The 57,403-nt window shown below is 69.6% G+C and carries 48 protein-coding genes and 1 pseudogene (2 of these 49 only partly in view); 24 read left to right on the top strand and 25 right to left on the bottom strand.

Annotation, left to right across the window (positions count from 1 at the left end):
- The 4 genes and pseudogenes from QM788_RS06460 to QM788_RS06445 form a co-directional block, all read right to left on the bottom strand.
- Window positions 1–2,402, bottom strand: the 5' portion of a protein-coding gene (locus QM788_RS06460) for an RHS repeat-associated core domain-containing protein (RefSeq protein ID WP_415660659.1). Its footprint begins 1,753 nt before the window's first position; only the first 2,402 of its 4,155 coding nucleotides appear in the window; the start codon lies at window positions 2,400–2,402; its stop codon lies off the left edge, out of view.
- A gap of 302 nt (window positions 2,403–2,704) precedes the next feature.
- Window positions 2,705–3,497: pseudogene (locus tag QM788_RS06455) on the bottom strand (IS5 family transposase); the annotation flags it as partial.
- Window positions 3,498–3,536: 39 nt separating this feature from the next.
- Window positions 3,537–4,598, bottom strand: coding sequence for an aldose epimerase family protein (locus QM788_RS06450; protein ID WP_415660658.1), 1,062 nt, complete (start codon window positions 4,596–4,598; stop codon window positions 3,537–3,539).
- The gene (locus tag QM788_RS06445; RefSeq protein WP_415660657.1) at window positions 4,598–5,365 is read right to left on the bottom strand and encodes an SDR family NAD(P)-dependent oxidoreductase; all 768 of its coding nucleotides are present in this window, start codon (window positions 5,363–5,365) and stop codon (window positions 4,598–4,600) included. Before QM788_RS06445 ends, QM788_RS06450 begins: the two co-directional genes overlap by 1 nt.
- Before the next feature lie 223 nt (window positions 5,366–5,588).
- Here QM788_RS06445 and QM788_RS06440 point away from each other — a divergent pair, with 223 nt between their 5' ends.
- The 11 genes from QM788_RS06440 to QM788_RS06390 all read left to right on the top strand — a co-directional run bounded on the left by QM788_RS06440 (window position 5,589) and on the right by QM788_RS06390 (window position 17,881).
- Entirely contained in the window at window positions 5,589–6,518 is a 930-nt protein-coding gene (locus QM788_RS06440) for a dihydrodipicolinate synthase family protein (protein ID WP_415660656.1), read from the top strand.
- Window positions 6,519–6,654: 136 nt separating this feature from the next.
- Entirely contained in the window at window positions 6,655–7,578 is a 924-nt protein-coding gene (locus QM788_RS06435; RefSeq protein ID WP_415660655.1) for an arabinan endo-1,5-alpha-L-arabinosidase, read from the top strand.
- Window positions 7,579–7,594: 16 nt separating this feature from the next.
- On the top strand, window positions 7,595–8,686 hold the full coding sequence (locus QM788_RS06430; RefSeq protein WP_415660654.1) for an ABC transporter ATP-binding protein: 1,092 nt from the start codon (window positions 7,595–7,597) through the stop codon (window positions 8,684–8,686).
- A complete protein-coding gene (locus QM788_RS06425; protein ID WP_415660653.1) occupies window positions 8,683–9,573 on the top strand; it encodes a carbohydrate ABC transporter permease in 891 nt (296 codons plus the stop codon). The genes QM788_RS06430 and QM788_RS06425 overlap by 4 nt, the downstream gene beginning before the upstream one ends.
- A complete protein-coding gene (locus QM788_RS06420; RefSeq protein ID WP_415660652.1) occupies window positions 9,570–10,403 on the top strand; it encodes a carbohydrate ABC transporter permease in 834 nt (277 codons plus the stop codon). The genes QM788_RS06425 and QM788_RS06420 overlap by 4 nt, the downstream gene beginning before the upstream one ends.
- A complete protein-coding gene (locus QM788_RS06415) occupies window positions 10,403–11,734 on the top strand; it encodes an extracellular solute-binding protein (protein ID WP_415660651.1) in 1,332 nt (443 codons plus the stop codon). Before QM788_RS06420 ends, QM788_RS06415 begins: the two co-directional genes overlap by 1 nt.
- Window positions 11,731–13,257: an alpha-N-arabinofuranosidase gene (locus QM788_RS06410; protein ID WP_415660650.1), complete on the top strand. Its 1,527-nt coding sequence runs from the start codon at window positions 11,731–11,733 to the stop codon at window positions 13,255–13,257. Before QM788_RS06415 ends, QM788_RS06410 begins: the two co-directional genes overlap by 4 nt.
- Complete coding sequence (locus QM788_RS06405; protein ID WP_415660649.1) at window positions 13,254–14,192, top strand: family 43 glycosylhydrolase; 939 nt, start codon at window positions 13,254–13,256, stop codon at window positions 14,190–14,192. Before QM788_RS06410 ends, QM788_RS06405 begins: the two co-directional genes overlap by 4 nt.
- A gap of 4 nt (window positions 14,193–14,196) precedes the next feature.
- Entirely contained in the window at window positions 14,197–16,095 is a 1,899-nt protein-coding gene (locus QM788_RS06400) for a glycoside hydrolase family 97 catalytic domain-containing protein (RefSeq protein ID WP_415660648.1), read from the top strand.
- 23 nt (window positions 16,096–16,118) lie between these two features.
- Window positions 16,119–16,871: a FadR/GntR family transcriptional regulator gene (locus QM788_RS06395; RefSeq protein WP_415660647.1), complete on the top strand. Its 753-nt coding sequence runs from the start codon at window positions 16,119–16,121 to the stop codon at window positions 16,869–16,871.
- A 20-nt stretch (window positions 16,872–16,891) separates the two neighbouring features.
- The gene (locus QM788_RS06390; RefSeq protein ID WP_415660646.1) at window positions 16,892–17,881 is read left to right on the top strand and encodes a LysR family transcriptional regulator; all 990 of its coding nucleotides are present in this window, start codon (window positions 16,892–16,894) and stop codon (window positions 17,879–17,881) included.
- 78 nt (window positions 17,882–17,959) lie between these two features.
- Here QM788_RS06390 and QM788_RS06385 read toward each other — a convergent pair whose 3' ends face one another.
- Window positions 17,960–18,196 (bottom strand): hypothetical protein, encoded by a 237-nt coding sequence (locus tag QM788_RS06385; protein ID WP_415660645.1) that lies wholly within the window; start codon window positions 18,194–18,196, stop codon window positions 17,960–17,962.
- Window positions 18,197–18,557: 361 nt separating this feature from the next.
- Here QM788_RS06385 and QM788_RS06380 point away from each other — a divergent pair, with 361 nt between their 5' ends.
- From QM788_RS06380 to QM788_RS06370, 3 genes are all read left to right on the top strand, one after another.
- Complete coding sequence (locus QM788_RS06380) at window positions 18,558–19,571, top strand: transposase (RefSeq protein WP_415660644.1); 1,014 nt, start codon at window positions 18,558–18,560, stop codon at window positions 19,569–19,571.
- Window positions 19,572–19,878: 307 nt separating this feature from the next.
- Complete coding sequence (locus QM788_RS06375) at window positions 19,879–20,892, top strand: transposase (RefSeq protein ID WP_415660643.1); 1,014 nt, start codon at window positions 19,879–19,881, stop codon at window positions 20,890–20,892.
- A gap of 296 nt (window positions 20,893–21,188) precedes the next feature.
- Complete coding sequence (locus QM788_RS06370) at window positions 21,189–22,127, top strand: hypothetical protein (RefSeq protein ID WP_415660642.1); 939 nt, start codon at window positions 21,189–21,191, stop codon at window positions 22,125–22,127.
- A 234-nt stretch (window positions 22,128–22,361) separates the two neighbouring features.
- On the opposite strand, the gene QM788_RS06365 is transcribed toward QM788_RS06370, so the two are convergent.
- The 18 genes from QM788_RS06365 to QM788_RS06280 form a co-directional block, all read right to left on the bottom strand.
- Window positions 22,362–22,730: a glyoxalase superfamily protein gene (locus tag QM788_RS06365; protein ID WP_415660641.1), complete on the bottom strand. Its 369-nt coding sequence runs from the start codon at window positions 22,728–22,730 to the stop codon at window positions 22,362–22,364.
- Between the two features lie 74 nt (window positions 22,731–22,804).
- A complete protein-coding gene (locus tag QM788_RS06360; protein ID WP_415660640.1) occupies window positions 22,805–23,110 on the bottom strand; it encodes a hypothetical protein in 306 nt (101 codons plus the stop codon).
- A 50-nt stretch (window positions 23,111–23,160) separates the two neighbouring features.
- A complete protein-coding gene (locus tag QM788_RS06355) occupies window positions 23,161–24,114 on the bottom strand; it encodes a glycoside hydrolase family 43 protein (RefSeq protein WP_415660639.1) in 954 nt (317 codons plus the stop codon).
- A 40-nt stretch (window positions 24,115–24,154) separates the two neighbouring features.
- The gene (yjfF, locus tag QM788_RS06350; RefSeq protein WP_415660638.1) at window positions 24,155–25,141 is read right to left on the bottom strand and encodes a galactofuranose ABC transporter, permease protein YjfF; all 987 of its coding nucleotides are present in this window, start codon (window positions 25,139–25,141) and stop codon (window positions 24,155–24,157) included.
- A 50-nt stretch (window positions 25,142–25,191) separates the two neighbouring features.
- Window positions 25,192–26,205: an ABC transporter permease gene (locus QM788_RS06345; RefSeq protein ID WP_415660637.1), complete on the bottom strand. Its 1,014-nt coding sequence runs from the start codon at window positions 26,203–26,205 to the stop codon at window positions 25,192–25,194.
- On the bottom strand, window positions 26,202–27,743 hold the full coding sequence (locus QM788_RS06340; RefSeq protein WP_415660636.1) for a sugar ABC transporter ATP-binding protein: 1,542 nt from the start codon (window positions 27,741–27,743) through the stop codon (window positions 26,202–26,204). The genes QM788_RS06345 and QM788_RS06340 overlap by 4 nt, the downstream gene beginning before the upstream one ends.
- Before the next feature lie 31 nt (window positions 27,744–27,774).
- A complete protein-coding gene (locus QM788_RS06335; RefSeq protein WP_415660635.1) occupies window positions 27,775–28,725 on the bottom strand; it encodes an ABC transporter substrate-binding protein in 951 nt (316 codons plus the stop codon).
- A 36-nt stretch (window positions 28,726–28,761) separates the two neighbouring features.
- On the bottom strand, window positions 28,762–29,703 hold the full coding sequence (locus QM788_RS06330; RefSeq protein ID WP_415660634.1) for a hypothetical protein: 942 nt from the start codon (window positions 29,701–29,703) through the stop codon (window positions 28,762–28,764).
- Window positions 29,682–30,671: a glycoside hydrolase family 43 protein gene (locus tag QM788_RS06325; protein ID WP_415660633.1), complete on the bottom strand. Its 990-nt coding sequence runs from the start codon at window positions 30,669–30,671 to the stop codon at window positions 29,682–29,684. The genes QM788_RS06330 and QM788_RS06325 overlap by 22 nt, the downstream gene beginning before the upstream one ends.
- A 114-nt stretch (window positions 30,672–30,785) precedes the next feature.
- Window positions 30,786–33,158 (bottom strand): beta-L-arabinofuranosidase domain-containing protein, encoded by a 2,373-nt coding sequence (locus QM788_RS06320; RefSeq protein ID WP_415660632.1) that lies wholly within the window; start codon window positions 33,156–33,158, stop codon window positions 30,786–30,788.
- A gap of 1 nt (window position 33,159) precedes the next feature.
- The gene (locus QM788_RS06315; RefSeq protein ID WP_415660631.1) at window positions 33,160–34,683 is read right to left on the bottom strand and encodes a glycoside hydrolase family 43 protein; all 1,524 of its coding nucleotides are present in this window, start codon (window positions 34,681–34,683) and stop codon (window positions 33,160–33,162) included.
- A 182-nt stretch (window positions 34,684–34,865) separates the two neighbouring features.
- Window positions 34,866–36,410, bottom strand: a complete 1,545-nt coding sequence (locus QM788_RS06310) for an alpha-N-arabinofuranosidase (protein WP_415660630.1) — start codon at window positions 36,408–36,410, stop codon at window positions 34,866–34,868.
- A gap of 38 nt (window positions 36,411–36,448) precedes the next feature.
- Window positions 36,449–38,035, bottom strand: a complete 1,587-nt coding sequence (locus QM788_RS06305) for an aldehyde dehydrogenase (NADP(+)) (protein WP_415660629.1) — start codon at window positions 38,033–38,035, stop codon at window positions 36,449–36,451.
- 11 nt (window positions 38,036–38,046) lie between these two features.
- Window positions 38,047–39,801, bottom strand: a complete 1,755-nt coding sequence (locus tag QM788_RS06300) for an IlvD/Edd family dehydratase (protein WP_415660628.1) — start codon at window positions 39,799–39,801, stop codon at window positions 38,047–38,049.
- A gap of 95 nt (window positions 39,802–39,896) precedes the next feature.
- Window positions 39,897–40,850, bottom strand: a complete 954-nt coding sequence (locus tag QM788_RS06295; RefSeq protein WP_415660627.1) for a family 43 glycosylhydrolase — start codon at window positions 40,848–40,850, stop codon at window positions 39,897–39,899.
- Window positions 40,851–41,033: 183 nt separating this feature from the next.
- A complete protein-coding gene (locus QM788_RS06290; RefSeq protein ID WP_415660626.1) occupies window positions 41,034–43,712 on the bottom strand; it encodes a TonB-dependent receptor in 2,679 nt (892 codons plus the stop codon).
- Window positions 43,713–43,998: 286 nt separating this feature from the next.
- The gene (locus QM788_RS06285; protein ID WP_415660625.1) at window positions 43,999–44,232 is read right to left on the bottom strand and encodes a DUF2805 domain-containing protein; all 234 of its coding nucleotides are present in this window, start codon (window positions 44,230–44,232) and stop codon (window positions 43,999–44,001) included.
- A gap of 32 nt (window positions 44,233–44,264) precedes the next feature.
- On the bottom strand, window positions 44,265–45,527 hold the full coding sequence (locus tag QM788_RS06280; protein ID WP_415660624.1) for an acyl-CoA dehydrogenase family protein: 1,263 nt from the start codon (window positions 45,525–45,527) through the stop codon (window positions 44,265–44,267).
- A gap of 179 nt (window positions 45,528–45,706) precedes the next feature.
- On the opposite strand from QM788_RS06280, the gene QM788_RS06275 reads away from it, so the two are divergent.
- Window positions 45,707–47,176 carry a diguanylate cyclase domain-containing protein gene (locus tag QM788_RS06275; protein WP_415660623.1) on the top strand — a complete coding sequence of 490 codons (1,470 nt, stop codon included), beginning with the start codon at window positions 45,707–45,709 and terminating at the stop codon, window positions 47,174–47,176.
- 57 nt (window positions 47,177–47,233) lie between these two features.
- Here the strand turns inward: QM788_RS06275 and QM788_RS06270 are convergent, their stop codons facing one another.
- Window positions 47,234–49,225, bottom strand: coding sequence for a cation:proton antiporter (locus QM788_RS06270; protein ID WP_415660622.1), 1,992 nt, complete (start codon window positions 49,223–49,225; stop codon window positions 47,234–47,236).
- A gap of 137 nt (window positions 49,226–49,362) precedes the next feature.
- Here QM788_RS06270 and QM788_RS06265 point away from each other — a divergent pair, with 137 nt between their 5' ends.
- From QM788_RS06265 to QM788_RS06225, 9 genes are all read left to right on the top strand, one after another.
- Window positions 49,363–49,974 (top strand): hypothetical protein, encoded by a 612-nt coding sequence (locus tag QM788_RS06265; RefSeq protein ID WP_415660621.1) that lies wholly within the window; start codon window positions 49,363–49,365, stop codon window positions 49,972–49,974.
- A gap of 8 nt (window positions 49,975–49,982) precedes the next feature.
- Window positions 49,983–50,576, top strand: a complete 594-nt coding sequence (locus QM788_RS06260) for a hypothetical protein (protein ID WP_415660620.1) — start codon at window positions 49,983–49,985, stop codon at window positions 50,574–50,576.
- Between the two features lie 201 nt (window positions 50,577–50,777).
- Complete coding sequence (locus tag QM788_RS06255; RefSeq protein WP_415660619.1) at window positions 50,778–52,049, top strand: Glu/Leu/Phe/Val family dehydrogenase; 1,272 nt, start codon at window positions 50,778–50,780, stop codon at window positions 52,047–52,049.
- Window positions 52,050–52,209: 160 nt separating this feature from the next.
- Window positions 52,210–52,767, top strand: a complete 558-nt coding sequence (locus tag QM788_RS06250) for a DUF2242 domain-containing protein (protein WP_415660618.1) — start codon at window positions 52,210–52,212, stop codon at window positions 52,765–52,767.
- Between the two features lie 68 nt (window positions 52,768–52,835).
- Complete coding sequence (gene gstA / locus QM788_RS06245) at window positions 52,836–53,435, top strand: glutathione transferase GstA (RefSeq protein WP_415660617.1); 600 nt, start codon at window positions 52,836–52,838, stop codon at window positions 53,433–53,435.
- 105 nt (window positions 53,436–53,540) lie between these two features.
- On the top strand, window positions 53,541–54,062 hold the full coding sequence (gene sodC / locus QM788_RS06240) for a superoxide dismutase [Cu-Zn] SodC (protein WP_415660616.1): 522 nt from the start codon (window positions 53,541–53,543) through the stop codon (window positions 54,060–54,062).
- 67 nt (window positions 54,063–54,129) lie between these two features.
- The gene (locus QM788_RS06235) at window positions 54,130–56,361 is read left to right on the top strand and encodes a helicase-related protein (protein ID WP_415660615.1); all 2,232 of its coding nucleotides are present in this window, start codon (window positions 54,130–54,132) and stop codon (window positions 56,359–56,361) included.
- 25 nt (window positions 56,362–56,386) lie between these two features.
- Window positions 56,387–56,713, top strand: coding sequence for a type II toxin-antitoxin system RelE/ParE family toxin (locus QM788_RS06230; RefSeq protein WP_415660614.1), 327 nt, complete (start codon window positions 56,387–56,389; stop codon window positions 56,711–56,713).
- Complete coding sequence (locus QM788_RS06225) at window positions 56,706–57,020, top strand: helix-turn-helix transcriptional regulator (protein WP_415660613.1); 315 nt, start codon at window positions 56,706–56,708, stop codon at window positions 57,018–57,020. Before QM788_RS06230 ends, QM788_RS06225 begins: the two co-directional genes overlap by 8 nt.
- A 19-nt stretch (window positions 57,021–57,039) precedes the next feature.
- Here the strand turns inward: QM788_RS06225 and QM788_RS06220 are convergent, their stop codons facing one another.
- On the bottom strand, window positions 57,040–57,403 hold the 3' portion of the coding sequence (locus QM788_RS06220; RefSeq protein ID WP_415660612.1) for a hypothetical protein. It continues 17 nt past the right edge of the window; the window shows 364 of its 381 coding nt (coding positions 18–381); the start codon falls outside the window, past its right edge; the stop codon is at window positions 57,040–57,042.

The raw sequence follows: 57,403 nt of genomic DNA, 5'->3' as shown, positions 1-57,403 counted from the left end.
TCCCCAAAAGCGTTATACGCGTACTGGGTGACCAAGCCTCGAGGGTCGGTCACGGACGCAAGATTGCCATCGGCATCGTAGGCGTAGTTGATCTTCGCACCGTCAGCTGAAGACCTGGACGTTTGGCGATCAAGTTCGTCATAGGTGAAGGAGGTCACGCGACCTTGTGCATCAGTCACCGCCTTCAAATTGCCGTTCTTGTCATATTCGTAGGCCAGCAACTGGCCATTGTTCCCTGGCTTTTGATGCGGGCGCCCCAGACTATCGAAAACTTGTTTGGCGTCAAAGCTTCCGCTCGCGAGAGCGATCGGCGTCAGATTCGAGGGATCCGGAACATGCCGATCGGACCATGCGGCGGCAGTCCGGGAGGCCACATCCAACCCAAATTCAACCGCCCCACCTGCAACAGTTACGGAAGTAAGCCTGCCTGCGCTGTTGTAGGCATAGTACTTTGGCGCATGCCCACCAACTTGTGAAACAAGCGGGTTTCCACGACCATCATAAGAGAAATTCGCCGTCCGGTTGCCACCGCTCAATGCAGCAGAAATGGAGATCACATTACCGCGCGCATCGTATGAAAGCGCGGTCGAAACTCCGTTGGGATCGACTATCGTCTGCGGCTGCCCGTAGCCGTTGTGATTCAGGTACGTGGTGGTATGACCAACCGCATTCACGGCAGAGATCAAGAACCCCTGAGCGTTGTAGTTCTCCACATTGACCGCGTTTGATGAGCCAAGGTTCGCCGTCTCAACCCGACTGGCCAGTACATTGTTGGGGTGATCCGTGTACGAGATGGTTTTGGCCCGCACTTGCCCTGTGCGCAGGTCAGTGACATTTATGGCCGTTGGCCGCCATTTCGAGTCGTAGCCATAGGCTGTTTTACGGAAGGCACTTCCGTTGGCGCCCCATGTGTAGGCTTCCCTCAACTGCGATCCCGCGCCCCAGGCAAAAGTCTCCCTAAAAGCGAGTCCGGTGCCTGCCGCGCCAATGCGCTCTGTCATCTGGCCGTTGCTGTTCATGGAGTATTCGGTGCGCACCCCATTCCAGTCGATCGTATAGTCCAGAAAACCATTGGAATCGTAGAACCTGCTCGCAGCCGCGCTCGGGCACGTGCTGGTGGCGGCCCTGCTGACGCCGGTCAAACGTTTGAAGCTTCCCGCAGTCTGGAATGTATACGTGGTCGGCTGCCCCAGAGAATTTGTCAGCGTCGTCTGATTGGTGCCGTAGGAAAACGTATCGACGTCTTCGCCGTTATCCGTCCCGCTGCTGACGACACGTCGCGACGCATCGTATGAATAGCGCGTCGCCCTCACGCCGTCAATGGAAACGCCAGTCAGCAATGTACCGTCGGCTCCACTTTCATAGTGGTAGTTTCTAATTCCGCTGGTTCCGGCGGGCGGATTGACCTGGGACAGCATTCCAGCAGCGTTGTAGGCATACCCCCACACACCGCCATTCGGATCAGTAACACTGGCGACTCGACCGCCAGCCCAGCCGAACTGGACGGCGCGGCCGGATTTATGAACGACGGAAGCAAGTTGTCCGCTCGTATCATAGTTGTAGGTGTACAAGGCCTGCCCGTTCTGAAGAACGTCGACCAGCTTCGTATTAATCTGGGAGCCGGAGGGGGAGGCGCCAGTAGCAACGAATCGATAATTCACATTATCAATGAGCACATTGTAGTATCCACCGCTTGACACAACTGAACCCCAAGTGGTACCAGCACTGGATGTCCCGGAAGGCAGGGTGGTAAGCAAGGCCACACCATATGTCTTTTGCGTGCCATCCGGCAGCGCAAAGGTCGCGGAGAACATTGGCTGTGCACAATTGGGAGGCAGATGCGGCGGGCATGGCCCCCTGATGACCGTCAGGCGAGCCGGCTCCAGAGCTGATGACCAGCGCGAACCAAAAAGCGCTCCCGAGAAGGTGCCGCTGGAGCGGTAGGTTCGCGTCATGGACAAGCCAGCACCGGCAAAGTCCTTGAAGTCCACTTCATCTTGCACCTTTTCGCCGGTGGCAATGATGACGGGATTCGAGGACCGCGGGGATTTGCAGTCATCCGATGGGGCGTTGGAATCACTTGCCGGGCGTTCTCGGGAACCCAGCGAACCGGTGGAGCCACCCCCTCCCCCGATAAAAACAGGCAATGCCGGGCCTATGTAAACATTAATTCCATTCGTACTGAGCCCTTCGGGTTGCCTAACAGCAGAGCCAGAAACATCCACCCGGGGAAGTGAAAAATCAGGATCTGGCGCCGAATCTCGAGGCGAGATGTCACATTCGCTGGTGTGCTTGGGCGTGGGCGCAGAGAGACAATGGGCTCGAGCGCTCGATACTGCAACAAACGAAGCGACAAAAAAGAACAGCGCCCAAACTACGCACGACGTCAGATGCTTTACCATCACATGGCCTCCCGGCGGTATTTGTTATGGCTTGCATCGTCACGACGCTGGCTTGGCGAAATTCTAGATCGACCAGCAGGTTCCGGCAGGTTCACCCTATGGAACTTGGGTGATTAGGGCCACGCCTCCTGGGCCCAAAGGAGGCCACTGGGGTAATCCACAATTACCCTGGGCGCACATATCCGCCGAGGCCGCGGACGCGGCCGGTTGAGGCAACTGGCTGATCAGACCCCGCCATCGCTCCCGGCGAGCAGCCGCCCGCATCGACCGGAAGTGCTGGAGGCCTTAGAGCGTGTTGACGATCTCCTGAGTAGCAGAGCCAGAAACGCCAAATGGACGAACTGCAAGCTGGTGTTGAGCCAACGCTCGCAGTTCTTCCACAGTCTGCGGTTTTTCTCCAACCAGGCAAAGCTGCGCTCGACAACCCAGCGCTTGGGCATGACCTTGAAGGTGTGCAACTCGCTTCGCTTGGCGATCTGCACCGTCACGTGCTCACCCAGGATGTCCTTGACGCCTTGCGCGAAGGGCTGGCCTGTGTAGCCGCTGTCCGTCAGCACGCTTTGCACCCGCCCCAGCGACGGCTTGCAGCGCTTGAATGCCGCCAGCGCTCCTTTGCGGTCCGTCACCTCGGCCGTCGTGATCGCCACGGCATGGGGAAGCCCCTGGGTGTCCACCGCAATGTGGCGCTTGATCCCCGAGACCTTCTTGCCTGCGTCATAGCCCTTGAACCCCGCCGTGTCCGTGTTCTTCACGCTCTGCGCGTCCACGATCAAGAACGCGCTGCAGGCGTTGCGCCCCTGTCTCTCGCGGGCCGCGCCAACCTGATTTTTTTAAAGCCTGCTCCAGCACGCTCACTCCGTGCTGGTCAGGCTCGCTCCATTTGCGCCAGTACGCATAGACGCTGGGCCACTTCGGGAACTGCGGCGGCAGATAGCGCCATTGGCAACCCGTGTGCAGCAGGTACAGCACTGCGCAGAACACCTCGTACAGATCGACCTTGATCGGCTTGGTGCTGCGCCGAACGCTGCGCAGCAGCGGCTCGATCTCGGCAAACTTCTCTCGACTGATGTCGCTTGGGTACGGCTTCCTCTTCACCCAACAATTGTCGGAGGAAATGAGATCGTAAACACGCTCTTAGTCGAACCGATGCACCGTCGTGCTGCGCCGCGCCTGGCCGGGCCGCAGCACGGTGCTGGGCCAGTCGGCGCTGGCGTCGTGGTGGGGCGCGTCGGGGGGGTGCTGGGTTTCCAGGCACAGGCCGTCGCCCTGGCGGTAGACGCGGCCGCCGGGGCCGGCGAGGCGGCCGTCGAGGAAGTTGCCGGAGTAGAACTGCAGCGCGGGCTCGGTGGTCAGGATGTCCAGGCGCCGGCCCGAGTGCGGGTCTTCCAGCGTGGCGGCCGGGCGCAGGCCTTGCGCGTCCGGCGGCGCGTCGAGCAGCCAGTTGTGGTCGTAGCCGCGGGCGCGCAGCAGCTGCGGGTGGGCCTGGCGGATGCGGGCCGCGATCACGGTGGCGCCGCGGAAGTCGAACGGCGTGCCGGCCACCGGCGCGTGGCGCAGCGGGATCAGGTGCTCGTCCACCTCGCTGTAGCGCGAGGCGGGAATGGTCAGCCGGTGGCGCAGCGCGCTGCCGTGGCCGGCGAGGTTGAAGTAGTCGTGGTGGGTGAGGTTGACGACGGTGGCGCGGTCGGCCGTGGCCGTGTAGTCGATGCGCCAGCTGTCGTCGGCGGCGCCCAGCGCGTAGCGCACGTCCACCGTCAGCTCGCCGGGAAAGCCCTGGTCGCCATGCGGGCTGGTGAGCGTCAGCCGCAGCGCCTCGGCCTCGCCGGGCCGGGGCTCGGCGGGCTCGGCCGCCCAGAGCCGGTGGCCGAAGCCCTCGGCGCCGCCGTGCAGGCAGTTGGGGCCGTCGTTGCGGGTGAGGGTGTGGGCCTGGCCGTCCAGCTCGAAGCGGCCGCCGGCAATGCGGTTGCCGTAGCGGCCGACGATGATGCCGAACGAGGGGTTGCGGTGGACGTAGTCGTCCAGGTTGTCGAAGCCCAGCACGACGTTGCCGCTGCGGCCCTGCGCGTCCGGCACCCACAGGCCGGTGACGATGCCGCCCAGCGTGAGGGCGGTCAGCGTCAGGCCGCGGCCGTTGCTCAGCGTGTATTCGTGGACCGTGCGGCCGTCGGGCAGCCGGCCGTAGTCGCGGCGCTGCATCAGACCCAGCCGCCGTCGACGACGAAGTCCTGCGCGGTGCACATCGCGCTGTCGTCCGCCGCCAGGAACAGCGCCATCGCGGCGATGTGCCCGGGCATCAGCGGCTGGTCGAGGCACTGGCCGCGGGCGATCTCCTGCCGGGTGTCCTCGGTGACCCAGAGCCGGAGCTGCTTCTCGGTCATGACCCAGCCCGGCACCAGCGTGTTGGCGCGGATGCCGTGCGGGCCGGCGTCGCGCGCCAGGCAGCGCGTCAGGCCCTGCACCGCCGCCTTGCTCGCGGTGTAGGCCGGCATGCCGCCCTGCTTGAGCCGCCAGCTGATGGAGCCGAAGTTGACGATGCTGCCGCCGCCGGCCGCCTTCATGTCGGGCAGCACGGCCTGCGCGGCGAAGAACTGGTGCCGGAGGTTGACGGCGATGCTGGCGTCCCAGAGCTCGGGCGTGGTGTCCTCGACGGCGTGGCGGCGGTCGTTGGCGGCGTTGTTCAGCAGCACGGTGAACGGGCCGCTGCGCTCGCGCAGCAGGTCGATGGCGCCGCGCAGCGCCGGGACGTCGGACAGGTCCGCCGCCGCGAACTGCGGCGCGTGGCGCGAGCTGGCGGCCAGGCGCGCGGCCAGCGCCTGGCCCTCGGCCGCCGCCAGGTCGATGAAGGCCACCCGGGCGCCCTGCGCGGCGAACGCCTGCACCAGCGTCTCGCCGATGCCGGTGGCGCCGCCGGTGATCAGCACGCCCCGGTCCTGGAGGCTGGGGTAGTGGGCGCTGGAACTCATGGGGGCCGTCTCCGTTCGGGTGCTGGCCCGGCCTCCTGGGCCAGGCGATGGTGCATTATTAGTCATACTTTTTTGTTTGCAAAGCCGCCAATTCTCGGGTTAACCCCAGTGAACAATCTCAAATAGTCATACTTTAATGAGCGCCATGCCGGTGAGGACAACCGGCCCGGCGCCGCCTGGCGGCGCCTGGACATCCACTTCCCCAGAGACAAGGGACCGTCGCATGAGCGCTGCCACCGCCCGCCCGTACCGGGGCGTCTTCCCGGTCGTTCCGACCATCTTCAACGCCGACGGCACGCTGGACCTGCCGGGCCAGTTGCGCTGCGTGGATTTCATGATCGACGCCGGCTCCCACGGCCTGTGCATCCTGGCGAACTTCTCCGAGCAGTTCGTGCTGTCGGACGCCGAGCGCGAGACGCTGACCCGGGCCATCCTCGGCCACGTGGCCGGCCGGGTGCCGGTCATCGTCACGACGACGCACTACGCGACGCAGATCTGCATCGAGCGCAGCCGGCTGGCCGAGTCGCTCGGCGCGGCGATGGTGATGGTGATGCCGCCGTACCACGGCGCCACCTACCGGGTGTCCGAGGCGCAGATCGAGGGCTTCTACCAGCGCCTGTCGGACGCGATCGGCATCCCCATCATGATCCAGGACGCGCCGGTGGCCGGCACGCCGCTGCCGGTGCCGCTGCTGGCGCGCATGGCCGCGAACATCGCCAACGTGAAGTACTTCAAGCTGGAGATGCCGCAGGCCGCCAGCAAGATGCGCGAACTGATCCGCGTGGGCGGCGCGGCCATCGAGGGCCCGTGGGACGGCGAGGAGGCCATCACGCTGCTGGCCGACCTGGACGCCGGCGCGACGGGCGCGATGACCGGCGGCGCCTTCCCGGACGGCATCCGCCGGATCTTCGACGCCTTCCACGCCGGCGACCGCGAGACCGCCGTGGCCGAGTACGGCCGCTGGCTGCCGCTGATCAACTACGAGAACCGCCAGGGCGGCATCCTGACCGCCAAGGCGCTGATGAAGGAAGGCGGCGTCATCCGGTGCGACGCGCCGCGCCACCCCTTCCCCGAGATGAGCCCGGAAGTGCGCGCGGGCCTGCTGGACGCGGCCCGGCGCCTCGACCCCCTGGTCCTGCGCTGGGGCAAGTAGCCCACCCCCTACCGGCTTCGCCGGCCCCCTCGAGGGGGCGCCGCTGGTGGACCGGCAAAGCCGGATCCACGGCGGCTGCGCGACGGCCGGCGTCCTGCGTCGCCGGAAATTCGGCGTACTGATGAGAGGTGTTGTGATGCGATTGCTTCTGATCCTGGTCTGCGCATGGCTGATTGCCGGCAATGCCAGCGCACTGGAACCCCAGGGCGACACCGGCGCGCACGACCCGACGCTGCTGATCCAGGGCGAGCGCTGGTTCGTCTTCACGACCGGCCCGGGCCTGCAGCGGCTGGTGTCCACCGACCAGGGCCGCACCTGGCGGCGCCTCGCGCCGGTGTTCACGCGGGCCCCGGCCTGGTGGGCCGAGGCCGTGCCCGGGCAGAAGCCGCTGGACGTGTGGGCGCCCAAGGTCTTCCAGCACGCCGGCCGCACCTGGGTGCTGTATTCCATTTCCACCTTCGGCAAGAACCGCTCGGCCATCGGCCTGGCCAGCAGCGACGCGCCGGACGGCGGCGACTGGCGCGACGACGGCCTGGTGGTGCAGAGCCGCGCGGGCGACGACTTCAACGCCATCGACCCCGACCTGTTCGCCGACGCCGACGGCAGGCTGTGGCTGAGCTACGGCTCGTTCTGGGGCGGGCTGCGGCTGACGCAGCTGGACGCGAAGACGCTGAAGCCCGTCGGCGGCTCGACCTTCATCGCTCGCCGCAAGGGCGGCATCGAGGCGCCGACGATCATCCGGCGCGGCGGCTGGGTCTACCTGTTCGCGTCCTACGACCTGTGCTGCCGCGGCGCCGACAGCAGCTACAACATCCGCGTGGGCCGCGCCCGCAGCGTGGCCGGGCCCTACCTCGACCGCGACGGCCGGGACATGATGGACGCGGGCGGCACGCCGCTGCTGGCGGGCGGCCCGCGCTGGAAAGGGCCGGGCCACCAGGACGTGGCCGGCGACTGGCTGGTACACCATGCCTACGACGCCGAGCACGGCGGCCGGCCGCAGCTGCGCATCGCGCGCCTGGGCTGGACGGCGGACGGCTGGCCCGTCATCGACGAAGAATGAACCGGAGACAAGCGACGTGGCGGGCCTGAAGCTGGAGAACCTCTGCAAGCGCTACGGCGCGGTGCAGGTCATCGCGGACCTGTCGCTGGACGTGGCGCCCGGCGAATTCGTCGTCTTCCTGGGCCCCTCGGGCTGCGGCAAGACCAGCCTGCTGCGCATGATCGCGGGGCTGGAGGAGGTGACGGGCGGGCGCATCCTGATCGGCGACCGCGACGTGACGCACGCCGCGCCGGGCCAGCGCAACCTGGCCATGGTGTTCCAGCACTACGCGCTGTACCCGCACATGACGGTGCGCGACAACCTCGCGTTCGGGCTGAGGAACATCGGCATCCCGGCCGACGAGATCGCCCGGCGCATCGCCGAGTCGGCCCGCATGCTGGAGCTGGACGCGCTGCTGGAGCGCAAGCCGGGGCAGCTCTCCGGCGGCCAGCGCCAGCGCGTGGCCATCGGCCGCGCGGTGGTCAAGGAGCCCGGCATCTTCCTGTTCGACGAGCCGCTGTCCAACCTCGACGCCGCGCTGCGCGGCCGCACGCGGCTGGAGCTGGCGCAGCTGCACCAGCGGCTGGGCGCGACGATGGTGTTCGTCACCCACGACCAGATCGAGGCGATGACGCTGGCCACGCGCATCGTCGTCATGAAGGGCGGCGCCATCGAGCAGGTGGCCACGCCGGCCGAGCTGTACCGGCGGCCGGCGACGAAATTCGTCGCGAGCTTCATCGGCACGCCGGGTATGGGCTTCATCCCGGTGGCGCGGGCGGCGGACGAGGGCGGGCGGGCCGTCGTCACGGTGCCGGGCGGGGCGCCGGTGGCGACGCGCGTCGCCGCTGGCGGCCTGCCGTCGCAAGGCCTGGTGCTGGGCGTGCGGCCCGAGAACCTGCGCGTGGCCGACGCCGGCCCGCTGCGCGGCCGCGTCGAGCTGGTCGAGTTCCTCGGCGAGCGCACGCTGGCGCACCTGACGCTGGACGGCGGGACGCCGCTGATCGTCACCGTGCCGGCCGGGCAGTCGCCGAAGCCGGGGGCCCACGTGCACGTCGCGGTGGATCTGGCGGAGGCGCATCTGTTCGATGAGGGCGGCCGTGCGCACCATGCGCTGGAGTCGCTCGCATGAGCGCCCCCACCGTCGGCCTGCGCGCCTCGCGCCCGGCCTACGCGCTCTTCGTGCTGCCCTTCGTCGCGATCTACGTCGCGCTGCTGCTGTGGCCGCTCGCCAAAGGCATCTGGATCAGCTTCCACGACCACGACCTGCTGTCCGACGACAGCTTCTGGGTGGGCCTGGCCAACTACAAGGAGCTGTTCGGCGACGAGGTGTTCCGGCAGGTCGTCTGGAACACCGTCCGCTTCGTCGCCATCAGCACGCCCATCTTCGTGATCCTGTCGCTGATGCTGGCGCTGGCGCTGAACCGCCCCGGCCGGCTCGCCACCCTGCTGCGCGCCACCTTCTTCTGCGCCTCGGTCTTCTCGGTCACGCTGATCACGCTGGTCTGGAAGCTCGCGCTGATGCCCGAGCGCGGCCTCATCGCGCAGGCCTTCGCGGCCATGGGCCTGCCCGAGCTGCCGCTGCTGACCAGCGACAGCCTGGCGCTGACCACCATCGCCCTGGTCACCGTCTGGTGGATCATCGGCCTGCCGATGATCCTGTTCCTGTCGGCGCTGCAGCAGATCCCGTCGGACATCTACGAGGCCGCCGCGCTGGACAACACGCCGCGCTGGCGCGTGCTGACCCACATCACGCTGCCCAGCCTGAAGCGCGCCATCGTGCTGGTCGCGCTGATCGAGGTGATCCGCCAGTTCCAGGTCTTCCCGCAGATCATGCTGATGACCAACGGCGGGCCCAACAACACCACGCGGTCCATCGTGCAGTTCACCTACGAGCAGGCCTTCATGCAGCTGTCGCTGGGCTATGCGACGGCGGCTTCGCAGGTGCTGCTGGCGATCATGCTGGTCGGCGTGTCCGCGCAACTCTGGCTGGAACGCGAAAAGGGAGGCAGGCGATGAACCCCTTGCTGCGCCGCGGTTGGTTCGACCGCTTCGTGATGGCCGCCCTCACGCTGCTGGCCCTGGCCTGGATGGCGCCGCTGCTGTGGGTGCTGGCGCTGTCCTTCAAGCCCAACGAGTTCCTGCTGCGCCACACCGACGTGTTCCTCGCGCCGCCGTACACGCTGGCCAACTACCTGGACATCCTGCAGACCTCGCAGGTGTTCCGCTGGCTGGGCAACAGCGTGGCCGTCGCGCTACTGCAGACGGCGGGCGTGCTGGTGCTGTCGTCGCTGGCCGGCTACGGCTTCGCGCGCTGCGAGTTCCCGGGGCGCCGGCTGCTGTTCGCGCTGGTGATGTTCGGCCTGGCCATTCCGGCGCAGTCGGTGTTCATCCCGCTGCACCGGCTGTTCTCGGAGTGGAACCTGCAGAACACCCTCGCCGGCCTGGCGCTACCGGGCCTGGCCGCGCCGTTCGGCGTCTACCTGATGACGCAGTACTTCAAGGCCATCCCGGCCGAGCTGGAGGAGGCGGCGATGCTGGACAACGCGTCGCGCTTCAAGACCTTCCTGACCATCATCCTGCCGCTGACGCTGCCGGCGCAGGCCACGCTGGGCATCTTCACCTTCCTGGCCTGCTGGAACGACTACCTGTGGCCGCTGGTGATCGCCACGCAGCCGGACATGTACACGCTGACGCGCGGGCTCGCCTCCACGCAGACCAACTTCGCGCAGTCCGAGGGGCTGGGCTTCCTGATGGCGCAGGCGGTGTTCGCCGGCGCGCCCGCGCTGATGCTGTACCTGTTCTTCCAGCGCCACCTCGTGACGGCCGTCGCCGGGACGGGCAAGTGATGAAGCGCCTGTTGCTCTGCCTCGGCGCCGCGCTGCTCGCGGCCTGCGGCGCACGCACGCCCGAAGCCGGCAAGACCGAGATCACGCTGATGCGCTTCTTCGGCAGCTGCGAATCGCAGTACGGCCAGGTCGCCAAGGCGTCCGAGGGCGTGGGCGAGTGCGGCATCGTCACCGCGCTGGTCAACGAGTTCAACGCCACCAACCCGGACGGCATCGTCGTGCGCACGCAGATCGGCGAGTGGGGGCCGTACTACGACCAGCTCACCGCCCGCCTGGTCGCCAAGGACGTCCCGACGGTCGCGGTCATGCACGAGTCCGCGCTGGGCGACTACGTGCGCCGCAAGCTGGTGCTGCCGCTGGACGCCGACTTCGCGCGCATCGGCATCCCGGTGGACGACTTCACCGAGCACGCGCGCAAGGGCACGACGTTCGACGGCCGGACCTACGCGCTGCCCTTCGACACCTGGGCCTGGCTGTGGCACATCAACACCACGCTGATGAAGCAGGCCGGGCTGCTGGGCGCCGACGGCCAGCCGCTGCTGCCGCGCTCGCCCGACGAGCTGCTGGCGCAGGCGCGGCAGTTCAGGCAGCGGACCGGCAAGCCCTACTTCGCCTGGGCCGTGGCGAACGAGACGGCCGCCAACAACCGCAGCTTCCAGACCCTGGTCGCGCAGCAGGGCGCGCCGCTGTTCGCCGCGGACGGCAAAAGCATCCACATGCAGCAGCCCGCCGTCGCCAACGCGCTGACGCTGATGCAGACGCTCTACCGGGAAGGCCATGTGCGGCCCAACCTGGACTACGCCGCCGCCAACCAGGCCTTCCTGAACGGCCAGGCCGGCGTCGTCGTCGTCGGCACCTGGACCATCGACCAGTTCCTGCGCGAATCGCAGAAGCCCGACTCGCCGTTGAAGGGCGGCTACGCGGTGCGGCCGTTCGCACAGCTCTACGCCCGGCCGGCCGTGTTCGCCGACGGTCATTCGTGGGCGCTGTTCAAGGGCGGCACGGCCGACGCCCGGGGCCATGAGGCCGCGCTGAAGTTCCTGAAGTTCGTCTGGACGCGCACGGCCGAGTGGTCGCGCACCGGCCACCTGCCGGTCAGCAGGACCGTGGCGCAGAGCGCCGCCTTCCGCGCGCTGCCGCAGCGCGCGGCGCTGGCCGAGATCACGAGCACCGGCACGGCCATGCCCGGCAACGTGCCCACGCAGCGCAACATCGAGCTGCTGATCGGCGAGGACGTGGCCAACCTGCTGCTGTCGGGCAAGCCCGTGGCCGAGGTGCAGGCCAGCGTCGAGAAGCGCGTCAACAAGGCTCTGCAGAAAGCGCGCCGATGACCTTCAAAGCCAGCCTCACCGTGGACCGGGATTTCGACATCGCGCCGCTGGACCGCCGGCTGTTCGGCGTGTTCGTCGAGCACCTGGGCCGCGGCGTCTACGGCGGGATCTACGAGCCCGGCCACCCGACCGCCGACGAGCTGGGCTTCCGCAACGACGTTGCCGAACTGACGCGCGAACTCGGCGCCACCATCGTCCGCTACCCCGGCGGCAACTTCCTGTCGGGCCACGACTGGGAAGACGGCGTCGGCCCCAAGGCCCAGCGCCCGCGCCGGCTGGACCTGGCCTGGTTCTCCACCGAGACCAACCAGGTCGGCACGCACGAATTTCTGCATTGGTGCCGCCAGGTCGGCATCGAGCCCATGTTCGGCGTCAACCTCGGCACGCGCGGGCCGGACGAGGCTCGCCGCTACCTCGAATACTGCAACCACCCCGGCGGCACCGCGCTGTCGGAGCTGCGCCGCAGCCACGGCGCCGAGGCACCGCTGGGCATCAGGTTCTGGTGCCTGGGCAACGAGATGGACGGCCCCTGGCAGATCGGCCAGAAGACGGCCGACGAGTACGGCCGCATCGCCAAGGAGACCGCCAAGCTGATGCGCTGGGCGGACCCGGGCATCGAGCTGGCCGCCTGCGGCTCCTCGGCCTACGACATGCCGAGCTACGGCACCTGGGAAGACCGGGTGCTGGAGCACTGCTTCGAGTTCGTCGACTACCTGTCGCTGCACAGCTACTTCGTGAAGCCCCCGGCGGACGGCAGCACCGAGAGCTTCCTCGCGCAGATCGAGACGAACGCGCGCTACATCGAGGACACGGTGGCCATCGCCGACGCGGTGGCCGCGCGCAAGCGTTCGGCCAAGCGGCTGATGCTGTCCTTCGACGAGTGGAACGTCTGGTACCGCGCCCGCCACGGCGAGCACCTGAGGCAGGCCGGCTGGCCCGAGGCGCCGCGGCTGCTGGAGGAGGTCTACACGCTGGAGGACGCGCTGCTGATCGGCGGCATGCTGACCATGTTCATGAACCATGCCGACCGCCTCAAGGTCGCCTGCATGGCGCAGCTGTGCAACGTCATCGCGCCCATCATGACCGAGCCCGGCGGCCCGGCCTGGCGGCAGACCATCTTCCACCCGTTCGCGCAGGCGGCGCGCTGGGCGCGGGGCCGGGTGCTGCGGCCGGTCATCGCATCGCCGGGTCATGCCAACGCCCGGCACGGCGAGCTGCCCTACCTGTGCGCCAGCGTCGTGGACGACGCGGCCACGGGCCGGACGGCGGTGTTCCTGCTGAACCGCCACCTGAGCGACGAGATGGACCTGTCCGTCACGCTGCGCGGCCTGGGCGCCGAACGCGGACTGGTCAGCGCCGAGCAGCTCCACGGCGCCGACCTCAACGCCACCAACACCGCCGACGCGCCCGGCCGCGTCGCACCCCAGGCCCTGAACGGCGTGGCCATCGACGGCGAGCAACTGCGCGTGACGCTGAAGCCCGCCTCCTGGAACGTCATCGTCACGAAAGCGCGGCGCGCATGAATTGGACCAACCCCCTCATCGAACAACGCGCCGACCCGCACCTGAGCCTCGTGGACGGCCGCTACTGGTTCACCGCCTCGGTGCCCGGCTATGACGCCATCGAGATCCGCGCCGCCGACAGCATCGCCGGCCTGGCCAGCGCGCCGGCGAAAGTGATCTGGCGCGCGCACGCCAGCGGCCCGATGAGCTGGCACGTCTGGGCGCCGGAGCTGCACCGCCTCGACGGCCGCTGGTTCGTCTACTTCGCCGCGGCCGAGCGCGAGGACATCTGGAAGCTGCGCATGTATGTGTTGGCGTGCCAGGGCGACGACCCGCTCACCGGCGCCTGGATCGAACGCGGCCAGATCGCCACGCCCGAGGAAGGCTTCTCGCTGGACGCGACGCCCTTCGAGCACCGGGGCAGGCGCTACCTCTGCTGGACGCAGAAGAGCCCGCCGACCGAGAGCAACCTCTACCTCGCCGAGCTGGCCGACCCGTGGACGCTGGCGAGCGCGCCGGTCCTCATCACCCGCCCGGACCTGCCCTGGGAGCGCATCGGCTTCCACGTCAACGAGGGCCCGGCCGTGCTGCGGCGCCACGGCCGCGTCTTCATCGCCTACTCGGCCGCCGCCACCGACGCCAACTACTGCATGGGCCTGCTGTGGGCCGATGAGAACGCCGACCTGCTGGACCCGGCGAGCTGGCACAAGTCGCCCACGCCGGTGTTCGCCACCGACGAGGCGGCGAGCCAGTTCGGCCCCGGCCACAACAGCTTCACGACGACGCCGGACGGCCGCACCGACCTGCTCGTCTACCACGCGCGCAACTACCGCGACATCGTCGGCGACCCGCTGAACGACCCCAACCGCCACGCCCGCGTGCAGCCCTTCGGCTGGCGCGCCGACGGCTTCCCCGACTTCGGCCGGCCCGTGCCGGACGGCCCCTGCACCGCCTGACGCCATGCGAATCCTCGCCCCGCTGCTGCTCGCCCTGCCCGCGCTCGCCCAGGCGCTGAACAGCCCGGACGGCCAGCTCCGCGTGGACGTGGCCGTCAACGCCGAGCGGCAGCTCGTCTACAGCGTGCAGCGCGCCGGCCAGCCGGTGCTGCTGGCGTCGCGGCTGGGGCTGCTGCTGGAACAGGGCGACTTCGCCAACGGGCTGAAGCTCGTCGCCGCGTCGCCGGTGACGCCGCACCGCGAGCGGTACACGCTGGCCGCCGGCAAGAAGGGCCGCGTGGATTACCGCGCCAACGAGCAGCGCTTCACCCTCGCCAACGCGGCCGGCCAGCAGTTCAGCGTCACGCTGCGCGCGTCCGACGACGGCGTGGCGTTCCGCTACTCGGTGCCGGGCCCGGGCCGCAAGACCTTCCAGGACGAGCTGACCCGCTTCGCCTTCCCGGCCGGCGCGCGCGCCTGGCTGCAGCCCATGTCCGTCGCCAAGACCGGCTGGAAGCGCACCAACCCGTCCTACGAAGAGCATTACCAGATGGACGTGCCGGTGGGCACGCCGGCGCCGTCGCCCGCGGGCTGGGCCTTCCCGGCGCTGTTCCGCGCCGGCGCCAACTGGGTGGCGCTGACCGAGGCCGGCATGGACGGCCGCTTCCACGCGTCGCGGCTGGCGAGCGATTCGGCCGGCGGCAGCTACCGCATCGGCGGGCCCGACGCCCGCGAGGTGCAGGCCGGCGGCCCGCTGCTCGCCGACGTGGACGGCCCGCTCACCACGCCCTGGCGCGTGCTGGCCATCGGCCCGCTGAAGACACTGATGGAGTCCACGCTCGGCACCGACCTGGCCGCACCGGCCGTCGCCTTCGACCCGCGCAGGCTCCAGCCCGGCCATGCGTCCTGGAGCTGGGCGCTGCTGAAGGACGAGGGCACCGTGTTCGAGGTGCAGAAGCGCTTCATCGACCACGCCGCCGACATGGGCTGGAACTACACGCTGGTGGACGCCGACTGGGACCGCAAGATCGGCGACGCGAAGATGAAGGAACTGGCCGGGTACGCGAAGGCGAAGGGCGTCTCGCTGCTCGCCTGGTACAACTCCTCGGGCGACTGGAACGACACCGAGTACAGCCCCAAGGGCGCGCTGCTGACGAAGGACGCCCGCGCCCGCGAGTTCGCCCGCGTGAAGGCCCTCGGCATCCAGGGTCTGAAGGTGGACTTCTTCGGCGGCGACGGCGCCTCGGTGATGGGCTACTACGTGGACATCCTGAAGGAAGCCGCCGACGCGGGCCTGCTGCTGAACTTCCACGGCGCGACGCTGCCGCGCGGCTGGAGCCGCACCTACCCCCACCTGATGACGGTGGAGGCCGTGAAGGGCTTCGAGTTCGCCACCTTCACGCAGCAGGACCAGGACGCCGTCGTCCGCCACGCGGCCATGCTGCCCTTCGCGCGCAACCTCTTCGACCCGATGGACTTCACGCCCATGGTGTTCGGCGACATCCCCGGCATCCGCCGCGCCACGCGCAACGGCTTCGAGCTGGCGCAGGGCGTGCTGTTCCTGTCCGGCATCCAGCACTACGCCGAGACGCCCGAGGGCATGGCCACCGTGCCGGCCGACGTGAAGGGCCTGCTGCGCGAGCTGCCGCGCCGCTGGGACGAGGTGCGCTTCCTGGCCGGCGAGCCCGGCCGCTTCGTCGTGCTGGCGCGCCGCGCCGGCCGGCAGTGGTTCCTGGCCGGCCTGAACGCCGACGACGCGCCGCGCGCGCTCACGCTGGACCTGGCCTGGCTGGGCCGGCGCGAGGGCCAGCTCATCACCGACGGCGCCGGCGAGCGCGAGTTCCGCCAGGGCCGCCTCGCCGCCGGCCCCGCCGCGACGCTGACGCTGGCCCCGCGCGGCGGCTTCGTCGCCCGCTTCCGATGAGCGCATTTGGTAGCCTGACGCCGATGCGAACCCGAGCGGACCACTCCACCTACGCCGCCCCCGCCGAGGGCAAGAGCCAGCACGCCCGCATCGTCAGCGAGCTGGGCCTGGCCATCATCGGCGGCGAGCTCAAACCCGGCGACAAGCTGCCGCCCGAGGCCCAGCTGCTGGAGCGCTACGAGATCAGCCGCCCGGTGCTGCGCGAGGCGGTGCGCGTGCTGGTCGCCAAGGGCCTGGTGGTGTCGCGCCAGCGGGCCGGCGCCATCGTGCGGCCGCGCAACGAGTGGCACATGCTGGACCCGGACGTGCTGTACTGGCTGATCCAGGCCCAGCCGCAGCGCGACTTCGTGCAGACGCTGCTGGAAGTGCGCCGCATCTTCGAGCCCGCCGCCGCGGCGCTGGCCGCCCGCGCCGCGAGCGACGCGCAGCTCGCCGGCATCGCCGCCGCCTACGAAGGCATGGCCGCCGCGCGCACCACGGCCGAGCTGCTGGAGCCCGACCTCGCCTTCCACCGCCGCATCGCCGAGGCCACCGGCAACGACCTGCTGGCCTACATCGGCAACATGCTGTCGCTGGCGCTGCGCGAGTCCATCATCCTGAGCAGCCAGCTGCCCAACACGCACGAGCTTTCGCTGCCGCGCCACAAGGCCATCCTGACCGCGCTGCAGGCCCGCGACGCGCTCGGCGCCCGCCAGGCCACGCTGGTGCAGCTGGAGGAAACCGGCGACGACCTGTCCACCGTGCTGGCCGAAGACGGCCGCGTGAACCTGGCCTGAACAGACACCGAGGACCGCCGATGGCCCGCGAAGAAGAAGACGGCGACGGCCCCGGCACCGGCCTGACCGACGCCAGCCCCAACCCGAACTGGTTCCTGCGCGCGCGGCTGAAGACGCGCCAGCTGCTGCTGCTGATCGCGCTGGACGACGAGCGCAACATCCACCGCGCCGCCGACGCCCTCTGCATGACCCAGCCGGCCGCCTCCAAGCAGCTCAAGGACCTGGAGGACATGCTGGACGTGAAGCTCTTCGAGCGCCAACCGCGCGGCATGGCGCCCACGCTGTACGGCGAGACCATGATCCGCCACGCGCGCATGGCGCTGACCAGCCTCTCGGCCGCGCACGACGACATCGTCGCGCTGAAGCACGGCCTGTCGGGGCAGGTGGAGGTGGGCGTCATCATGACGCCGGCCATGGGCCTGCTGCCGCGCGCGATCTCGCGCATCAAGCTGCAGGCGCCCAGGCTGCGCATCGGCGTGCAGATGGACAGCAGCAAGGTGCTGCTGGAGCTGCTGCAGCGGGGCCGGCTGGACTTCATGATCGGCCGCATCCTGGACGAGGGCGGCGCCGAGGGCCTGCGCTACGAGGAGCTGACCGTGGAGCCGGCCTGCGCCGTCGCGCGCGTCGGCCACCCGCTGCTGAAGGCCGACAACCTCAAGCTCGCCGACCTGGCCGACCAGCCCTGGATCCTGCCGCCGCCGGGCAGCGTGCTGCGCCACCGCTGGGAGCTGATGTTCCGGCGCGCGGCGCTGGAGCCGCCCGCCAACTGCGTGGACACGACGGCGCTGCTGCTGATCACCGCGCTGCTGCAACAGACGGACTCGCTGCACGTGATGCCGGTGGAGGTGGCGCGCTACTACGCGTCGCTGAACGTGCTGGCCATCCTGCCCATCGAGCTGCCCTGCCACATGGACGCATTCGGCATCCTCACGCGCGAAGGCCACCTGATGTCGCCGGGCGCGCGGCAGCTGCTGCACGAGGTGAGGCTGGCGGCGCGGGATCTCTATTGAGCCGCCGTCACGGCGCCACCGAGTTCACGAGGATGTGCTGCAGCGCCTCGTTGACGCGGTAGCTGGTGCGCCCGGCCTTCAGCTTGCGCAGAAAGACGTCGCCGGCCAGCGCGTCGAGGTATGTCGGCGTGTTGATGAGCCGTCCCCGCCGAACGCCGCCGACGTGCTGAACGTCAGCGTCTCTGTCACCCAGCCGCCCGCCTCGTGCTGCACCAGCAGTTCGTGGTCCCAGGCGTGGCCGTTCTCCACCGGCCCCTGCCGGCCGCCGAACACTGCGTGCGCCCAGGCCAGCAGCTGCGCCACCTCGGCTATCACGGCCGCGTGCGCGGCCTCACGCTGGAGGCCATGGCCTCCAGCGTGAGGATGCCGTCGGAGCCGTCGCTGAGGTCGAAGATGAGGAGGCGCATCACCGCGCAGTGGTTCAGGCTACAGCCTTCCTCATAGACAGCAAGCGCTGCAGGCTTGGCAAGCCTCGAAGACTGAATTCCAAACGACCACAGGCGGTTCTTGACGGCCAGTCGCCCGAAAGCAGCTACAGTAGCCAATTTCCAGATTGATACAGCGTACCCTGAGCGTCGAGTGCTATGGATATTTTAGGACTTACGCAAACGTTTAAATAAATAGACCCTGCATGGTATTTGTTGGATAATGTGCCGCATCGACCTCAGCATGCAAATTGTCCATCAAAAGAATCGACTACTGCCAGTTCATCCTGACCAGCCAGACCAATTTCACCATGACGAACTTTGCGGATCACGGCCAGGGATTCAGCCACGATGCGGTGAAGCGGTACCTGCAAGGCGACAAGCTGTCGGCCAGCTTGGTTTGGGAGCATGCGCAGCGTGAAATCGTTCCATCCCCCCGGGGATGCATCGTGTTTGACGACACCATCCTCGACAAGGGCCATTCGCACCAGATCGAGTTGGTTCGCCGGCAGTACAGCGGCAATGCCCACGGCATCATCAAAGGGATCGGCCTGGTGAACTGCCTCTACGTCAACCCCGACACCGGCGAGTATTGGCCCATCGACTATCGATTGTTTGCGCCCGAGCAGGACGGCAAGACCAAGCTGGAGCACGTGCGCGACATGTTGGTCAGCGCTGCGGGCAACAAAGCACTGCCCTTCACCCGGGTGCTGTTCGACACCTGGTACGCCACGATGGAGCTGATGCTGCTGGTGGACAGCCTGGGCAGACGCTTTTACTGCCCGATCAAGGCCAACCGGCTGGTCGATGACAGCGCCGGCCAAACGCCGTACCGGGCAGTGAGCGGCTTGTGCTGGACGGCACAAGAGGCTGAGCGCGGCAAGCTGATCAAGATCAAGGGATTCCCCAGGGACTACAAGGTGAAGCTCTTCCGGGTGACGGTGTCTTCCCACCGCACGGATTGGGTCGTGACGAACGATCTGGCTCAAGATTCGACGCAGGGCACGCAAAAGGCGTGTGCGCTGCGCTGGAAGATCGAGCAGTTTCATCGAGAACTCAAGCAGCTGACGGGCGTTGAGAAGTGTCAGTGCCGCAAGGCGCGAATGCAGAGAAACCACATCGCCTGCGCGATCTTGGTTTGGCTGCGGCTGCGGGCGGTGGCCAAGGAAAAACTCTCTTCGATGTATCAGATCAAGACCAGTTGGCTTTCCGAGCGGATGCGCCAGGAGCTGCGAAGTCCTTCGGTTTTGATGCGTTTTGCGTAAGTCCTAGGATATTTATCCGGCATACCCAGGAGCACCCTGCCAAGGATCGACCTTCTCGAACGAGAGGTACTCTCGCGCCGTGAAAATAATCCCTTGTTCACCGCCCAGATTTATCTAGCTTAACTCTGGAGAGGGCGAGCCCTATTAAATTGAATTCAGGTTATTTGGTCAAATCAAAGCTTTACTGCCCGCAGATCGACGCGCAGCAGTTAAAAGAGATTACTTTAGGACTTACGCAAATGTTTAAATTAATAGACCCCGCAGGGTATTTGTTGGATAATGTGCCGCATCGACCTCAGCATGCAAATTGTCCATCAAAAGAATCGACTACTGCCAGTTCATCCTGACCAGCCAGACCAATTTCACCATGACGAACTTTGCGGATCACGGCCAGGGATTCAGCCACGATGCGGTGAAGCGGTACCTGCAAGGCGACAAGCTGTCGGCCAGCTTGGTTTGGGAGCATGCGCAGCGTGACATCGTTCCATCCCCCCGGGGATGCATCGTGTTTGACGACACCATCCTCGACAAAGGCCATTCGCACCAGATCGAATTGGTTCGCCGGCAGTACAGCGGCAATGCCCACGGCATCATCAAAGGGATCGGCCTGGTGAACTGCCTCTACGTCAACCCCGACACCGGCGAGTATTGGCCCATCGACTATCGATTGTTTGCGCCCGAGCAGGACGGCAAGACCAAGCTGGAGCACGTGCGCGACATGTTGGTCAGCGCTGCGGGCAACAAAGCGCTGCCCTTCACCCGGGTGCTGTTCGACACCTGGTACGCCACGATGGAGCTGATGCTGCTGGTGGACAGCCTGGGCAGACGCTTTTACTGCCCGATCAAGGCCAACCGGCTGGTCGATGACAGCGCCGGCCAAACGCCGTACCGGGCAGTGAGCGGCTTGTGCTGGACGGCACAAGAGGCTGAGCGCGGCAAGCTGATCAAGATCAAGGGATTCCCCAGGGACTACAAGGTGAAGCTCTTCCGGGTGACGGTGTCTTCCCACCGCACGGATTGGATCGTGACGAACGATCTGGCTCAAGATTCGACGCAGGGCACGCAAGAGGCGTGTGCGCTGCGCTGGAAGATCGAGCAGTTTCATCGAGAACTCAAGCAGCTGACGGGCGTTGAGAAGTGTCAGTGCCGCAAGGCGCGAATGCAGAGAAACCACATCGCCTGCGCGATCTTGGTTTGGCTGCGGCTGCGGGCGGTGGCCAAGGAAAAACTCTCTTCGATGTATCAGATCAAGACCAGTTGGCTGTCCGAACGGATGCGCCAGGAGCTGCGAAGTCCTTCGGTTTTGATGCGTTTTGCGTAAGTCCTATACGATACAGGTTACTGGGGTTGGAAGTGGTCAGATCAGGACGTGGGGCAGTCCATGTCGCGGGTTGTCGGAGTTGCAACATGGATATCAACTGGAAGAGTTGTAGTTACAGAACACGACAACTGCAAGTGAGCTTCTGCAACTCCTAACTAGCGACCTGCATCAGCTCGGCAAGAATTCCATCAGTCTCACAGCAGTCCAGCCCCCACCTTACGGATCGATAGCTCGTAGCGCGAGGTTGCAAGGAGAATTGCTAATCCGCCGCGATTTGACGCTGACAAGGTAGATATATGAAATACCGGCCGCTCTACTTTGGTGCATTTGTCATTGCAGCAATAGGTGTCGCATCCTATTTTTTTTTGGGTGGATCTGAAACCCGATCAATCTCTTCTACTGCACCCCACAAAGAAAACGATCAAAAACAGATCACGACCAACAGTCCCAACATATTTTCAACTGAAAAAACAGTCGGTGACTCGATGGCAGAATCTGCCAAGTTGAGTCGTACCGAGATTGCAGCAGCAGCATTAAAAAGCGCAGATGGCTTGATTGTAAAAGATGCTTATGAGCTAGTTCGTGGCTGCAATGCAATAAGTCGACAAAGGGATTATCTGCAGCTGATCACCTCCGGAATTTTCGAAGAGCGGCACCCCTCCATTAGCGAAGGCGAAAAACGTAAGATAGCCGCAGCGGCCCAACGCTCGCTAAACGAATGCGAAGATTTTCTTCGATTGGGGAAGACGAGGCTACAAGAGCTAACCGTCGCACTCCGCAATCGCGGCGAGAAGCTCAAGTCACCACTCTTTGTCAAGCCAGCCGATAAGCGCGAAGAAAGAATTCAAGCAGCAATCCTGCTTAATTCCGGCTCTCAATCGTTAATCGAAGAGGGTGCCTTTCAATTGGTTCGCGCGCTCGATGAGCATGGTGAGACGGCACGAGAGAAGCTTGACGAAGAGCTGTGGGACCGGGCAATATTAATAGCAGGCTGCAAACTTGGTGCATATTGCGATCGTGATTCGGCCGCTTCGGCAGTACTCTGTTGGAAGTCTAGGATTTGCGACAAGGGTATTGAAGAGTACTGGCTGTCCGAGCTGGAGGACGAAGCGGTAGCCACTGTCATCAAACGGAGCGGACTGCTTGTCAACTGGATTAAAAGTGAGTCCGGCCAGGATTTTTCTTCAATTTCAAACTACTCGCAACCAGCGCACGCTGTAAAACTAACCCAATAGTTTTGGGTTCGCCTGGAACCCCAACTTGCACAAACAATCCGCGCCCATCATGGATTGATGGTTGACGAATTACGGGTCAAGCCCCACCTGTTCATGCACAGCTCGCCGGAACAAGTCCGCCGGCTTAGAGCCACCCCTGTCGGGTCCGAAGAACCTGCAAGTCACCGAAATGGCAGCCGGCAGCCGCTAACGCCGGCGCCACGCCAGGCGCATCAGGCGCGCAAAGGCCGCCCCTCAGGTGCTGACCGCATCCGTGAAGGTCAGCCGGTTGCCGAACGGGTCGGTCACGGACACGTCGCGCGAACCCCAGGGCCGGTCTTCGAGGCCGGGGCGCGCGTGGCGGTAGCGCTTGGCGGCGAGTTCGGCGTGGAACGCCTCGATGTCGCTGACACGGATGCGCATCGCGGCGCCCGGGCAGGCGTCGCCGTGGTGCTCGCTCAGGTGCAGCACGCAGCCGCCGCGCGACAGCTGCATGTACAGCGGCAGGTCCGGCGCGAAGCGGTGTTCCCAGTCGATGGCGAAGCCGAGGAAGTCCACATAGAACTCGCGCGCCTTGGCGGCATCGAAGCTGCGCAAGATGGGGGTGACCTGGTCGAACTGCATGGGGCGCAGTGTGGCAGCTTGCCGCAGCGGCCGGCACGGAACCCCGGCTGCGGGCGCGGTGAAGAAGCGCGCCGTCAGCCGCCGCCGTCGCCGTCGGCAAAGGCGGCCTGGAACGCCTCCGCGAACTCCGCCGACGCGCTGAACGTCAGCGTCACCGTCACCCAGCCGCCCGCCTCGTGCTGCACCAGCAGCTCGTGATCCCAGGCGTGGCCGTCCTCCACCGGCCCCTGCCGGCCGCCGAACGCCGCGTGCGCCCAGGCCAGCAGCTGCGCCACCTCGGCCATCACGGCCGCGTGCGCGGCCTCGCGCGTGGAGGCCATGGCCTCCAGCGTGAGGATGCCGTCGGAGCCGTCGCTGAGGTCGAAGATGAGGTGCCGCATGGCCGCAGTGTCGCGGCACCCGGGCGCCACCGGCCGGCCGTGGACGGCCCTCAGCGCCGGCAGCCCGGCGCCGGGTTGGCGGCCGGCCCGGCCTGGGTCTGGTGGATGAACGGGATGCCGCCGTCCGCCCGGTACGCGAACTCCTCGACGGCCACCGAGCGCCGGTGCTCGCCGCCGCCCGGCAGCTCGGCGTTGTGGTAGGCCACGTAGCTCTTGCCGTTGAAGTCGAAGAAGGCCTGGTGGATGGTCTTGGTCTTCAGGTTGCGCGCCATGACGACGCCCTGCGGCGTCCACGGGCCCAGCGGCGACGGGCCGGTCATGTAGGCCGTCTCTTCCGGCCAGTGCTGCGAGTAGCTCAGGTAGTAGGTGGCCCCGCGCTTGTGCAGGTAGGCCGCCTCGACGAAGTGGGGCACCGGCACCGCGGTGATCGGGCCGTCCAGCGTCGTCATGTCGGCCTTCAGCCGGGCGACCTTGAGCACCGTGTTGCCCCAGTACAGGTAGGCCTGGCCGTCGTCGTCCACGAACACGGCCGGGTCGATGTCGTCCCAGGCGATGTCGGTCTGCCGGGTCATGTCGTTGGTGACGAGCGCGGAGCCGCGCGCGTCGACGAAGGGGCCGGTGGGCGAGTCGGACACCGCCACGCCGACCGCGAAGCCCGGCACCGTCGCATGCTCGACCGTCGCGTAGAACCAGTACTTGCCGTGGCGCTTGACCACGTCCGACGCCCACGCGCGGCCCTTGGCCCAGGCGAAGGCCTTGGCCGCCAGCGGCACGCCGTGGTCCTGCCAGGTCGCCATGTCGCAGCTGGAGAACACGCGCCACTCGTGCATCACGTAGTCCTTGCCGCCGGGCGGGGCCTCGTCGCGGCCGGTGAACAGATAGACCCGGCCGCCGTCCACCAGCACGGCGGGGTCGGCCGTGTACAGCGGCGCGAACAGCGGGTTGGCGGCCTGGGCCGCGCCGCAGGCCAGCGCGGCGGCGGCCAGCAGGAGCTTCTTGAACATGGTGTCTTCCATTCCGCGGTGATTCGGGAACCGGGCCCGTTCAGCGCTGCGAGGCGGGGCGGGGCGCATGCGTCAGCAGCCGCTGCACGGCGCAGAACACGAACAGCAGCACGCCGATGACGATCTTGGTCCACCAGGAGCTCAGGCTGCCGTCGAAGGCGATCAGCGTCTGGATCAGTCCCAGCACCAGCACGCCCGACAGCGCGCCGGCCACATAGCCCTGGCCGCCCGTCAGCACGGTGCCGCCGATGACGACGGCGGCGATCGCGTCCAGCTCCACGCCCTGGCCGTGCTGGCCGTAGCCGCTGAGCATGTAGAACGCGAACAGCAGGCCGGCCAGCGCCGCGCAGAAGCCGCTGAGCGCGTAGACGGCCACCTTGGTGCGGCCGACGGCCAGGCCCATCATCAGCGCCGAGGCCTCGCTGCCGCCCAGCGCGTAGACGGTGCGGCCGAAGGCGGTGCCGTGCGCCACCCACAGGCCCGCGCCCAGCACGGCCAGCGCGATGACGGCGCCGGGCGACAGGAAGGCGTCGCCGAGGGGCCCCGGCAGCGGGATCTGCGTCTGCGACAGCGCGACGAACAGCGGCGCGTCGATGGTGATGCTGTCCACGCTGATCAGGAAGCACAGCCCGCGCGCCAGGAACATGCCGGCCAGCGTGACGATGAAGGCCTGCAGCCGGAACACGTGGATGACCAGGCCCTGCAGCGCGCCGAAGGCCGCGCCGCCCAGCAGCGCAACGGCGATGACCAGCCCGGCCGGCCAGTGCGCCACCTGCAGCAGCCAGGCCGCGACCATGGTGGTGAGCGCCAGCACCGAGCCCACCGACAGGTCGATGCCGCCGGACAGGATGACGAAGCTCATGCCCACCGCGATGACGAGCAGGAAGGCGTTGTCGATCAGCAGGTTCAGCAGCACCTGCGGGGTGCCGAAGCCGGTGTAGCCCGCGGCGCCGGCTGCGAACAGCAGCGCCATCAGCGCGACGCTGACCCAGGCGGTGAAGGCCGGCGCGGCCAGCAGGCGCTTCATGGATGCCCCCTTCGCGCCGCGCGCTGCCTCGCCAGGCGGGCGTGCGGCGCTCATGCCGGCCTCCGCGACCAGAACGAAGACTGCGAGATGCACACCGCGAACACCACCACCGCCTTGACCACCATGGTGACCTGCGGCGGCACGCCCAGCGCGTAGATGGCCGAGGTCAGCGTCTGGATGATCAGCGCGCCGACCAGGCTGCCCGCCAGGCTGAACTTGCCGCCGCTGAGCTGGCCGCCGCCCAGCGTGACGGCCAGGATGGCGTCCAGCTCCAGCAGCAGGCCGGCGTTGTTGGCGTCGGCGCTCTTGATGTTGGACGCGACCAGCAGCCCCGCGAGGCCCGCGCCCAGGCTGCAGTAGACGTAGGCGAAGCACGCGACCGCGGCGGTGCGCACGCCGGCCAGCCGCGCGGCGACCGGGTTGATGCCCACCGCCTGGATGAACAGGCCCAGCGCGGTGCGCGTCATCAGCAGCGCGGTGAGGCCGGCCACCAGCGCCACCACGTAGAGCGGCACCGGCAGGCCCAGCACGTGGCCGGCGCCCAGCCAGAAGAAGCTGGCGGGCTCGTAGACGGTGAGGATCTGGCCGTCGGTGACCAGCTGCGCCAGGCCGCGGCCGGCGACCATCAGGATCAGCGTCGCGATGATGGGCTGCAGGCCCAGGCCGGCGACCAGCAGGCCGTTCCACAGGCCGCACAGCAGCGCGGCGCCGAGCGCCGCCGCGAAAGCGACGGCCACGCCGTGGCTGCCCGCCAGCCCGCAGGCCACGGCGCCGGCGATGGCGACGACGGCGCCCACCGACACGTCGATGCCGCGCGTGGCGATCACCAGCGTCATGCCCAGCGCCGCCAGCATCAGCGGCGCGGCGCGGTGCAGGATGTCGACCAGGTTGCCGTACAGCCGGCCGTCCTTGATCTCCAGGTGCAGGAAGCCCGGCACGCTGGCCGCGGCGATCGCCAGCAGCAGCGCCAGCGCGGCCAGCGGGCGGAACAGCGGGTGCTGCCAGGGCCGGCGGCGCGCCGGGTCGGACGGGGGCGGGGTCAGGCTCACGGCGGGGGCGGTCATGCGGCGGCGGGGAGGGCGGGCTCGGCGGCGATCACCTCCAGCACGCTGCGCTCGTCCAGCTCGCCGCGGCGGTAGGTGCCGGCGGCGCGGCGGTCGCGCAGCACGAGGACGCGGTCGCTGCAGTGCAGCACCTCGGGCAGTTCGGAGGAGATGAAGACGATGGCCATGCCCTGGCCGTCCTCGCGGTGGGCCAGCGCGCGGACCTGGTCCATCAGGTCTTCCTTGGCGCGCACGTCGATGCCGCGCGTGGGCTCGTCGAGGATGAGCACGGCCGGCCCGGTCGCCAGCCAGCGGGCCAGCAGCGCCTTCTGCTGGTTGCCGCCGGAGAGCTGGCCGATGGGGGTGTCGGCGCTGGCGGTCTTGATGCCCAGGCGGCGGATGTAGTCGTCGGCCAGCGCCTGCTGACGCTCGCGGCTCATGACCAGGCGCAGGCCGGCCCGGGCCTGCAGCGCGAGCAGGATGTTGTCGCGCACGGAGAGGTCGAGGATGGCGCCCTCGTGCTTGCGGTCCTCGGAGCAGAAGGCCAGGCCGGCGGCGATGGCCTCGCGCGGCGAGCGCCAGCGGCCGGCGCGGCCCGCCGTTTCCACCTGGCCCGTGTCCGCCGCGTCGGCGCCGAACAGCAGGCGCGCGGCCTCGGTGCGGCCCGAGCCCAGCAGGCCCGCCAGGCCCAGCACCTCGCCGCGCCGCAGCACCAGGTCGAGAGGGTGCAGCGCGCCGCGCCGACCAAGGCCCTGCGCCTTCAATACAGGGGCGCCGGTCTTCGGGGCGCGGCTGTCCAGGCGGGCGGGTTGCTGGTCGGGCGGCGCGCCCACCATCTTGTTGACGAGCGCCAGGCGGCCGAGATCGGCGGCCAGGTACTCGCCCTCGGTCTCGCCGTTGCGCATGACCGTGATGCGGTCGGCGAGCGCGTAGGTCTGGTCCAGGAAATGGGTGACGAACAGGATCGCCAGCCCCTGGCCGCGCAGGCGGCGCAGCACCGCGAACAGGCGCTGCACGGCCGCGTCGTCGAGGCTGGAGGTGGGCTCGTCGAGGATGAGCACGCGCGCCGAGACGCGCAGCGCGCGGGCGATGGCCACCATCTGCTGCACGGACAGCGAGTAGCGCGACAGCGGCGCGGCGACATCGATGTCCAGGTCCATCTGCGCGAGCACGCGGCGCGCCTCGGCGTGGACGGCCCGCCAGTCGATGCGGCCCCCGCCCAGCCACGGCTTGCGCGGGAAGCGCCCGGCGCAGATGTTCTCCGCCACGCTGAGGTTGGGGCAGAGGTTGACCTCCTGGTAGACGGTGCGGATGCCCAGCGCCTGCGCGTCCTCGGTGCGCCGGGGCGCGATGGGCCGGCCGTCGAGCGCGATGGTGCCGGCGTCGGGCGTGTACAGGCCCGTCAGCACCTTGATCAGCGTGGACTTGCCGGCGCCGTTCTGGCCCATCAGCGCATGCACCTCGCCGGGGTAGAGGCGCAGGCGCACGTCGCTGAGCGCCTTCACGCCGGGAAAGCCTTTGTGGATGCCGGACAGCTCCAGCACGGGGGCGGCGGTCATGCGCGCGGTTCCGTCGTCGGGCCGGGGCCCGTCAGTACTTGCGCTTCGGCAGCTCCCGCGCCGCCACCTCGGCCGGGAACACCCCTTCCTCCACCGTGACCCGCCGGGCCACCGGCTTCTTCGCCACCACGTCCCGGGCCAGCGCCATCAGCTGCGGCCCGAGCAGCGGGTTGCATTCGACGGTGACGTTCAGCTTGCCCGCCTTCATCGCCTCGAACGCGCCGCGCACGCCGTCGATGGAGATGATGGCGATGTCCACACCCGGCTTCAGCCCGGCCTCCTCGATGGCCTGGATCGCGCCGATCGCCATGTCGTCGTTGTGCGCGTAGAGCACGTCGATCTTCTTGTCGCGCTGCTTCAGGAAGGACTCCATCACCTCCTTGCCCTTGGCGCGCGTGAACTCGCCGGACTGCGAGCGGATGATCTGCAGCCTGGGGTTGGCCTGGATGACCTCCTCGAAGCCCTTCTTGCGGTCGATGGCCGGGGCCGAGCCCACCGTGCCCTGCAGCTCGACGATGTTCAGCGCGGCGTTGGGCGTCCTGGCCGCGCGCTCCAGCAGCCAGCGCGCCGCCTTGCGGCCTTCCTCGACGAAATCGGAGCCGATGAAGGTCGCGTACAGCGACGGGTCGCTGACCTTGACGGCCCGGTCGGTCAGGATGACCGGGATGCGGGCCTTCTGCGCTTCCTTCAGCACCGTGTCCCAGCCGCTCTCGACCACCGGCGAGAACGCGATCACGTCCACCTTCTGCGCGATGAAGCTGCGCAGCGCCTTGACCTGGTTCTCCTGCTTCTGCTGCGCGTCGGCGAACTTCAGCGTGATGCCCGCCGCCTTGGCCGCGGCCTTGATGGAGGCGGTGTTGGCGGTGCGCCATTCGCTCTCGGCGCCGACCTGCGAGAAGCCCATCACCAGCGGCGCGGCCAGGGCGCCCACGGCGGGCAGGGTCAGCGCGGCGGCCAGCAGCGCACGGCGGGCGAGTTTCATCGTCGAGTCTCCGTGATTCATGGTGTGCCGTGCATCCTAGGAAGCCGCCCCATGCGCGGCCAATGACATTTGCCGGCCGACCGATACCGGTTTCGGCATGGCGAGCGTGCCGGCGCGGATCGCGTCGCGCAGGCGCTCGCGCAGCGCGGTGATGGCGGCCGCGCGGGCGGGGTCGCCGCCGGCCTCGCCGGCCAGCACCAGCGCGGCGCGCGAGGCGTGGCAGCCCTCGCCCTGCAGGCAGGCCAGCCAGACGGCGGGGTCGCTGGCGTCGCAGGCCAGGCCGAAGTCGCAGGGCAGCAGCCGCCACGCGGCGGCGCGCAGCCGGCGCCCGGCCTCGCCGTCCTCGCCGCCGGCGTCCGGCACGTCGTCGCCGAGCAGCGCCGGGCCGATCTCATCCAGCAGCAGCGGGTCGGGCCGCGCCAGCACGGCGGCCAGGCGCTCGGGCGTGGCCTCGGCCTCCAGCAGGCGCAGCAGCGGGTCGGCGGGGCCGGACTCGCCGGCCGGCACGCTGGCCAGGGCCAGCCACTCCGGCGCCAGCAGCTGGCCGCAGCCGGCGGCCCAGGCGTCGCGCCAGGCCAGCGCCTGCTGCACGGCGGGGTCGCCGGGGTCGAGCGCCGGGGCAGCCGCGGGCGACGAGCGCAGCGCATCCAGGGCCGCGCAGCGGCGCGCCAGCGCCCGGGCATAGAGGCGGCCGCCCTCGGCCCGCGCCCGCAGCGCGGCCTGCAGCGTCGCGCGCAGCGCCTGGGGCGGCGCGGCGAGCAGCGCGGCGAGCGACGCGGCCTCGGCAGGACGGTCGGCGCGCGCCGCCGCGCTGGCCGGCCGTGCGGCGGCGGACGGCGGGGCCAGCCATGCCAGTTGCGCAGCCTGCGCCTGCGCCGGCGGCGGCTCGGCCGCGGCCGGCGCGGGTGTGCGCAGCGCGACGGCGGCCAGCAGCGCCGCTGCCGCCGCCGCAGCGCTCACCAGACGGCCTGCGGCCACCCGTCGCTCCCCCAGGTCACGCTGTTCATGAAGAGCACCGGCGCGCCGCCGTTCTGCGCGTCGTAGGCGTGCCAGGCCATCACCGAGCCGTCGGCCAGCAGCGACTGCCCGCCCGGCCCCTTGAAGCGCGAGCCGCTGCTCGCCAGCACGGTGCCGCCGCCCGACAGCATCGCCACGCCGGCCTTGTCCACATAGGGCCCGGTGATCGCGGTCGAGCGGCCGACGACGATGTGGTAGCTGCTGTTCGCGCCCTGGCAGCAGGCGCCCTTGGACGCGAACAGGTAGTAGTAGGTCGTGCCGTTGTGCGCCCGCGCGACGACGAAGCCGTTCTCGATGCCGTTGACGCTGTCCTTGGCGATGTTGACGATGCCGCCGGTGGGCGGCTTCAGGTTGACCTTGCTGACGCGGGTGATGTGGATGCCGTTCCAGAACGAGCCGAAGACGAGGTAGGGGTCGCCGTTGGCGGCGAGCACGAAGGCGGGGTCGATGGCGTTGTAGCCGTCGCCGGCCTTGGACTTGAGGATGGCGCCCTGGTCCACCCAGGCGCCGGCCGCGATGCCGCCGGCCGAGGTGGCCAGCCCGATGGCGGACTTCTGCGAGCCGAAGCTGGACACCGCGTAGTAGCAATAGCCCCGGCCCGCGTACTCGCCGCAGCCGGGCGCCCAGACCATCGCGGTCTTGCCGCTGGGCAGGTAGGTGGACCACCACGACAGCCCGCTGCCGAAGATGGGAACGCCCTGCGTCCACGCCAGCCCGTTGGCCGAGTACTTGACGCCGATGCCGCCGTTGTCGGTGGTCTCGAACAGCCACCAGGTGCTGCTGGTCTTGTAGAGGTGGGGGTCGTGCGTGCCGATGGCGCCAGTGAGCGTCCAGGGCGCGGCCTGGACGGGGGCGAGCGCGGCGGCCAGGCCGAGGGCCGTGGCGAGCCGGCACAGCCGGCGCGCGAGGCGCGGCGTCGATGGGGTCATGGTCTGTCTCCTGTCTCGGGTGGCCGGGGTCTGCGCCCCGGTGCGGCCGATGCTAGGAGGGCCGGGCCGGCGAGGCCGATGAAATCTCGGCGCGGCCCGATGCCGCTTTGGGCATCAGCGCAGCAGCCGCAGGCCGTACAGCCCGCCCGCGATGGAGCCGGGCTGGGCGACGAACTTGACGTGGAGCCGGCCGTCGGCGGCGCGCGCCAGGCCGGCGGGCAGCTCGAAGTCGCGCGTGTAGACCGCCTCCTCGCCCGCGTCCGGGGCCAGCTCGATGTCGGCCAGGTGCTGGCCGTTGACCCACAGCGCGAAGCGCCGGCCGGCGTCGCGCGTGGAGAAGCTCAGCCGCAGCACGCGGGCCTCGCCCCGGGGGTCGCTCAGCACATAGCTGAACCACTGCCGCGCATGCCGCCAGCGGCCGGCCGGCGCGATGCCGCTTTCCGCGCCCTCGCCCTGGAAGCCGTGGTCGGCCTCGGGCTGCTGCTCGCCGGGGGCCACCTGGTCGAGGGTGCGCGCGTCCAGCGCCAGCCGCGCCTGCTCGGCCTCGGCCAGCTCGGCGCGCATCAGGCTCTGCCGGGCCGGCGTCGTGCGGCCCCAATAGACCATGTAGCGCGAGTCGTGCAGCCGGAAGAAGGGGATGAGCTGCAGCTCGCCAGCGCCCGTGCCGCCCTCGATGAGCCCGGGCGCCGTGAAGGTCAGCGGCTGCCCCGGCACGGGCTTGAAGCGGCGCATGAAGTCGGCGCGGTCGCTGACGAACACCGGCGCGGCCTGCTGCGGGCACACGGCGCCATGCGCGATGTGGCCCATGCGCGAGCCGTCGGCGCGGAAGTCCAGCGCCTCGCCGGGCTGCGGCGTCCTGGCGGCCAGCACGATGGGGCCGTGCAGCACGGCAACGTAGTCCTTCATGCCGTGCAGCGGCTCCAGCGTCGTGCGCATGGGCAGCTCGACGTCCACCCGGTCGCCCTCCCGCCAGTCGCGGCGCAGCTCGACCTGGCCGCCGGGCCTGGCCGTCACGGCGACCGCCCGGCCGTTGACCCGGACCGCCAGCGCGCCGGGCGCGACCCAGCCGGGGTAGCGGATCTTCAGCGCGAAGCGGCCGGCGCCGTCCACCGTCAGCCGCGTGCGCGGCTCGTCGGGGAAGCGGGTGCTCTGCGTGATGCGGACGCCGCGCTCGCGCCAGTCCAGCGTCGAGGCGACGAAGAGCCTGACGTGCAGCGCGTCGCCGTCCTGCGCGTAGATGAACTCGCCGTGCCGCGCGTGGCTCTCCAGCCCGGAGCCCACGCAGCACCACATGCCGTCGTGGACCTGCGAGTAGACGCGGTAGTGCTGCGGCCGCATCGGCGTGAAGTAGACGAAGCCGCCCTGCGGATGCTGGGACGCGAGGATGTGGTTGTAGAGCGTGCGCTCGTAGTAGTCGACGTAGGCGCCCGCCCGCGGCGACGCCTGGGCCAGCAGCGCCGTGAGCTTGAGCATGTTGTAGCTGTTGCAGGTCTCCGGCCCCTCCACCTCGTTCAGCATGGGCCGGAAGTCGTCCGCCGCGTGGAAATGCTCCTTCACGCTGTTGCCGCCGATGGCGACGGAGCGCTGCTCGACGACCGTGCGCCAGAAGAACTCGGCCGCCTGCCAGCCGTCGCCCTTGCCCTTTCCCTTGCCCTCGCCGCCCAGCTGCGCGATGCGCGCGAAGCCGATGACCTTAGGGATCTGCGTGTTGGCGTGCAGGCCGGTCAGCGTGTCGCGCCCCTCGGCCAGCGGGCGCAGCAGCGCCTGGTGCGAGAAGCGCCGCGCCAGCGCGAGGTAGCGCGCATCGCCGGTCAGCTGCGCCACGTCGGCCAGCACCTCGTTCATGCCGCCGTGCTCGGCGCGCAGCATGTCCTGCATCTGCGCGTCGCTGAGCGGCGCGGTCAGCCGCAGCGCCCAGTCGGCCAGCTTCACCAGCATGGCGCGGGCGTCGGCGTTGCCGGCGTGGACCCAGGCGTCGCGCAGGCCGGCGAACAGCTTGTGCAGGTTGTACCAGGGCACCCAGCGGCCGTTCAGCGAGAAGTTGTCCACCTGGAGCCGGCCCTGCGCGAGCCGCCCCCAGGCCTCGGCGCCGCCGGGGATGCCGCCGAGGTAGCCGGTGCCGATGGCGTCCTGGCAGCGCCTGAGTTCGGCGACGGCCTCGTCCAGCCGCTGTCTGGCCTGCAGGTTGCCGGTGGACGCCCACATCAGCGCCAGCGCCGACAGGTAGTGGCCGCCCATGTGGCCGTCCAGGCCGGTGGACTCCCAGTTGCCGTAGGGCGCCGCGCGGGCCGGCAGCCCCGCCTCGCGCCGGAAGGGCGCCAGCAGCCGGTCGGCGTCCAGCGCCAGCAGGTAGTGCAGGTCGGTGGTCTGCGCGTCGAGGAAGGGGCCGTCCAGCAGGCGCACGCGGTCCAGCGGGAAGGGCTGCGGCGCCGCGCCGGCCGCGTGCGCGGCGAGCGCGAGGGCCAGCGTGGCGAGCAGCCTCCTCACGTCAGGCGCCCGTCCTGATCGCCCACAGCGACACGCCCCCCGACGACAGCGCGCTGAAGCTCACCGTGAAGGCATTGGCATTGGGGTTCCACTGCCGCGACAACACGCCCGAGTAGCTCGTGCCGCCGCTGGTCAGCGTCAGCTTGTTGCTGCCCAGGTGCTGCCAGCTGCCGCTCATGCCGCCGGCCAGCGTGCCGTCGGCATTCAGCGTCACGGTGACCGACGCCTTGGGCGCCGCCGCGATGTCCTTGCCGTGGTCGACCAGCTTGTAGCTGCCGGCCGCCTGCGCCGCGCCGACGTCGGCCGTCTGCGCCGGCGAGGCCAGGCTCAGCGGCGCATGGCGCAGCGGCGCGATGACCAGCCAGCCCTCGTCGTTCAGGTGCATCTCGTGGACGCGCACCTCGTGCTGCTCGCCGCGGCCGGGGAAGCGGGTGTGGAAGACGATGAAGTACTGCCGGGTCGCCGCGTCGTAGCAGGCCGAGTTGTGGCCGGGCGAGACATAGCCCAGCGCCGTGCCGGTCTCGCCGGCGGCCAGCGCGAACTGGTGGCCGCCCATGAGCTTCATGCCGTGCGGGGCGATGCTGGCGTCGTCGAACAGCGGCTTGGCGGGGTCGGCCTTGACGGTGGCCATGTCCTGGCCGGCGCCGTCGACGAAGGGGCCGTCCGGGTTGCGCGAGCGCGCGACGCGCACGTTGTAGCCGCCCGCGGCGTCCAGCCCGCCGAAGGAGACGAACAGGTAGTAGTACTGGCTCTCGGGGCTGTAGAGGATGTAGGCGCCCTCGATGCGCGCATGGTTGCCGCCCATCAGGTGCTTGCCATAGCCCTGGGCCGGCAGCGGCAGGCCGGTGGCGGGGTCCAGCGCCATGATGAAGATGCCGCCCGAGTAGGAGCCGTAGACCATCCACAGCTTGCCCGTCGCGTCGAAGAAAACGGCCGGGTCCACCACGTTGGGGTGCTTGACGGCGTCGTAGACCGTGCCGTCCTCGCTGGGCAGGCCCCATTGGCCGGACTTCAGCAGCAGCTGCTGGTTGGCGTAGGGGCCGTCCACCTTGTCGGCCACGGCGATGCCGAGCGCCGAACGCGGCGAGTCGCCCTTGCAGGCGCAGTAGTACATGCGGTACTTGCCGTCGGCCAGCCTGACGACGTCGGGCGCCCACAGCGTCGTGGCCTGCGCCCAGGCCAGCGCCTCGGCCAGCTCGGTGGTGACCTTGTTGCCGAACAGCGGGTTGGCGTTGTTGACACCGTCGGCCAGCGAGGTCCAGTTCATCAGGTCGGCCGAGCGCGCGGCGGCGAGGTGGGAGCCGAAGACGTAGAACTGGCCGTCGCCGGCGCGGATCACCGAGGGGTCGTGCACCGACACGTTGGTGAAGCCGACGGCCGGCGGCGGGGGTGGCGGCGGCGGAGGCGTGGGCGTCGTCGGGCTGGGGGCGGGCGCGGGGCTGCTGCCGCCACCCCCACCGCCGCAGGCGGTCAGGGCGAGGGCGGCCGAGCCGGCGAGGAAGTCGCGGCGCTTGTGGAAGGCCATGGCGTGTTTGTCTCCGGGTCTTGGGGTTGTGGCCGGCACAGCCTAGGCGGCCGCGCCGCCGCGCACCAATGACATTGCAGGCGCGCGTGATCCTGGTTTCGATATGCCGCATGCGCGCCGCGCACGCAGCGCAAGGCCTGGGCGAGCAGCACGGCGGGGCCAGGCCTTGCGGGGGCGGCTTGTCAGCCCTCGACGGCGACGACGGCGATGGACTTGGCCGGCAGCTTCAGCGTCAGCCGGCCGTCCACGGCCCGGGCCTCGTAGGCCTGCGGCACGACCTGCGGCGCCTTGCCGAGTTCGTTCTGCGCGTCCATCGCGGCGGCGGTCAGCAGCCGGCCCCGGGCGGCCCGGGGCGCGTGGGCGCCGACCTGCAGCGTCAGCTCGGCGGCCTGCGTGGCGTTGGCGTTCACCAGGCCCAGCCAGAGCTTGCCGTCCTTGCCGCGGCCCGCGGTCACGCTCAGCGCCGGCATCTCGAACTTGCCGACCCGGTAGGCCGGGTTGTTCTCCACCCTGGCGGGCAGCGAGGTCGCGTCCTGGAAGGGCGTGTACAGCGAGAAGGCGTGGTAGGTGGGCGTCAGCACCAGCTGGTCCTTGCTGGTGAGGATCATGGCCTGCAGCACGTTGACCATCTGGGCGACGTTGCTCATCTTCACGCGCTCCGCATGGGCGTGGAAGACGTTGAAATGCAGCGCCGCCAGCAGCGCGTCGCGCAGCGTGTTGCGCTGGACCAGGAAGCCGGGGTTGCTGCCGGGCTCGGGGTCGTACCAGCTGCCCCACTCGTCGAAGTAGATCGCCAGCTTCTTCTTCGGGTCGTTCTTGTCGAGGATGGCGCGGCTGCGGGCCAGCGTGTCGTCGATCTTGCCGACCTGCGACAGCATCGAGATCCACTCGGCCTCGGGGAAGCCCGCCGCCGCGCCCTTGCCTTCCCACTGGCCGCTGGGGAAGGTGTAGGCGTGGTGGGCGATGCCGTCGACCTTGTGGCGGATGCTCTTGCTGAGCACGTCGGTCCAGGTGGTGTCGGTGTCGTTGCCGCCGCTGGCGACGAACTGCGGGCGGTTGTGCGCCGGCGTCTTCAGGAAGGTGGACCAGTGCCGGTACAGGTCGGCGTAGTACTCGGGGCGCATGTTGCCGCCGCAGCCCCAGGTCTCGTTGCCCAGCGCGTAGTAGTGGACGCGGAAGGGCTTGTCGCGGCCGTTCTTGCGGCGCAGCTCGACCAGGGTGGCGTTGCCCTCGCCGGTCATGTACTCCAGCCACTCGGCGGCCTCCTGCGGCGAGCCGGTGCCCATGTTGGCGTTCACATAGGCCTCGGCGCCCAGCTGCTCGACCAGGTCGAAGAACTCGTGCGTGCCGACGGCGTTGTTCTCGGGCACGCCGCCCCAGTGGGTGTTGACCTTGACCGGGCGCTTGCCGCGCGGGCCGATGCCGTCGCGCCAGTGGTACTCGTCGGCGAAGCAGCCGCCGGGCCAGCGCACCAGCGGCACCTTCAGGTCCTTCAGCGCGGCGACCACGTCCTTGCGCCAGCCGCGCACGTTGGGGATCCTGGACTCCGGGCCCACCCACATGCCCTCGTAGATGCCGGTGCCCAGGTGCTCGGCGAACTGGCCGTAGATGTTGCGGTGGATGACCGGGCCGGGCCGGTCGGCGTCGACGACGACCTTGATGTCGGCGGCCTGCGCGCCAAGGGCGCAGGCCAAGGTGGCCGCGAGGGCGGCGAGGTGTTGCTTCATCGGTTTGTCTCCTGAGTTCTTTTGCGCTGCCAGGGGCTTCAGTTCCGGGTGAGTGCGCCATCCCGGCGGCGCCAGACGCCGCGCTCGTTGGGCTCGCGCAGCACGGCGGGCAGCAGCGCGCGGGGCAGGTTCTGGTAGCAGACCGGGCGCAGGAAGCGCTGGATGGCGGCCGTGCCGACGGAGCTGCTGCGGCCGTCGCTGGTGGCCGGGAAGGGGCCGCCGTGCACCATCGCGGTGGACACCTCGACGCCGGTCGGGAAGCCGTTGGCCAGGATGCGGCCCACCTTGCGCTCCAGCGCGGGCAGTAGCGCGCGGGCGGCCGTGATGTCGGCCTCGTCGTCGTCCTGCAGCTGCAGCGTCGCGGTGAGCTGGCCTTCCAGGCCCTCGATGACGGCGAGCAGCTCGGCGGCGTCGCGGCAGGCCACCAGCAGCGACGCGGGGCCGAAGATTTCCGCCGCCATCGCGTGGTTGGCGAGGAAGGCCGCGCCCGTGGTCCTGAACAGGCTGGGCGCGCCCTGGCAGCCGCCGGACTCGCCGCGCAGCAGCGCCTCGACGCCGGGCTGGCCGGCCAGCTGCGCCTCGCCGCGCTGGTAGGCGCCGGCGATGCCGGGGGTCAGCATCGCGGCGGCGGGCACGGGCCGCAGCGCCTCGGCGGCGGCGGCGGCGAAGCGGTTGAAGTCGGCGCCGGCCAGGCCCAGCACCAGGCCGGGGTTGGTGCAGAACTGGCCCACGCCCATCGTCAGCGAGGCGGCGAAGCCGGCGGCGATCTCGGCGCCGCGCCGGGCCAGCGCGCCGGGCAGCAGGACGGTGGGGTTGATGCTGCTCATCTCGGCGTAGACGGGGATGGGCTGCGGGCGCGCGGCGGCCACCGCCATCAGCGCCAGGCCGCCGCTGCGCGAGCCGGTGAAGCCGACGGCCTGGATGGCCGGGTGGCGCACCAGCGCCTCGCCGATGCCGTGGCCGCTGCCGGGCAGCAGCGCGAACACGCCGGCCGGCAGGCCGCACTGGCGCACGGCCTCGGCGACCGCGCGGCCCACCAGCTCCGACGTGCCGGGGTGGGCCGAGTGCGCCTTGACGACGACCGGGCAGCCCGCGGCCAGCGCGGCGGCGGTGTCGCCCCCGGCGACCGAGAAGGCCAGCGGGAAGTTGCTGGCGCCGAACACGGCCACCGGGCCGACGCCGACGAAGCGCATCCGCAGGTCCGGCCGCGGCGGGGTGCGCGCGGGCAACGGGCTGTCGATGCGGGCGTCCTGCCAGGAGCCTTCGCGCAGCAGCTCGGCGAACAGCTTGAGCTGGTTCATCGTGCGGCCGCGCTCGCCTTCCAGCCGCGCGCGCGGCAGGCCGGTCTCGGCCATCGCGCGCTGGATCAGCGCGTCGCCCAGCGCCAGGATCTGCGCGGCGATCAGGTCCAGGAAGTCGGCGCGCTCATGGTCGGTCGTCGCGCGGAAGGCGTCGAAGGCGGCGCCGGCCAGCGCGCAGGCGTCGTCCACCTGGGCCGCGTCCACGGCGTGGAAGTCGGGGCCCAGGGCCTCGTTGCGGCCCGGGTCGAAGGCGCGGAAGGCGGCGCCCGCGCCGCGCACCGGCTGGCCGCCGATCAGCGCCAGCCCTTGAATCGTGGAGTCCATGAGGTCGTTCTTCAGTGGGAATGGCGGGGCACGGCCGAGCCGCGCCGGCCGCGCAGGAAATCGAAATCGCAGCCCTCGTCGGCCTGCAGCACATGCTGGACGTAGAGCTGGCGGTAGCCGCTGGCGTCGGCCGGGTCCACGGTCTGCGCGGCGGCCCAGTCGGCCAGGCGCTGCTGCAGCTCGGCCTCGGGCACGTCCAGGTGCAGGCGGCCGGCGGCGCAGTCCAGCTCGATCCAGTCGCCCTCGCGCACGACGGCCAGCGGCCCGCCCGCGCGTGCCTCGGGCGCGACGTGCAGCACGACGGTGCCGTAGGCGGTGCCGCTCATGCGCGCGTCGGAGATGCGCACCATGTCCTTCACGCCGGCCGCGAGCAGCTTGGGCGGCAGGCCCATGTTGCCGACCTCGGCCATGCCGGGGTAGCCGCGCGGGCCGCAGTTCTTCATGACGAGCACGGAGTCCGCGTCCACGGCCAGGTCGGGATCGACGATGCGGGCCTTGTAGTCCTCGAAGTTCTCGAACACGACGGCGCGGCCGCGGTGCCGCATCAGCGCGGGCGTGGCGGCCGAGGGCTTGAGCACGGCGCCGCGCGGCGCGAGGTTGCCGCGCAGGATGCAGATGCCGCCGTCGGCGATCAGCGGCCTGTCGAGCGGGCGGATGACTTCGTCGTCGTAGATGGGCGCGTCGGCGACGTTGGCCCAGAGGCTGCGGCCGTTGACGGTCAGCGCGTCCTTGTGCGGCAGCAGGCCGGCCTCGCCGAGGCGGCGCAGCACGGCGGGCAGGCCGCCGGCGTAATAGAACTCTTCCATCAGGAAGCGGCCCGAGGGCAGCAGGTCCACGAGGGTCGGCGTGCCGCGGCCGATGCGGGTCCAGTCCTCCAGCTCCAGGTCCACGCCGATGCGCCCGGCGATGGCCTTCAGGTGGATGACGGCGTTGGTGGAGCCGCCGATGGCGGCGTTGACGCGGATGGCGTTCTCGAAGGCCTGTTTCGTCAGCACCTTGGACAGCGTGAGCTGCTCCCAGACCATCTCGACGATGCGCATGCCGGACAGATGGGCCAGCACATAGCGCCGCGCATCGACGGCGGGGATGGCCGCGTTGTGCGGCAGCGAGGTGCCGAGCGCCTCGGCCATGCAGGCCATGGTGGACGCGGTGCCCATGGTGTTGCAGGTGCCGGCCGAGCGCGAGTGGCCGGCCTCGGCGGCCATGAAGTCGTGCAGGCTGATCTCGCCGGCCTTGACCTGCTCGTGCAGTTGCCAGACGGCCGTGCCCGAGCCGATGTTCTTGCCGCCCAGCTTGCCGTTGAGCATGGGGCCGCCGGTGACGACGATGGCCGGCACGTCCACGCTGGCCGCGCCCATCAGCAGCGCGGGCGTGGTCTTGTCGCAGCCGACCAGCAGCACGACGGCATCCATCGGGTTGCCGCGGATGCTTTCCTCCACGTCCATGCTGGCGAGGTTGCGCGTCAGCATCGCCGTGGGGCGCAGGTTGCTCTCGCCGTTGGAGAACACCGGGAACTCGACCGGCCAGCCGCCCGCCTCCAGGATGCCCTTCTTCACGTGCTCGGCGAGCTTGCGGAAATGGGCGTTGCAGGGCGTCAGCTCGCTCCAGGTGTTGCAGATGCCGATGATGGGCTTGCCCTGGAACTCGTGGTCGGGGATGCCCTGGTTCTTCATCCAGGAGCGGTACATGAAGCCGTTCTTGTCCTGGGTGCCGAACCACTCGGCGGAACGCAGCTTGACCTTGCTCTTCTTGTCGTCAGTCGTCATGTCGTCTCGTCTCGGATGTCGTTCAAGGCCATGCTAGGCAGCGGTGGAATTCCGATCCAATCAATTTCCTCGGCGATGCGATGCCGAATCGGGTATCAGTCCCGCCGCGACGGCTTGCCGAAGACCGGCATGCCGTCCGCATCCCAGCGCAGCGGCTTGACGAAGGTGTGGCGGTCGGGGTTCCACAGCGGGTCGCCGTCGATCTCGGTGTAGGTGCGGGCGTGGTAGACCAGCAGCACCTCGCCCGGCGTGGCGCCCTCGGTGAAGCTGTTGTGGCCGGGGCCGAAGACGCTGTCCTCGGGCGCGCTGCGCATCACCGGCTCGCGCGACTTGCGCCAGCTGGCCGGGTCGAGCAGGTCAGCGTTCTCGTCGGCCCACAGCAGGCCCATCGCGTAGTTCTCGTCGGTGGCGCTGGCCGAGTAGCTGACGAAGACGCGGCCATGGCGGACCAGCACGGACGGGCCCTCGTTGACGAGGAAGCCGCGGCATTCCCAGTCGAACTCCGGCCGGCTGAGCCGGACCGGCGCGCCGCCGAGCTGCCAGGGCGTGCGCATCGGCGCGAGGTAGAGGTTGGAGTTGCCGGGGATGGCCGGGTCCTTCTGCGCCCACAAGTAGTAGAGCTGGCCGCGGTGGGTGAAGGTGGTGGCGTCCAGGCAGAAGCTGTCCATGCCGCTGTCCACCTGGCCCAGGAACTCCCACGCGCCGGTGAACGGGTCGGCCGCCGGGTTGCGGATCGCGTACATGCGGTGCTGGAACATGCCGTTGGCGTCCAGCGCGCGGGTGGGCGCGGCCGCGAAGTAGACGTACCAGGCGCCCTGGTTGAAATGCAGCTCGGGCGCCCAGACCAGTTCCGACCACGGCCCGCTGTCGGGCTTGCGCCAGGCGACGTAGGCCGGCGCGTTGGCCAGCCCGTCAACGCTCGTCGCGCGGCGCAGCTCGATGCGGTCGTATTGCGGCACCGAGGCGGTGAAGTAATACACGCCGTCGGCGTGGCGGGAGATGTGGGGGTCGGCGCGCTGGGGGATCAGCGGTTTGAGCAGGTCGGGCATGGGGGCATTCTTTTGCGCGTTGGTTCGTGACATGGGGCGGGGCGGGGCGCAGGAGGGCGGGTGGCCCTGATGCTCCGTGTCCCGGCGCCAATCCAGTCCTCGCAGCAACGGCAATACAAAAGGGCGTTGCCACAGGCGAGGCCCGCGCAACGCCCGAACGGGGAGGGGCTCAAACCCCTTGGGTCACAGCTTCCAGCGCACCGACACCCCCACCGTCCGGTCGTAGTAGCGCACGTCGCGGACGATCGAGGGGTTCTTGTCGAAGTAGTCGTGGTAAGACTGGTTGAGCAGATTCGTCACATCCACCGACAGCGTCCACTGCTTGTTGAAGGTGTAGCCGAAAGAGGCATCCAGCGTCTTCAGCGGTGCCACCCACAACTCGCGGCCGGTGGAGCGGTAGGGTTTTTCGGCCAGGAACTTGTCGCGCCAGTTGTAGGCCAGGCGGGCATAGACGTTGTTGTACTCGTACAGGCCCACCAGGTTGTAGGAAGCCTTGGACTGGCCGAGGAAGGGGCCTTCCACACCATTCGGATCGGTTTGCTTGCCGCTCATGTAGGTGTAGTTGGCCTCCAGACCGAAGCCGCTCAGCCAGCCCGGCAGGAAGTCGTAGAACTGCCGGTAGCTCAGTTCGTAGCCATGCAGCTTGGCGTCGCTGATGTTGATGGGCTGCGTGACGTTGTAGCGGGTGCCGTTGATGGTGGTTTCCACCGTCTTCGAGAACACGCGGTTCTTGAACTTGTGCTGGAACACAGTGCCAGTCAGCGAGCCGGTGCGGGCGAAGTACCACTCCAGCGAGGTGTCCACGTTGGCGGACTCGGTGGGCTTGAGGTCCGGGTTGCCGCCCGCGATGGTGCCGAAAGTCACGCCACCGGCCGGCTCCGTGCGAGTCACGCCCGGGTTGTAGTCGTTGAAGGCGGGCCGCTCTATGGTTTTGCCGGCCACCAGGCGGGCGATCAGCCTGGATGTCAATTCGGCCTTCAGCGACAGCATGGGCAGTACGTCGGTGCGCGAGGTGTCCAGGTTGACCGGCGTGATGGCGCCGGTGTTGGCGTTCTTGGAGTTGCCCTTCAGCTTCTGGTCGGTCTGCACGACGCGCAGGCCGAACACGCCGGTCACCGGCACGCGGCCAATGTCGAAGCCGAACTTGGTTCGGCCATAGACCGCCTTGGTGGTTTCGACGTCATCGAACAGCGTCATCGGGTCGTAGGGCGTCAACGCGCCATTGCCGTTCGTCAGCAGCTTGCGGAAGGCTTCGCCGTTGTCCAGCAGCCAGTCACGGTCGGCAAAGACGTATTGCTTGACGCCAAAGTCGCCCCAGGTGCTGGGCGACACCGAGAACATGTCGGCGTAGGCGGCCTGGTCCACCGTCTCACCGGCGCCGGGGAAACCCACGGCCCAGGGCATCGTGGTACCGATGGACATCGCCGTGCGCCGCGCCACGCGCACCCCGCCGCTGACCTCGCGGAAGAAGCCGTCGCCCACGTCATAGGTGGCGTCGGCGCGCCAATCCTTGCTCTTGCCTTCGCGCTCGCCACGCACGTCCACGCCACCATTGATGCGGAAGTTGGCCTTGCTGGTCATGTCCAGGCCGGGATAGTCGATGAAGCCGCCGCCGTCCTGCACCTTGGCCACCACGTTCACCGGCGCATAGCCGCTGTCCAGGATGCGGTTGACCCAGTCGATCTGGCTGTTGGTGACGGCCAGCTCGCTGGACAGACGCAGGCGGTCGCTCACATCCCAATGGCCGCCCAGCGCGGTCTGCGCGTTGGAAACGATGTCGCGCTTGGCCTGCGTGGACGTGAAGCCCCAGCCACCAACGCTGGTGATGGTGTCGGCCAAGTCGGTGCCAGGCTTGGCGGTGATGACCGTGCCACCCGCTGGGCGCCAGGTGCCGGCATCGTTCCACATGCCGATGCCTCCCACCAGGAAGGACTGTTGATAGCGGTGGTCGATGGAGGTGGCGAAGCCTTCCAGGTAGACCTCCTTGTCGGCGCTGGGCTTCCACTGCAGCGCGAAGTTTCCGGCCAGGCGCTTGCGGTCGCCCAGGTCCAACACGCGGCCCATGGCGTCGGAGGCCAGGATGGGATTGGTGCGGTCCGGCACGGCGATGTTCTGCGGGTCACCCACCCAGGCGCGCTCATCGTGGTACTTGCCGCGCTGGTAAGACAGGCCCAGCAGCGCGCCGAACTCGCCCAGGCCGGTCTTCCAGCGGTTGGAGGCCATGCCGCTGAGGTCGGGGTTGTCCACGTCGGCCTTGTCACGGTGCTCCATGCGGCCGTTGACGTAGAACTGTGCGCCCTTGAAGTCGAAAGGGCGATTGGTGCGCACGTCGATGGCGCCAGCCGTGCCGCCTTCGGGCAGGCTGGCTTCCTGCGTCTTGTAGACGTCGATGCGCTTGAGCATCGTGGCCGGCACGTCGGCCAGGAACAGGTTGCGGCCCGAATCGGTGAAGAACTCGCGGCCATTGAGCAGCGTAGCGACGCCACCCAGGCCGCGCACGATGACCGTGCCTGCCTCACCCATGCCGCGCTGCAACTGCACGCCCGGCACCCGGCCGAGCAGCTCGGCGACGTTCTTGTCGGGGAACTTGCCGATGTCCTCGGCGACGATGGAATCGACGACCTGATCGGCGTTCTTTTTGATGGCCTGCGCCGTCTCGGCCGACGCACGAGCGCCGGTGATAACCACCGTCTCGAGCTGGCTCTCGGCCTGGGCGGCCCTGGCGGCCTCCTGGGCCAGCGCGCCGGTGGACAGCGCCGCCAGCGCGGCGGCGGCGGCCGTCAGGCGCAGGGAACAACGGGGGGCGGAACGGGCGGCGGATGCGGCGCCTGCACGCGGCGGCACCAGGGTGGGTCGGTTCATGGAGTCTCCGGGATTCGTTATGAGATCCACCCCGTCCCGGCAGGCGCCGGTGGCACGGGGGGCATGAATTCATGCTAGGGGGCTCATTGATCCCGGACTAATCACATTTTTGGACTTGTCGATGCCGCTTTCTGCATCGCCACCCCGGGTATCCCCGGACTTCGCGGCGCCCGCTCCCAGGGCGAGCGGCGGCCCGGCATCGCCGCGCGGCACGCGCAGGCCGGCCGCGCGCGCCGCGCACTGATGCGTTTGCGCGACGGCGGCCGGGTGGTGTCAGGGGAGGGCTTCAGCGCCCGTGCGGCCAGGTGGCGCGCTTGGTGGGCGCCTTGGCGGCCTTGCCGCGCGCGGCCCAGAGCTTGTAGGCGGCCGGCGTCAGCTCGCGCTTGAGCAGCGCCACCAGCTCGCCGTGGCCGATGCCGTGCTCCAGCAGCACGCGGGGGTAGGGCGGCGCGTCGTCCCAGGCGGTGGCGATGACGCGCCGGGTGGCTTCGGCGCTGAGTCGGGGGGCGGTCTTGGCCATGGGCGCATTGTGGCCGCGCGCCCCCGGCACGCTCAGGCGCCGCGCGTGATGGGCATGCGCACGCTGTCGGCTGGCAGCTTCATGTGCCGGGCCAGCTCCAGCTTGGCCAGCGAGTTGCGGTGCACCTCGTCCGGGCCGTCGGCCAGGCGCAGCGTGCGCTGGTGCGCCCACATCATCGCCAGCGGCGTGTCGTCGCTGACGCCCATCGCGCCGAACACCTGGATGGCCCAGTCGATCACCTGCAGCGCCATGTTGGGCGCGACGATCTTGATCATCGCGATCTCGGCCTTGGCGACCTTGTTGCCCACCGTGTCCATCATGTAGGCGGCCTTGAGCGTCAGCAAACGGGCCTGCTCGATCATGCAGCGCGCCTCGGCGATGCGCTCCTGCGTGACGGTCTGCTGGGCGATGGTCTTGCCGAACGCGGTGCGCGCGATGGCGCGCTGGCACAGCAGCTCCAGCGCGCGCTCGGCCGCGCCGATGGAGCGCATGCAGTGGTGGATGCGGCCCGGGCCGAGGCGGCCCTGCGCGATCTCGAAGCCGCGGCCCTCGCCCAGCAGCAGGTTGCCCGCCGGCACGCGCACGTCCTTCAGCGCCACTTCCATGTGGCCGTGCGGCGCGTCGTCGTAGCCGAACACCGACAGCGGGCGCAGCACCGTGATGCCGGGCGCGTTGGCCGGCACGACGATCATGGACTGCTGCTCGTGGCGGCCGGCCTCGGGGTTGGTCTTGCCCATGACGATGTAGACGGCGCAGCGCGGGTCGCCCGCGCCGCTGCTCCACCACTTGCGGCCGTTGATGACGTAGTGGTCGCCGTCGCGCTCGATGCGGCATTCGATGTTGGTCGCGTCGCTGGAGGCGACGGCCGGCTCGGTCATCAGGAAGGCCGAGCGGATCTCGCCGCGCAGCAGCGCCTCCAACCATTCGTCCTTCAGCGGCTCCGACGCATAGCGCTCCAGCGTCTCCATGTTGCCGGTGTCCGGCGCGGAGCAGTTGAAGACCTCGGGCGCCCAGGGCACGCGGCCCATGATCTCGCACAGCGGCGCGTATTCCAGGTTGCTCAGCCCCTCCGGCGCGCGGCTGGACTTGGGCAGGAACAGGTTCCACAGCCCGGCCGCGCGGGCCTTGGGCTTGAGCTCCTCGATGACCTTCGTGGGCAGCCAGGCGTTACCGGCGCGGCGGTTGGCGGCCACTTCGTCGAGGTAGCGCTTTTCGTTGGGATAGATGTGTTCGTCGAAGAAGGCGAGCAGCCGCTCGCGCATCTGCATGACCTTGGGGCTGTAGTCGAAGTTCATGGCCGCTCCTGGTGGAATGGCGCCAGTTTGGCCCAGGAGCGCGGCGGCGCTTGTCGCCGACGCATCAACACGGCCGGGGCGGGGAAGCGGCAAAACCGCACGGCCGCGCCGCCCCACGGCGGGGCCGCCGTTGATAGGCTTGCCGCCCCCCTTCACCGTGTCCCGGGACCGAACCTGACGTGACGCCTGCCGCACTCGTGCGCCCGCTGCTGCTGGGGCTGCCGGCCTTGCTGGCGGCCGGCGCCTGCGTGCTGCTGGACGCATCCACCGGCGCCACCGCGCTGGCCGTGGGCCTGGCCGCCTTCGCCCCCACGCTGCACGGCCTGCTGAATGCGGAGCGGCGGCGCACGGCGGCGGCGGCGCGCTCCAAGGCCTTCGCGCAGGCGCTGATCGACGCCATCCCCGATCCCACCTACGTCAAGCAGCGCGGCGGCCGCTATGTGATGGTCAACGAGGCCTTCGCCCGCTACCACGGCATGGACAAGGACGAGGTGCTGGCCGGCCCGCTCGCCAGCCGGCCCGAGGGCCGGGCCAACCGCACGCTGTCGCTGGAGGAGGACGAGCGCATCCTGGCCGGCGCCGAGCTGCGCAAGGAGGAGCACACCGTCCGGCAGCTGACCGGCGAGGAGGTGTTCCGCATCGTCAGCAAGCGCCGCAGCGTCTACCTGGACGGCCAGCCGGCCGTCGTCGGCATCGACCACCACGTCACGGAATGGCGCGTCGCGGAGCGCGGGCTGAAGCAGGCGCTGGAGCGCGAGGTGGCGCTGCGCAAGCGCACCGAGCAGTTCGTGCAGGACCTCATCGACCTGCTGCCCGACGCCATCCACATCAAGGACGCGCAGAGCCGCCTGGTGATGGTGAACGCGGCGGCGGCCCGCATCCGCGGCACGAGCAAGCAGGCGCTGATCGGCCTGGACGGCCGCGACCTGGCGCCGCGCCCCGAGGTGGGCGAGCTGTCCATGGGCGAGGACCAGCGCGTGCTGCAGGGCGAGGAGATCGTCAAGGAGGAGCAGGGCGTGCTGCCGGCCACCGGCGAGGAGTGCTTCCGCGTGGTGTTCAAGCGGCGCTGCATCAACGTGGACGGCCAGCCGGTGGTGGTGTCCATCCAGCACTACATCACCGAATGGCGCCAGGCCGAGCGCGAGCTGAACCGGCTGGCCCAGGAGGATGCGCTGACCGGCATCGCCAACCGCCGCTGCTTCAGCGCCGAGGCCGGGCGCGCGATGCACGCGGCCGAGCGGCATGGCGGCGCGCTGACGCTGCTGCTGGCGGACCTGGACGACTTCAAGCGCATCAACGACCGGTTCGGCCACAACGTGGGCGACGAGGTGCTGGTGGAGCTGGCGCGGCGCCTGCGCGAGGTGCTGCGCAAGTCCGACCTGGGCGGCCGCTGGGGCGGCGAGGAATTCATCGCGCTGCTGCACGGCCCGCCCGAGACGGCCCGCAGGTTTGCCGAGCGGCTGCGCCGGGCCGTGGCGGACACGCCCTTCGCCACGTCGGCCGGCCCGCTGCCGGTCACGCTCAGCGGCGGCTGGAGCGGCCTGCGGCCGGGCGACACGCTGTCGGCCCTGGTGGCGCGCGCCGACGCGGCGCTCTACCTCGCCAAGCGGCAGGGCCGCAACCGCATGCTGGGCGAGCCGCCGGCGTAGCCGAGGCGGCCCTCGGCTATTTCACCTTCACCAGGTCGAGGCCCGCGCCTCCGGCGCTCACCCCACCAGCAGCTTCTCTTCCGCCAGCGCCAGCGCCTCGGGCCGGCCGCTGATGACCAGCGTGTCGCCGCCGGCCAGCAGCGCGCCGTCCACCCGCAGGCCCTTGCCGTTGGCGCGCCGCAGCGACACCACGGCGACGCCCACCGCGTGCAGCGCCAGCGCGTCCAGCGCCTGGCCCGCATGCGGGCTGGCGGCGGGCAGCGTGACGGAGGCGAGGCGGGCCTGGTCGAGTTCGTCGGCGGTGTCGTCGTCGGCGCCGTGGAAGTAGCCGCGCAGCAGCCCGTAGCGCTTGTCGCGCGCGTCGCGCGTGATGCGGATGACGCGGCGCATCGGCACGCCCACCAGCGCCAGCGCGTGCGAGGCCAGCATCAGCGAACCCTCGATGGCCTCGGGCACCACCTCGGTGGCGCCGGCGGCCTTGAGCCGCTCCAGGTCGGCGTCGTCGAGGGTGCGCACGACCACCGGCACGCGCGGCGCGTGGGCCTGCACCAGGTGCAGGATCTTCAGCGCCGACGGCGTGTCGTGGTAGCTGACGACCACCGCGCTGGCGCGCGCCAGGCCGGCGGCCATCAGGCTCTGCACCTTGGCCGCGTCGCCGAACACCACGCTCTGCCCCGCCGCCGCGGCCTGGCGCACGCGGTCGGGGTCCAGGTCCAGCGCCATGTAGGGGATGCGCTCGCCCTCCAGCAGCCGCGCCAGGTTCTGGCCCGAGCGGCCGTAGCCGCAGATGATGACGTGCGCCTCGGACTGGATGCTCTTCTTGGCGATGCTGGTCAGCTGCACCGACTGCATCAGCCAGTCGCTGCGGGACAGCGTCATGACGATGCGGTTGCTGTACAGGATCAGCACCGGCGTGATCAGCATGGACAGCACCATGCTGGCCAGCACGGGGCTGACCCACTGCGGCGCCACGAGGCCGTGCTGCGCGCCCAGCGTCAGCAGCACGAAGCCGAACTCGCCCGCCTGCGCCAGGTACAGGCCGGTGCGCAGCGCCACGCCCGGCGGCTGGCGGAACAGCCGCACCAGCGCGGCCGTCAGCGCGAACTTGGCGCCCACCGGCAGCACCGTCAGCAGGATGACCAGCCACCAGTGCTGCACCAGCGGATGCCAGTCCAGCTTCATGCCGATGGTGATGAAGAACAGGCCCAGCAGCACGTCGTGGAAGGGGCGGATGTCGGTCTCCACCTGGTGGCGGTACTCGGTCTCCGAGATCAGCATGCCGGCCACGAACGCGCCCAGCGCCAGGCTCAGCCCCGCGTGCTCGGTCAGCCAGGCCAGGCCCAGCGTGACGAGCAGCAGGTTCAGCATGAACAGCTCCTCGCTCTTGCGCCGGGCCACCAGCGTCAGCCACCAGCGCATGGCCTTCTGGCCGCCGTACAGCAGCAGGCCAAGCACCACGGCCGCCTTCAGGCCGGCCACGGCCAGCGCATGCGCCATCTCGCTGCCGCTGCTGTTGAGCGCCGGGATCAGCACCAGCAGCGGCACCACGGCCAGGTCCTGGAACAGCAGCACGCCCATCACCAGCCGGCCGTGCGGGCTCTCCACCTCCAGCCGCTCGACCATCAGCTTGACGACGATGGCCGTGGAGCTCATGGCCATCGCCGCGCCCAGCACCAGCGCGCCCTGCCACGGCATCTGCCACGCCCGGCCCAGCATCGCGAAGCCCCAGACCAGCAGCGCATTGCCGGCCAGCGCGCCCAGCACCGTCAGCACCACCTGGGCCATGCCGATGCCGAACACCGCCGTCTTCAGCGCGCGCAGCTTGGGCAGGTTGAAGTCCAGCCCGATCGAGAACATCAGGAAGACGACGCCGAACTCCGCCAGGTACTGGATGCTGGCCGAGTCCTGCGCCACCGCCAGCGCATTGGGGCCGATGACCACGCCCACCACCAGGTAGCCCAGCATGGGCGGCAGCTTCAGCGAGCGGCAGGCGACGACGCCCAGCACGGCGGCCACCAGGTAGAGCAGGGCGAGATCGAGGGAGGTCATCGGGGGGCGATGGTATGCGGGCCCCGGGATAGCTCGGGGAACGAATCGCCCAGTTAGCTCCCTATAGTCGCCCGGCCGCGCGGAGCCGGCCTGCCAAGGCCGCCGGGCCGCATATTCGTACTTCAGGGAGATGACCCATGTTCACGTTGAAACACCGGGCGCAGCGAGCCGCGCTCGGCATGTTGCTCGCCGCCACGACCCTGCTCGGGGGTTGCGCCAGCATCTATCTGGATGGCACCACCAAGGAAGTTCCGACCGAGCAGTTCAAGAAGCCGGCCAGCCCTGCGCCCGTCCAGGTGCTGTTCGACTTCCAGACCAAGGGCGTCGCCAATGCGCACGCGACCGAGTTCCTGCGCGAGAAGGTCATCGCCCAGGTCAAATCCAGCGGCCTGTTCAGTGACGTCGGTGCTGCCGTCGTGCCCAGCGGCGCCGTGCTGAGCATCACCCTCAACAACGTGCCGCTGACTGACAACGCGTTTTCCAAGGGCTTCGTGACCGGCCTCACCTTTGGCCTCGCCGGCTCGCAGGTGTCGGACGGCTACGTCTGTACCGCCTCCTACCGTGCAACTGGCGACGCGACGCCAGTCGTCGCGCAGGCCCGGCATGCCATTCACACGACCATGGGCGCCGCCGCCACACCGGGCAATGCCGTGAAGATGGCCAGCCTCGACGAAGCCGCCATCCAGATGACCCGCCAGGTCGTCAGCAAGACGCTGAACGACCTGTCCCACGACGCCAACTTCAAGTGAGCCGCACCATGCCCCGATTCGACCTTTCCCGCGCCGCCGCACAACGGCTCATCCTGGCTGGAGTGCTGGCCGTCCTGACCGGCTGTGCGACGGTGAAGATGCCCGCCCCCACGCCCAGCGCTGCCAACGCCGAGAAACTGCGCGCCACCAAGCTGGCACCCGCCCAGCTCGGCAGCTTCAAGCTGGCCGCCGGCAAGCCTGCCGACATGGACACGACGTTGGGCGGCCTGCGGGGCTCCTCCCTCAGTCCGGCCAAGGGCAGCTTTGCCGGCCAACTGCGCGACGAAATCGCCGCCGAACTGGGTGCCGCGGGCCTTCTGGACCCCAAGTCCGGCATCGTCATCGAGGGCCAGCTGACCGACAGCATGGTCGATGCCGGCATGAGCACTGGCAAGGGTCGGCTGGCTGCGACCATCCAGGTCCGGCGCGATGGTCAGGTCCGTTTCGACAAGGAGGTCGTCGCCGAGGCCACCTGGGAGTCCTCCTTCGTCGGTGCCGTCGCCCTGCCCGCAGCCATCAACCAGTACGGCGCCCTCTACAAGACACTGGTCGGCAAGCTCTTCGACGATGCCGACTTCAAGCGTGCCCTGACCGCCCAATAGGCGCTCGCGCCTCGACCACGTAAACCGGCTCAGGCCGGTTTTTTGTTGCCTGCATGGTCGGGCTCCCTCGTGAAATTTGCCACCGGAAACCGATGCCATGCGTTGCATGCATGGCCGCATGAACACTTGGCTAGACAAGTCGTTGAGGCAAAGCCGGCCTTCGCGCTACCGTTCGGCCCACTCAAAGTTACGGAGCATTACATGCCCAACCTGTCGTTCGTTTCGCCCACGCGCAACAGCCCGTGGGGGACTTACCTGTCGCAGATCGACGCCGTGGAGCCCTACCTGGGCCACCTCGCCCGCTGGGTCGAGACGCTGCGCCGCCCCAAGCGCGCGCTGATCGTGGACATCCCCATCGAGCTGGACAACGGCACCATCGCCCACTACGAGGGCTACCGGGTGCAGCACAGCCTCACGCGCGGCCCCGGCAAGGGCGGCGTGCGCTACCACCCGGACGTGACGCTGGAAGAGGTGATGGCGCTGTCGGCCTGGATGACGGTGAAGAACGCCGCGGTGAACCTGCCCTACGGCGGCGCCAAGGGCGGCATCCGGCTCGACCCGTCGGTGCTGTCGCTGAAGGAGTTGGAGAAGGTCACGCGCCGCTACACCAGCGAGATCGGCATCATCATCGGCCCCACCCAGGACATCCCGGCCCCCGACGTGAACACCAACGGCCAGATCATGGCCTGGATGATGGACACGTACTCGATGAACGTCGGCGCCACCGCCACCGGCGTCGTCACCGGCAAGCCCATCCCGCTGGGCGGCTCGCTGGGCCGCGTGGCGGCCACCGGCCGCGGCGTGTTCGTCGTCGGCCGCGAGGCCATGCGCCGCCTGAACATCGACATGGCGGGCGCGCGCGTCGCCGTGCAGGGCTTCGGCAACGTGGGCTCCATCGCCGCCAAGCTGTTCGCCGCCAACGGCGCCAAGGTCGTGGCCGTGCAGGACCACACCGGCACCATCGTCAACGAGCGCGGCTTCGACATGCAGAGCCTGCTGGACCACGTGGCCGCCACCCGCGGCGTGGCCGGCTTCAAGGGCGGCGACGCGATCGCCAACGAGGACTTCTGGGACGTCAAGAGCGACGTGGTGATCCCGGCCGCGCTGGAAGGCCAGATCACCGCCGAGCGCGCCCGGCGCCTGCAGACCCGCCTGGTGCTGGAAGGCGCCAACGGCCCCACCACGCCCGACGGCGAGGCCGTGCTGGCCGACCGCGGCATCGTCGTCGTGCCCGACGTGATCGCCAACGCCGGCGGCGTGACGGTGTCCTATTTCGAGTGGGTGCAGGACTTCTCGTCCTTCTTCTGGACCGAGGACGAGATCAACGTGCGCCTGGACAAGATCCTGATCGGCGCGTTCAAGCACATCTGGGAGACGGGCGAGCAGCACCGGATCCCGCTGCGCACGGCCGCCTTCACGGTGGCCTGCACGCGGGTGCTGCAGGCGCGCGAGGAGCGCGGGCTCTACCCCTGAGGCCGCCCGGCGGCCTCACCCCATGGCGCCGGCCCCGTGCGGCCGGCGCCGCCCCACGAGCCGGCGCCTGCCGGCTTTTTTGCGCGCCGGCGGCCGGGGCGGCGGCGCCGATCAGGGGTTTCCCGGAGGGGCTTCGCCCGGCGGCGGAATAATCGCCCCCATGCACCGCACCCGTTTCCTGATCCTGCCGGCCCTCGTCTGCGCGCTGCTGGCCGGCTGCACCGGCATGCCGCGAACGACGGAGAAGTCCCGCAAGGTCTACCAGGGCGAGAGCTTCGCCGCCGAAGAGACCTTTTCGCGGCTGTTCGACGCCAACGCCGAGGCCACCTGCGAAGCCGCCCGCCGCGCGCTGCTGAGCCAGGGCTACGTCATCAGCAAGGCCGATGGCGGCCTGGTGCGCGGCAGCAAGCACTTCCAGCCCGAGGGCGAGGTCCACGTGGAGATCACCTTCAACGTCGTCTGCGTGGGCGACGGCCCCCGCCAGCAGGTGGCCACCGCCTACGTCAGCGCGCAGCAGGACCGCTACGTCCTCAAGAAGAACCCGCAGGCCGCCAGCCTGGGCGTCAGCGCGCTGGGCTCGATCTCGGTGCCGCTGTCGTCCACGGAGGACTCGCTGGTCAAGGTCGCCGCCGAGACCATCCCCGCCGGCGAGTTCTACGACCGCTTCTTCACGCTGATGCAGCGCATGCTGCGCGAGAACGCGCTGCCGGAGCGCTGAAAGACCCCCGCGCACGCGCGGCCACGCACTTGGTTTAGGCTGCGCCGCCCCCTGCAAGGAGAACCCCGATGAAGCTCTATTTCACCCCCGGCGCCTGCTCGCTGTGCCCGCACATCGTGCTGCACGAGGCCGGCCTGGCGGCCGAGACCGTCAAGGTCGACCTGAAGACCCACCGGCTGCCCGACGGCAGCGACTACTACGCCGTCAACCCGCGCGGCTACGTGCCGCTGCTGGAGCTGGACGACGGCCAGCGCCTCACCGAGAACGCCGCCATCGTGCAATACCTGGCCGAGCAGGCCGGCGGCTCCGGGCTGCTGCCGCCGGCAGGCACGCTGGCGCGCACCCGCGTGCAGGAATGGCTGGCCTTCATCGGCACCGAGCTGCACAAGAACTACTCGCCGCTGTTCAACCCGGCCATGCCGGAGGCGGCCAAGGCGCTCTTCAAGGCCAAGCTCATCGACCGCTTCACCTGGGTGGACCAGCAGCTGGCCGGCAAGCCCTACCTGATGGGCGAGGACTTCACGGTGGCCGACGCCTACCTGTTCGTCGTCACCGGCTGGGCCGGCTTCGTCGGCGTGGACCTCGCCGGCCTGCAGACGCTGGCCGCCCACCGCGCGCGCGTGGCCGAGCGGCCAGCCGTGCAGGCCGCGCTGCGCGCCGAGGCCTGAGCCGCCAGGCCCCAGACCGCGCCGGCGCTGTCGCCGCAAGCCGGGACAGGGCCGCCGCGCAGCGGCGCGTAGTCTGGCGCTCCCCCCATCCACAGGAGCATCCGGATGAAGCAAGCCCTCGCGGCCGCCGCCGCCCTGCTGGCCAGCACGCTGGCCCTGTCCGCCGAAACCACCGTCGCCCTGAACCTGGCCGAGAAGCAGGGCGCGGGCGCGCCCGCCGGCACCGTGCGCCTGGTCGAGACGCCCTACGGCCTGGCCTTCTACCCCGCGCTGACGGGCCTGCCGCCCGGCCTGCACGGCTTCCACGTGCACGAGAACGCCTCGTGCGCGCCGGCCGACAGCAACGGCGCCCCGGTGCCCGCGCTGGCGGCCGGCGGCCACCTGGACCCGCAAGCCACCAAGAAGCATGGCGAGCCCTGGGGCGACGGCCACCTGGGCGACCTGCCCGCGCTCTACGTGGCCGCCGACGGCAGCGCCACCTCGCCCGTGCTGGCGCCGCGCCTGAAGCTGGCCGACGTGCGCCAGCGCGCGTTGATGGTCCATGCCGGCGGCGACAACCATGCCGACCACCCGGCCCCGCTGGGCGGCGGCGGCGCGCGCGTGGCCTGCGGGGTGATCGGCGGCTGAACGCGGCGCGGCCCCCCGGGCCGCCGTGCCGGGCGCGCTCGGGCGCGGGCTGTGTTCCACTTCCCCCGTGAAGTCCCCGTCTCCCCATCCGTCCGCTTCCCGGCCGCCCGCGCCGGCCTTTCCCCTCCCCCAACCCGCCCACGCCGCCCGCCTGCCCGCGGGCCTGGCACCCGAGGACTGGGCCCGCATCCGCCAGGCCGCGCACGCGCTGCCGCAGGTGCTGGTGCCCGCCGACCTCGACGGCGGCAGCGACGAGTCGCTGGACCGCCTGGGCTGCATCCAGATCTCCAAGGCCGCCGGCGGCGGCCGGCCCAGCCGCTGGATCCTGCCGGCGCACATCGCCGTCGCGCTGGCGCAGCTGGCCGCCACGCCGCTGGCCAACACGCTGCGCCCGCTGATGCAGCAGCGCCTGCACCAGCTCGAAAGCCTGGGCCTGCGCCGCGAAGGCCTGGTCTTCACGCGGCTGTGCGTGCACCCGATCACGCTGGCCCTGGAGGCCTGGCGCATCGACCTGTCGCACCGCGTGCCGGTGCCGGAAGACCCCGTCTGGGCCTTCTTCCGCGACGGCGACGCGGCCGCGCTGCGGCAGGCGCTGGGCCAGGCGCCCGAATACTCCTACACCGCCGAGCTGGCGCTGCACCTGAACCACCTGGTCGCGCGCAGCGAGGCCATGGGCGACGCGGCCCAGCTCGCCTCGCTGCTGCCGCGCCTGCAGGCCGAGTGCGGCGTGCCCATGCCCTTCGACGAGCTGAAGGCCGCGCTGACCCGCGCGCAGGACCGCTGGGAACAACAGGTCGAGGAGCAGGACGCGCTCTCCAGCCTCGGCCGCGAACTCGCCTTCCAGGGCTACCCGGACAGCTTCGACACCGCGCGCAAGCTCGGCCGCAAGGTCACGCTGTACCTCGGCCCGCCGAACAGCGGCAAGACCTATGCGGCCTTCGAACGCCTGAGCCAGGCGCTGGACGGCGCCTACCTCGCGCCGCTGCGCCTGCTGGCGCTGGAGGGGCGCGACCGGCTCGTCGGCCGCGGCGTGCCCTGCTCGCTGCTGACCGGCGAGGAGCACGTGCCGGCCGCGAACGCGCGCGTCGTCAGCAGCACCATCGAGATGGTCAACACGCGCGACGTGGTGGACGTGGCCGTCATCGACGAGGCGCAGATGATCTTCGACGACTCGCGCGGCTGGGCCTGGACGCAGGCCATCGTCGGCGTGCCGGCGCGCGAGCTCATCATCATCGCGTCGGCCTACGCGGCGCCGGCCATCGAGCGGCTGCTGCAGCTGTGCGGCGAGAAGCCGGAGCGCCGCGTGTTCGAGCGCAAGCAGCACGTGCAACTCATGCCCGCGCCGGTGCCGATGACGCACCTGCAGGCGGGCGATGCGGTGGTGGCCTTCAGCCGCCGCGACGTGCTGATGCTGCGCGACCAGATCTCTCAGGGCGGCCACGCCGTCAGCGTCATCTACGGCGCACTGCCGCCCGAGGTGCGCCGCCGCGAGGCCGAGCGCTTCGCCGTCGGCGCCAGCGACGTGCTGGTCGCCACCGACGCCATCGGCATGGGCCTGAACCTGCCGATCCGCCGCGTGCTGTTCTCGACGCTGACCAAGTTCGACGGCGTCGGCGACCGCGAGCTGTCCGTCAGCGAGGTGCACCAGATCGCCGGCCGCGCGGGCCGCTACGGCATGCACGACGAGGGCTTCGTCAGCGTGCTGAAGGAGGCCGAGGCGGACGCGATGAAGACGCTGCGCAGCCTGTTGCCCAAGGAGCCGCGCGCGCCGCGCGACTTCAAGGCCCCGGTCGCGCCGAACTGGCGGCATGTGCAGACCATCTCGCAGCGCATGGGCGTCAACAAGCTCTACGCGGTGCTGAGCATCTTCATGCAGCAGCTGCGGCTGGACGACGCGCACTTCGCCGTCGCCGAGCTGGAGCAGATGCTGGAGCTGGCCGAGGCGCTGGACCGCAACGCCGCCGCGCTGCCGCTGCAGGAGCGCTTCCGCTACGCGCAGGCGCCGGTGGACTCGCGGCTGCCGATGCTGGTCGAACAGTTCCACGGCTGGGCCACGAACCACGCCCGCAGCGGCCGGGCCGGCGACCCGCACTTCCTCGACGAATACGACCAGCACGGCCGCCTCGACCGCATGGAGCAGGCGCTGCGCATCTGCACGCTGTGGCTGTGGCTGGACCTGCGCTTCCCCGGCGTCTACGGCCACGTCGAGGCCGTCATCGACCTGCGCGGCCGGCTCAACGACGGCATCGAGCGGCAGTTGAAGGGCAAGAAGGCGCTGTGGCAGCGGCGGGGGCGTTGAGTTAGCAAATCCGCTAACATGACGCATGCCCTTCGAGATCAGCTATTTCCACGACCGGGTGCTGGCCGAGATCGAGTCCTGGCCGGTGGAGGTGCTGGCCGATTACGCCCGGCTCGTCGAACTGCTGATGGAACACGGCCCCAGCCTGCGCCTGCCGCACTCGCGCGCCTTCGGCGAGGGCCTGTTCGAACTGCGGCCGCGCGGCCGTGAAGGCATAGGCCGGGCGTTCTACTGTTTTCTCATCGGCAGGCGCGTCGTCGTGCTGCATGCCTTCATCAAGAAATCGCAGCAGACGCCCGACGCTGAACTGAAACTGGCGCGCAAGCGCCTCAAGGAGATGCAGCATGGCTGACCTGAAATACCAGCCCGTTCGCCACGACCACGCCGAATTCCTGTCCAAGGCCAGGCAGCGTGTCGGCTTCGCCGACGCCTACGCTGCACTGGAACTCGAATACGCGCTGGCCAGCCAGATGCTGAAGGCACGCGCCAAGGCGGGCCTGACCCAGGACGCCGTGGCCGAGCGCATGGGCACCACCAAGAGCGCCGTCTCGCGGCTGGAGGCGGCCGGCCGCCATGCGCCGTCGCTGGCGACGCTGAAGAAATACGCCGCCGCCGTGGGCTGCGAGCTGCAAGTGAAGCTGGTGCCGCAGAAACCGTGACGGGCGGTGCGCGCGGGCGCTAAATCGCCAGCAACCGGCGCGCCCAGCGCTCGGCCTCGTCCATGGTTTCGAAGGCCTCGAAGCGCCGCCCGACCTGCGCGAAGGCCTGCGCGGCGCGGGGCAGCATCAGCGTGCGGCCGTCCACGTCCGGCGCCGCCACCCAGGCCGTGCCCAGCAGCGGCAGGCCCAGCGTCACGCCCGCGGCCAGGTGCTCGGACAGCCGCTCCCAGGCGTCCGGCGTGCCGAGCATGGCACCGCGCACCTCGGTGATGTTGACGACGCGCGCGCCCGCCGGCAGGCGGCGGTACAGCGACAGCATTTCCGCAGAGAAGAGGTCGACGCCTTCGCGGTTGAAGGGCCCGTGCGCCAGCACATGGACGATG

The sequence above is a fragment of the Roseateles sp. genome (assembly GCF_047654785.1).
GTDB lineage: Bacteria > Pseudomonadota > Gammaproteobacteria > Burkholderiales > Burkholderiaceae_C > Pelomonas.
Note: the sequence above shows the minus strand (reverse complement) of the source record. Positions and strands in the feature narration are given on the sequence as shown.

What these genes read in the sequence shown, in the direction of transcription:
- QM788_RS06450 (WP_415660658.1), bottom strand. Translation starts at nt 4,598, where the DNA reads ATGCAGCGCCGCGACTACGGCCGGCTGCCCGACGGCCGCACGGTCCAC.
- QM788_RS06265 (WP_415660621.1), top strand. Translation starts at nt 49,363, where the DNA reads ATGTTCACGTTGAAACACCGGGCGCAGCGAGCCGCGCTCGGCATGTTG.
- QM788_RS06270 (WP_415660622.1), bottom strand. Translation starts at nt 49,225, where the DNA reads ATGACCTCCCTCGATCTCGCCCTGCTCTACCTGGTGGCCGCCGTGCTG.
- QM788_RS06340 (WP_415660636.1), bottom strand. Translation starts at nt 27,743, where the DNA reads ATGACCGCCGCCCCCGTGCTGGAGCTGTCCGGCATCCACAAAGGCTTT.
- QM788_RS06315 (WP_415660631.1), bottom strand. Translation starts at nt 34,683, where the DNA reads ATGGCCTTCCACAAGCGCCGCGACTTCCTCGCCGGCTCGGCCGCCCTC.
- QM788_RS06310 (WP_415660630.1), bottom strand. Translation starts at nt 36,410, where the DNA reads ATGAAGCAACACCTCGCCGCCCTCGCGGCCACCTTGGCCTGCGCCCTT.
- QM788_RS06335 (WP_415660635.1), bottom strand. Translation starts at nt 28,725, where the DNA reads ATGAAACTCGCCCGCCGTGCGCTGCTGGCCGCCGCGCTGACCCTGCCC.
- QM788_RS06365 (WP_415660641.1), bottom strand. Translation starts at nt 22,730, where the DNA reads ATGCAGTTCGACCAGGTCACCCCCATCTTGCGCAGCTTCGATGCCGCC.
- QM788_RS06305 (WP_415660629.1), bottom strand. Translation starts at nt 38,035, where the DNA reads ATGGACTCCACGATTCAAGGGCTGGCGCTGATCGGCGGCCAGCCGGTG.
- QM788_RS06260 (WP_415660620.1), top strand. Translation starts at nt 49,983, where the DNA reads ATGCCCCGATTCGACCTTTCCCGCGCCGCCGCACAACGGCTCATCCTG.
- QM788_RS06435 (WP_415660655.1), top strand. Translation starts at nt 6,655, where the DNA reads ATGCGATTGCTTCTGATCCTGGTCTGCGCATGGCTGATTGCCGGCAAT.
- QM788_RS06395 (WP_415660647.1), top strand. Translation starts at nt 16,119, where the DNA reads ATGCGAACCCGAGCGGACCACTCCACCTACGCCGCCCCCGCCGAGGGC.
- QM788_RS06420 (WP_415660652.1), top strand. Translation starts at nt 9,570, where the DNA reads ATGAACCCCTTGCTGCGCCGCGGTTGGTTCGACCGCTTCGTGATGGCC.
- QM788_RS06250 (WP_415660618.1), top strand. Translation starts at nt 52,210, where the DNA reads ATGCACCGCACCCGTTTCCTGATCCTGCCGGCCCTCGTCTGCGCGCTG.
- QM788_RS06415 (WP_415660651.1), top strand. Translation starts at nt 10,403, where the DNA reads ATGAAGCGCCTGTTGCTCTGCCTCGGCGCCGCGCTGCTCGCGGCCTGC.
- yjfF (WP_415660638.1), bottom strand. Translation starts at nt 25,141, where the DNA reads ATGAAGCGCCTGCTGGCCGCGCCGGCCTTCACCGCCTGGGTCAGCGTC.
- QM788_RS06325 (WP_415660633.1), bottom strand. Translation starts at nt 30,671, where the DNA reads ATGACCCCATCGACGCCGCGCCTCGCGCGCCGGCTGTGCCGGCTCGCC.
- QM788_RS06390 (WP_415660646.1), top strand. Translation starts at nt 16,892, where the DNA reads ATGGCCCGCGAAGAAGAAGACGGCGACGGCCCCGGCACCGGCCTGACC.
- QM788_RS06280 (WP_415660624.1), bottom strand. Translation starts at nt 45,527, where the DNA reads ATGAACTTCGACTACAGCCCCAAGGTCATGCAGATGCGCGAGCGGCTG.
- QM788_RS06225 (WP_415660613.1), top strand. Translation starts at nt 56,706, where the DNA reads ATGGCTGACCTGAAATACCAGCCCGTTCGCCACGACCACGCCGAATTC.
- sodC (WP_415660616.1), top strand. Translation starts at nt 53,541, where the DNA reads ATGAAGCAAGCCCTCGCGGCCGCCGCCGCCCTGCTGGCCAGCACGCTG.
- QM788_RS06230 (WP_415660614.1), top strand. Translation starts at nt 56,387, where the DNA reads ATGCCCTTCGAGATCAGCTATTTCCACGACCGGGTGCTGGCCGAGATC.
- QM788_RS06400 (WP_415660648.1), top strand. Translation starts at nt 14,197, where the DNA reads ATGCGAATCCTCGCCCCGCTGCTGCTCGCCCTGCCCGCGCTCGCCCAG.
- QM788_RS06355 (WP_415660639.1), bottom strand. Translation starts at nt 24,114, where the DNA reads ATGTTCAAGAAGCTCCTGCTGGCCGCCGCCGCGCTGGCCTGCGGCGCG.
- QM788_RS06345 (WP_415660637.1), bottom strand. Translation starts at nt 26,205, where the DNA reads ATGACCGCCCCCGCCGTGAGCCTGACCCCGCCCCCGTCCGACCCGGCG.
- QM788_RS06295 (WP_415660627.1), bottom strand. Translation starts at nt 40,850, where the DNA reads ATGCCCGACCTGCTCAAACCGCTGATCCCCCAGCGCGCCGACCCCCAC.
- QM788_RS06300 (WP_415660628.1), bottom strand. Translation starts at nt 39,801, where the DNA reads ATGACGACTGACGACAAGAAGAGCAAGGTCAAGCTGCGTTCCGCCGAG.
- QM788_RS06410 (WP_415660650.1), top strand. Translation starts at nt 11,731, where the DNA reads ATGACCTTCAAAGCCAGCCTCACCGTGGACCGGGATTTCGACATCGCG.
- QM788_RS06360 (WP_415660640.1), bottom strand. Translation starts at nt 23,110, where the DNA reads ATGCGGCACCTCATCTTCGACCTCAGCGACGGCTCCGACGGCATCCTC.
- QM788_RS06425 (WP_415660653.1), top strand. Translation starts at nt 8,683, where the DNA reads ATGAGCGCCCCCACCGTCGGCCTGCGCGCCTCGCGCCCGGCCTACGCG.
- gstA (WP_415660617.1), top strand. Translation starts at nt 52,836, where the DNA reads ATGAAGCTCTATTTCACCCCCGGCGCCTGCTCGCTGTGCCCGCACATC.
- QM788_RS06405 (WP_415660649.1), top strand. Translation starts at nt 13,254, where the DNA reads ATGAATTGGACCAACCCCCTCATCGAACAACGCGCCGACCCGCACCTG.
- QM788_RS06445 (WP_415660657.1), bottom strand. Translation starts at nt 5,365, where the DNA reads ATGAGTTCCAGCGCCCACTACCCCAGCCTCCAGGACCGGGGCGTGCTG.
- QM788_RS06285 (WP_415660625.1), bottom strand. Translation starts at nt 44,232, where the DNA reads ATGGCCAAGACCGCCCCCCGACTCAGCGCCGAAGCCACCCGGCGCGTC.
- QM788_RS06370 (WP_415660642.1), top strand. Translation starts at nt 21,189, where the DNA reads ATGAAATACCGGCCGCTCTACTTTGGTGCATTTGTCATTGCAGCAATA.
- QM788_RS06255 (WP_415660619.1), top strand. Translation starts at nt 50,778, where the DNA reads ATGCCCAACCTGTCGTTCGTTTCGCCCACGCGCAACAGCCCGTGGGGG.
- QM788_RS06440 (WP_415660656.1), top strand. Translation starts at nt 5,589, where the DNA reads ATGAGCGCTGCCACCGCCCGCCCGTACCGGGGCGTCTTCCCGGTCGTT.
- QM788_RS06290 (WP_415660626.1), bottom strand. Translation starts at nt 43,712, where the DNA reads ATGAACCGACCCACCCTGGTGCCGCCGCGTGCAGGCGCCGCATCCGCC.